Annotated in this window: 51 protein-coding genes (2 of these 51 running past the window's edge); 14 read left to right on the top strand and 37 right to left on the bottom strand. The window is 63.3% G+C overall.

The genetic code is table 11. The features are described from left to right. The 17 genes from V6767_RS10130 to V6767_RS10050 form a co-directional block, all read right to left on the bottom strand. On the bottom strand, nt 1–957 hold the 5' portion of the coding sequence (locus tag V6767_RS10130; RefSeq protein ID WP_448473370.1) for an ABC transporter ATP-binding protein. 102 nt of this gene lie to the left of the window's left edge; only the first 957 of its 1,059 coding nucleotides appear in the window; its start codon is at nt 955–957; its stop codon lies off the left edge, out of view. Then, a complete protein-coding gene (locus V6767_RS10125; RefSeq protein WP_448473369.1) occupies nt 957–1,781 on the bottom strand; it encodes a carbohydrate ABC transporter permease in 825 nt (274 codons plus the stop codon). The genes V6767_RS10130 and V6767_RS10125 overlap by 1 nt, the downstream gene beginning before the upstream one ends. A gap of 13 nt (nt 1,782–1,794) precedes the next feature. Continuing rightward, a complete protein-coding gene (locus tag V6767_RS10120) occupies nt 1,795–3,198 on the bottom strand; it encodes a carbohydrate ABC transporter permease (protein ID WP_448473368.1) in 1,404 nt (467 codons plus the stop codon). An 11-nt stretch (nt 3,199–3,209) separates the two neighbouring features. Continuing rightward, nucleotides 3,210–4,559 (bottom strand): extracellular solute-binding protein, encoded by a 1,350-nt coding sequence (locus V6767_RS10115; RefSeq protein ID WP_448473367.1) that lies wholly within the window; start codon nt 4,557–4,559, stop codon nt 3,210–3,212. A 306-nt stretch (nt 4,560–4,865) separates the two neighbouring features. Next, nucleotides 4,866–5,735 carry a glycerophosphodiester phosphodiesterase gene (locus tag V6767_RS10110; RefSeq protein WP_448473366.1) on the bottom strand — a complete coding sequence of 290 codons (870 nt, stop codon included), beginning with the start codon at nt 5,733–5,735 and terminating at the stop codon, nt 4,866–4,868. A gap of 137 nt (nt 5,736–5,872) precedes the next feature. Then, nucleotides 5,873–6,559: a GntR family transcriptional regulator gene (locus V6767_RS10105; protein ID WP_448473365.1), complete on the bottom strand. Its 687-nt coding sequence runs from the start codon at nt 6,557–6,559 to the stop codon at nt 5,873–5,875. Nucleotides 6,560–6,640: 81 nt separating this feature from the next. Further along, entirely contained in the window at nt 6,641–7,315 is a 675-nt protein-coding gene (locus V6767_RS10100) for an amino acid ABC transporter permease (protein WP_448473364.1), read from the bottom strand. 124 nt (nt 7,316–7,439) lie between these two features. Beyond that, the gene (locus V6767_RS10095) at nt 7,440–8,231 is read right to left on the bottom strand and encodes an ABC transporter substrate-binding protein (RefSeq protein ID WP_448473363.1); all 792 of its coding nucleotides are present in this window, start codon (nt 8,229–8,231) and stop codon (nt 7,440–7,442) included. A gap of 76 nt (nt 8,232–8,307) precedes the next feature. Beyond that, nucleotides 8,308–9,585 (bottom strand): cysteine desulfurase-like protein, encoded by a 1,278-nt coding sequence (locus tag V6767_RS10090; protein WP_448473362.1) that lies wholly within the window; start codon nt 9,583–9,585, stop codon nt 8,308–8,310. 138 nt (nt 9,586–9,723) lie between these two features. Then, nucleotides 9,724–10,200, bottom strand: coding sequence for an SRPBCC family protein (locus tag V6767_RS10085; RefSeq protein ID WP_448473361.1), 477 nt, complete (start codon nt 10,198–10,200; stop codon nt 9,724–9,726). Continuing rightward, nucleotides 10,197–10,517 (bottom strand): ArsR/SmtB family transcription factor, encoded by a 321-nt coding sequence (locus tag V6767_RS10080; RefSeq protein ID WP_448473360.1) that lies wholly within the window; start codon nt 10,515–10,517, stop codon nt 10,197–10,199. The genes V6767_RS10085 and V6767_RS10080 overlap by 4 nt, the downstream gene beginning before the upstream one ends. Nucleotides 10,518–10,702: 185 nt before the next feature. Beyond that, complete coding sequence (locus V6767_RS10075) at nt 10,703–11,458, bottom strand: HpcH/HpaI aldolase family protein (protein WP_448473359.1); 756 nt, start codon at nt 11,456–11,458, stop codon at nt 10,703–10,705. A 30-nt stretch (nt 11,459–11,488) separates the two neighbouring features. Next, complete coding sequence (locus tag V6767_RS10070; protein ID WP_448473358.1) at nt 11,489–12,322, bottom strand: ATP-binding cassette domain-containing protein; 834 nt, start codon at nt 12,320–12,322, stop codon at nt 11,489–11,491. Next, a complete protein-coding gene (locus tag V6767_RS10065) occupies nt 12,319–13,179 on the bottom strand; it encodes an ABC transporter ATP-binding protein (RefSeq protein ID WP_448473357.1) in 861 nt (286 codons plus the stop codon). Before V6767_RS10065 ends, V6767_RS10070 begins: the two co-directional genes overlap by 4 nt. Next, nucleotides 13,176–14,015, bottom strand: coding sequence for an ABC transporter permease (locus tag V6767_RS10060; protein WP_448473428.1), 840 nt, complete (start codon nt 14,013–14,015; stop codon nt 13,176–13,178). Before V6767_RS10060 ends, V6767_RS10065 begins: the two co-directional genes overlap by 4 nt. Before the next feature lie 43 nt (nt 14,016–14,058). After that, nucleotides 14,059–15,066: an ABC transporter permease gene (locus V6767_RS10055; RefSeq protein ID WP_448473356.1), complete on the bottom strand. Its 1,008-nt coding sequence runs from the start codon at nt 15,064–15,066 to the stop codon at nt 14,059–14,061. A 237-nt stretch (nt 15,067–15,303) separates the two neighbouring features. Beyond that, the gene (locus tag V6767_RS10050) at nt 15,304–16,839 is read right to left on the bottom strand and encodes an ABC transporter substrate-binding protein (RefSeq protein ID WP_448473355.1); all 1,536 of its coding nucleotides are present in this window, start codon (nt 16,837–16,839) and stop codon (nt 15,304–15,306) included. Between the two features lie 309 nt (nt 16,840–17,148). Between V6767_RS10050 and V6767_RS10045 the strand changes: the two genes are divergently transcribed. Both V6767_RS10045 and V6767_RS10040 read left to right on the top strand, forming a co-directional pair. Then, nucleotides 17,149–19,302, top strand: a complete 2,154-nt coding sequence (locus tag V6767_RS10045; RefSeq protein WP_448473354.1) for a thiamine pyrophosphate-dependent enzyme — start codon at nt 17,149–17,151, stop codon at nt 19,300–19,302. Between the two features lie 4 nt (nt 19,303–19,306). Then, nucleotides 19,307–20,848: an indolepyruvate oxidoreductase subunit beta family protein gene (locus V6767_RS10040; RefSeq protein WP_448473353.1), complete on the top strand. Its 1,542-nt coding sequence runs from the start codon at nt 19,307–19,309 to the stop codon at nt 20,846–20,848. A 221-nt stretch (nt 20,849–21,069) separates the two neighbouring features. Here V6767_RS10040 and V6767_RS10035 read toward each other — a convergent pair whose 3' ends face one another. The 3 genes from V6767_RS10035 to V6767_RS10025 all read right to left on the bottom strand — a co-directional run bounded on the left by V6767_RS10035 (nt 21,070) and on the right by V6767_RS10025 (nt 24,047). Next, the gene (locus V6767_RS10035) at nt 21,070–21,570 is read right to left on the bottom strand and encodes a MarR family winged helix-turn-helix transcriptional regulator (protein WP_448473352.1); all 501 of its coding nucleotides are present in this window, start codon (nt 21,568–21,570) and stop codon (nt 21,070–21,072) included. Between the two features lie 12 nt (nt 21,571–21,582). Continuing rightward, nucleotides 21,583–23,172, bottom strand: a complete 1,590-nt coding sequence (locus V6767_RS10030; RefSeq protein ID WP_448473351.1) for a phytoene desaturase family protein — start codon at nt 23,170–23,172, stop codon at nt 21,583–21,585. Between the two features lie 89 nt (nt 23,173–23,261). Next, complete coding sequence (locus tag V6767_RS10025; protein WP_448473350.1) at nt 23,262–24,047, bottom strand: cyclase family protein; 786 nt, start codon at nt 24,045–24,047, stop codon at nt 23,262–23,264. A 303-nt stretch (nt 24,048–24,350) separates the two neighbouring features. Here V6767_RS10025 and V6767_RS10020 point away from each other — a divergent pair, with 303 nt between their 5' ends. Then, nucleotides 24,351–25,934 carry a phytoene desaturase family protein gene (locus tag V6767_RS10020; protein ID WP_448473349.1) on the top strand — a complete coding sequence of 528 codons (1,584 nt, stop codon included), beginning with the start codon at nt 24,351–24,353 and terminating at the stop codon, nt 25,932–25,934. 29 nt (nt 25,935–25,963) lie between these two features. On the opposite strand, the gene V6767_RS10015 is transcribed toward V6767_RS10020, so the two are convergent. Continuing rightward, nucleotides 25,964–27,682 carry an extracellular solute-binding protein gene (locus V6767_RS10015; RefSeq protein WP_448473348.1) on the bottom strand — a complete coding sequence of 573 codons (1,719 nt, stop codon included), beginning with the start codon at nt 27,680–27,682 and terminating at the stop codon, nt 25,964–25,966. A gap of 40 nt (nt 27,683–27,722) precedes the next feature. After that, nucleotides 27,723–28,604, bottom strand: coding sequence for an NAD(P)-dependent oxidoreductase (locus V6767_RS10010; RefSeq protein ID WP_448473347.1), 882 nt, complete (start codon nt 28,602–28,604; stop codon nt 27,723–27,725). Nucleotides 28,605–28,814: 210 nt separating this feature from the next. Between V6767_RS10010 and V6767_RS10005 the strand changes: the two genes are divergently transcribed. The 4 genes from V6767_RS10005 to V6767_RS09990 all read left to right on the top strand — a co-directional run bounded on the left by V6767_RS10005 (nt 28,815) and on the right by V6767_RS09990 (nt 34,644). After that, nucleotides 28,815–29,534, top strand: a complete 720-nt coding sequence (locus tag V6767_RS10005) for an SDR family NAD(P)-dependent oxidoreductase (protein ID WP_448473346.1) — start codon at nt 28,815–28,817, stop codon at nt 29,532–29,534. Between the two features lie 267 nt (nt 29,535–29,801). Further along, nucleotides 29,802–30,980 carry a substrate-binding domain-containing protein gene (locus V6767_RS10000; protein ID WP_448473345.1) on the top strand — a complete coding sequence of 393 codons (1,179 nt, stop codon included), beginning with the start codon at nt 29,802–29,804 and terminating at the stop codon, nt 30,978–30,980. A 68-nt stretch (nt 30,981–31,048) separates the two neighbouring features. Further along, on the top strand, nt 31,049–33,595 hold the full coding sequence (locus V6767_RS09995) for an ATP-binding cassette domain-containing protein (RefSeq protein WP_448473344.1): 2,547 nt from the start codon (nt 31,049–31,051) through the stop codon (nt 33,593–33,595). A gap of 35 nt (nt 33,596–33,630) precedes the next feature. Beyond that, nucleotides 33,631–34,644, top strand: a complete 1,014-nt coding sequence (locus V6767_RS09990) for an ABC transporter permease (protein ID WP_448473343.1) — start codon at nt 33,631–33,633, stop codon at nt 34,642–34,644. A 14-nt stretch (nt 34,645–34,658) separates the two neighbouring features. Here V6767_RS09990 and V6767_RS09985 read toward each other — a convergent pair whose 3' ends face one another. The 5 genes from V6767_RS09985 to V6767_RS09965 all read right to left on the bottom strand — a co-directional run bounded on the left by V6767_RS09985 (nt 34,659) and on the right by V6767_RS09965 (nt 41,343). Then, the gene (locus tag V6767_RS09985) at nt 34,659–35,432 is read right to left on the bottom strand and encodes a FadR/GntR family transcriptional regulator (RefSeq protein ID WP_448473342.1); all 774 of its coding nucleotides are present in this window, start codon (nt 35,430–35,432) and stop codon (nt 34,659–34,661) included. Continuing rightward, on the bottom strand, nt 35,429–36,424 hold the full coding sequence (locus V6767_RS09980; protein WP_448473341.1) for an ABC transporter ATP-binding protein: 996 nt from the start codon (nt 36,422–36,424) through the stop codon (nt 35,429–35,431). Before V6767_RS09980 ends, V6767_RS09985 begins: the two co-directional genes overlap by 4 nt. Continuing rightward, on the bottom strand, nt 36,417–38,354 hold the full coding sequence (locus tag V6767_RS09975) for a dipeptide/oligopeptide/nickel ABC transporter permease/ATP-binding protein (RefSeq protein ID WP_448473340.1): 1,938 nt from the start codon (nt 38,352–38,354) through the stop codon (nt 36,417–36,419). The genes V6767_RS09980 and V6767_RS09975 overlap by 8 nt, the downstream gene beginning before the upstream one ends. Then, complete coding sequence (locus V6767_RS09970; RefSeq protein WP_448473339.1) at nt 38,354–39,298, bottom strand: ABC transporter permease; 945 nt, start codon at nt 39,296–39,298, stop codon at nt 38,354–38,356. The genes V6767_RS09975 and V6767_RS09970 overlap by 1 nt, the downstream gene beginning before the upstream one ends. A 485-nt stretch (nt 39,299–39,783) precedes the next feature. Then, nucleotides 39,784–41,343: an ABC transporter substrate-binding protein gene (locus tag V6767_RS09965; RefSeq protein ID WP_448473338.1), complete on the bottom strand. Its 1,560-nt coding sequence runs from the start codon at nt 41,341–41,343 to the stop codon at nt 39,784–39,786. Between the two features lie 282 nt (nt 41,344–41,625). Between V6767_RS09965 and V6767_RS09960 the strand changes: the two genes are divergently transcribed. Both V6767_RS09960 and V6767_RS09955 read left to right on the top strand, forming a co-directional pair. Continuing rightward, the gene (locus tag V6767_RS09960) at nt 41,626–42,156 is read left to right on the top strand and encodes a DUF4142 domain-containing protein (protein WP_448473337.1); all 531 of its coding nucleotides are present in this window, start codon (nt 41,626–41,628) and stop codon (nt 42,154–42,156) included. 168 nt (nt 42,157–42,324) lie between these two features. Then, complete coding sequence (locus tag V6767_RS09955) at nt 42,325–43,557, top strand: allantoate amidohydrolase (RefSeq protein ID WP_448473336.1); 1,233 nt, start codon at nt 42,325–42,327, stop codon at nt 43,555–43,557. A 32-nt stretch (nt 43,558–43,589) separates the two neighbouring features. Here the strand turns inward: V6767_RS09955 and V6767_RS09950 are convergent, their stop codons facing one another. After that, nucleotides 43,590–43,721, bottom strand: coding sequence for a hypothetical protein (locus V6767_RS09950; RefSeq protein ID WP_448473335.1), 132 nt, complete (start codon nt 43,719–43,721; stop codon nt 43,590–43,592). 204 nt (nt 43,722–43,925) lie between these two features. Here V6767_RS09950 and V6767_RS09945 point away from each other — a divergent pair, with 204 nt between their 5' ends. The 3 genes from V6767_RS09945 (at nt 43,926) to upp (ending at nt 46,833) form a co-directional block, all read left to right on the top strand. Further along, nucleotides 43,926–45,146, top strand: coding sequence for a phosphopentomutase (locus V6767_RS09945; protein WP_448473334.1), 1,221 nt, complete (start codon nt 43,926–43,928; stop codon nt 45,144–45,146). After that, nucleotides 45,143–46,105, top strand: a complete 963-nt coding sequence (locus tag V6767_RS09940; RefSeq protein WP_448473333.1) for an adenosine deaminase — start codon at nt 45,143–45,145, stop codon at nt 46,103–46,105. The genes V6767_RS09945 and V6767_RS09940 overlap by 4 nt, the downstream gene beginning before the upstream one ends. Before the next feature lie 98 nt (nt 46,106–46,203). Continuing rightward, nucleotides 46,204–46,833, top strand: a complete 630-nt coding sequence (upp, locus tag V6767_RS09935) for a uracil phosphoribosyltransferase (RefSeq protein ID WP_230719683.1) — start codon at nt 46,204–46,206, stop codon at nt 46,831–46,833. A 3-nt stretch (nt 46,834–46,836) separates the two neighbouring features. Here the strand turns inward: upp and V6767_RS09930 are convergent, their stop codons facing one another. Further along, nucleotides 46,837–47,289 (bottom strand): N-acetyltransferase family protein, encoded by a 453-nt coding sequence (locus V6767_RS09930; RefSeq protein ID WP_448473332.1) that lies wholly within the window; start codon nt 47,287–47,289, stop codon nt 46,837–46,839. Continuing rightward, on the bottom strand, nt 47,286–48,236 hold the full coding sequence (locus tag V6767_RS09925; protein WP_448473331.1) for an aldo/keto reductase: 951 nt from the start codon (nt 48,234–48,236) through the stop codon (nt 47,286–47,288). The genes V6767_RS09930 and V6767_RS09925 overlap by 4 nt, the downstream gene beginning before the upstream one ends. Nucleotides 48,237–48,374: 138 nt before the next feature. Between V6767_RS09925 and V6767_RS09920 the strand changes: the two genes are divergently transcribed. Continuing rightward, a complete protein-coding gene (locus V6767_RS09920; RefSeq protein WP_448473330.1) occupies nt 48,375–49,364 on the top strand; it encodes a Gfo/Idh/MocA family protein in 990 nt (329 codons plus the stop codon). Between the two features lie 48 nt (nt 49,365–49,412). Here V6767_RS09920 and V6767_RS09915 read toward each other — a convergent pair whose 3' ends face one another. From V6767_RS09915 to V6767_RS09905, 3 genes are read right to left on the bottom strand one after another with little or no spacing between them, the layout of a single operon-like run. Further along, complete coding sequence (locus V6767_RS09915) at nt 49,413–49,748, bottom strand: hypothetical protein (protein WP_448473329.1); 336 nt, start codon at nt 49,746–49,748, stop codon at nt 49,413–49,415. Further along, nucleotides 49,741–51,108 (bottom strand): phage head spike fiber domain-containing protein, encoded by a 1,368-nt coding sequence (locus V6767_RS09910; protein WP_448473328.1) that lies wholly within the window; start codon nt 51,106–51,108, stop codon nt 49,741–49,743. The genes V6767_RS09915 and V6767_RS09910 overlap by 8 nt, the downstream gene beginning before the upstream one ends. Beyond that, nucleotides 51,105–51,368 (bottom strand): spike base protein, RCAP_Rcc01079 family, encoded by a 264-nt coding sequence (locus tag V6767_RS09905; protein ID WP_448473327.1) that lies wholly within the window; start codon nt 51,366–51,368, stop codon nt 51,105–51,107. Before V6767_RS09905 ends, V6767_RS09910 begins: the two co-directional genes overlap by 4 nt. Before the next feature lie 124 nt (nt 51,369–51,492). On the opposite strand from V6767_RS09905, the gene xseA reads away from it, so the two are divergent. Continuing rightward, complete coding sequence (xseA, locus tag V6767_RS09900; protein WP_448473326.1) at nt 51,493–52,953, top strand: exodeoxyribonuclease VII large subunit; 1,461 nt, start codon at nt 51,493–51,495, stop codon at nt 52,951–52,953. A 305-nt stretch (nt 52,954–53,258) separates the two neighbouring features. Here xseA and V6767_RS09895 read toward each other — a convergent pair whose 3' ends face one another. From V6767_RS09895 to dnaA, 4 genes are all read right to left on the bottom strand, one after another. Further along, nucleotides 53,259–54,515, bottom strand: coding sequence for an aminopeptidase (locus tag V6767_RS09895; protein WP_448473325.1), 1,257 nt, complete (start codon nt 54,513–54,515; stop codon nt 53,259–53,261). Nucleotides 54,516–54,720: 205 nt separating this feature from the next. Then, entirely contained in the window at nt 54,721–55,194 is a 474-nt protein-coding gene (gene ybaK / locus V6767_RS09890; protein WP_448473324.1) for a Cys-tRNA(Pro) deacylase, read from the bottom strand. A 3-nt stretch (nt 55,195–55,197) separates the two neighbouring features. Continuing rightward, nucleotides 55,198–55,551, bottom strand: coding sequence for an ArsC family reductase (locus tag V6767_RS09885; protein WP_448473323.1), 354 nt, complete (start codon nt 55,549–55,551; stop codon nt 55,198–55,200). 107 nt (nt 55,552–55,658) lie between these two features. Next, nucleotides 55,659–56,663, bottom strand: the 3' portion of a protein-coding gene (dnaA, locus tag V6767_RS09880) for a chromosomal replication initiator protein DnaA (RefSeq protein WP_448473427.1). Its footprint extends 456 nt past the window's final position; the window shows 1,005 of its 1,461 coding nt (coding positions 457–1,461); its start codon lies off the right edge, out of view; it ends in the stop codon at nt 55,659–55,661.

Here is a 56,663-nt window from a genome sequence, read left to right as displayed (position 1 = left end):
CGAGCGGAGCACAGCGCCGGAGGGCAGGGCCACGTCGTAGAGGTTCTCGCGCCCCTGGGTTTCCACGAAGCTGACGCGACCGCCGACCGGGCTGCCATCATTGCTGCCGAAGATTTCGGGGCGGATGCCGACGATGATCGGCGCGCCGTCCTCGGCTTTCTTCGCATTGGCGGGCATTGGCAGGATGACGTCGTCCTCGTCGAGCCGGATGACGCCTGCTTCCGCCCGGCCGTTGACGAAGGCGATCGGCGGATTGCCAAGGAAGCCCGCGACGAACTGGGTCTTCGGATTGCGGTACATGTCGGTCGGGGTGTCGATCTGGATGATCTGGCCTTCGTTCATGATCGCGATCCGGTCGCACATCGACATCGCTTCCACCTGGTCATGGGTGACGAGAATGGCGGTGATGCCGGTCTCCATCTGGATGCGGCGGATTTCCGAGCGCATTTCGAGGCGGAGCTTGGCGTCGAGATTGGCGAGCGGCTCATCGAACAGCAGCACGGCGGGCTTGCGCACCAGCGCGCGCGCTAGCGCCACGCGCTGCTGCTGGCCGCCGGAAAGCTGGCCGGGGCGGCGGTCGAGATAGCGGTCGATATGCACGAGCTCGGCGATCTGGCGGACCTCGCGGTCGATCTCATCGCGGCTTGCATGGCGCACCTCCAGCGGGAAGGCGATGTTCTCGAACGCCGTCATATGCGGATAGAGCGCATAGTTCTGGAACACCACGCCGACATTGCGCTTCTGGCTCGCCACATTCGAGACGTCCTTGTCGCCGAACAGGATCCGCCCGCCATTGATGCGGTGGATGCCGGAAATGGCAAGCAGCGTCGTCGACTTGCCGCAGCCGGAAGGGCCGAGCAGCGCCAGCATTTCTCCATCGTGAACCTCGAGGTTCATGCGGTCGATGACGGTGGTGTGGTCGAAGGTCTTGGTGAAATTTTCGAGCTTGATACGCATCAGCCTTTGGTGCCTCCGCTGAAGATGTTCATCAGCCGGTTCTGGAAGATGATGAAAAGGATAATCACGGGCAGGGTGTAGTAGAGCCCCACCGCCTTGAAGAGATTGAAGTCGTAGGTGATCGAATCCTTCTGCGAGACCCGCTCGAGATAGACCGAGAGCACCCGGTAGTCCGCTGTCGGGGCCAGGATGCGCGGCAGCACATATTCGCCCCAGGCATCGAGGAATGAGAACACGACCAGCGCCACCAGGCCGGGCTTGACCTGCGGCAGGATCAGCCGTCGCCAGACGGTGAAGCGCGAAGCGCCGTCCTGAACGCCGGCCATCTCGATCTCCCAGGGCACGGTGTCGTAGAACCCCTTCATGATCCAGATGCCGAAGGGCAGCATCAGCGATGCCTTGACGAAGACCACGCCGATCAGCGTGTCGTAAAGGCCGATGAACTGCAGCACCAGAAACACCCCGATGATCAGCGTTACCGACGGGAAGGCGTGCATCACCATGATGCCGGCCAGAAAGAACTGCCGGAACGGCATGTTGAGGCGCGAAAGCGCATAGCCGCCCATGGAGGACAGCGACACCACGATCGCCCCGATCGAGCAGGCGAAGATCAGCGTGTTGAGCGTTGCCGACCAGACATTGCCGGCAATCGACGGGTCGACCAGAAACTGCCAGTGTTCCAGCGTGAACTCGTTCGGGATCATCGATCCCGGCGGCGCGTTTGTGAAGCTGTCGATGAACACGAAGGCATACATGATCACCAGCGGCAGGCTGAGCAGCCCCAGCACCAGAATGAGCGGCCAGGCGGCGAAATTGCGTGACATTGTCCGACCTCCCCTAAAATTCGATCTTCGGCTTTTCCAGCATTTCCCCGAACTTGAAGAGCCGGAGGAAGATGATGGAAAGCGCGAGGCCGACGATGACCAGCACCAGCGCCATCGCGGCGCCGAGGCCGTATTCGAGATTGCCGGTGAAGTTGGACAGCGCGATGCGGAAAGCTTCGAGCGCCCACACATTGGTGGTGTTGCCCGGCCCGCCATTGGTCGTCAGCCAGATCTCCTGGTAGGATGACAAGAGCGACAGCGACTGATAGCAGGTCACGAACAGGATCGGCCATTTCAACTGCGGCAGGATGATCTTGCGGACCTGCTGAAAGCGGCTCGCGCCATCGACCTCGCTTGCCCAGAGCTGCTGTACGGGAATGGCCCGGAGCGCGCCGCTGAACAGGATCATGCCGAAGGACGCACCGATGAAGCCGTTGAGGGTGATGATCGTCGCCCAGGCCGTCGGCACGGAGCCTTTCATGTAGTTGAACGCGGGAAGGCCGAACTGGGCGGCAAGGGTGGGCAGAAACCCGTCATCCCAGGTGAACCATCGCCACATGACGGCATAGAGCACGACCGGGGTGATGCGCGGCAGCAGCCAGAGCACGCTGAACACGGAACCGCTGGCCTTGGGCATGTAGAAGATCGCGATCGCCAGAAACAGGCCGAGCCCGACATTGAAGATCGAAAGCGTCAGGCCGACATAGAGCGCGGTATTGGTCAGAAGCCGTCCGGTTGCAGGCGTGGTCGCGAGCCGTTTGAAATTATCCGTGGTCCAGACCCAGCCGGTATAGGCTTCGGTCAGAACCGCGTCGCGCTGATCTTCGGTCATGTTCGGCGCGACCGCATCGATGGCCGTCACGGCCTGGTCGCGCGTTGCAAAGCGGGTGTTGAGGATCGACTGGCCGAAGGGCTCGGCGGCAAGCTTGAGATCGCGGATGCGGCGCGGCCGGTTCGGCAGCGTTTTCAGCTCCCGTTCGAAGCTGCGGGCATCATCGAAATGCGCGCCCATCAGGCGGTCTTCGATATCTTCGAGGAAATCCGGGTCGACGTCGGCCGCAGCGGCGCGGGCAAGTCCTGCCTCGTCGACGGTGATCGACGTGCCGCTCAGGCTCTCGGTCACGGCCTTGTCCATGCCCTGCCATTCGAGATTGCGTAGCGCGTTGGGGCTGATTACATAGGCGCCGCCGGTAATGCCGGTCGCGCTGGTCATGTTGGTGAAGGAAAAGACCGCCGTCAGCACCACGGGGGCGAAGAAGAAGGCGAGCAGAAACAGAAGCGCCGGCGACAGCATCAGGATGCCGAACGGACTGATGCGGGGGCCGCCCTTGCGGGCGGCCTTGACGGTCTCGGCATCGCCCGGGCGCGTTGCCACGCCCGGGTTGATACCTCTTTCGACGGAGGTGTTCTCGGTCATCTTCGCTCCGTTCAGCGAATGATGATCTGGTCGCCGAGGCCGTTCTCGACCGTCGCCTGAGCCTGGTTCACCGCGTCCTCGACGGAGGTCGTGCCGGCCCATGCCGATTCCAGCCCCTTGAACATGGCTTCCCAGTAGATGCCGAAATCGGCATTGTTCGGGATCGAGTTGGCGTAAGGGAGCAGTTTTTCGGTGGCTTCGCTGGCCCAGCGGTCGTTGGCGTAGAACGGAATGGTCGTCTCCGCTTCGCCGATGGCGAGATGGCCGGACTGGACCGCATGCAGCGCGTTGATGCGCGGCTCGGACGCAACGGCGACAAGCTCGGCGGAGACCGCTGCGTCATCATCGGTGCCCTGGGTCGAGATCAGGTACACCAGCGGATGGGTGATGGTGTTCGCCCTGCCGTTTTCATTGCCGGCCGGGATCAGCGAGAATGAGACGGTGTCGAAGAAATCCTCGAGACCGTACTGGTTTTCCCACTGCAGCTTGTGCCAGGTGCCGCCGTGCCAGGCGCCGTATTTGCCGGTCGCGACATTGGTGTGCCAGCTATCCCACTCGCCGCCGAGATAGGTCTTCGGCGTCACGCCCATTTCCACGGCGTCGACGAAGAACTGGTACATGTCGGTGATCGCCTGCTTGTCGAACACCAGCTTGCCGGTTTCGGGATCGACCATCTCGCCGCCGAAGGACTGATAGAACTGCCAGTAATCCGTGCCGTTGTTGACGCGCGGCGCAAAGCCGTAGCCGGGTTCGACAACGCCTTCATCCTGCATCTTTTTCGCGTCATCCAGCATGTCATAAAGCGTGTATTCGCCGCTTTCGATCTTGCCGGGCAGGGCATCGATATCGGCATCGCTGTAGCCGATCGCCTTCAGGTCCGGCTTGGACATGAAGAACGGACGGGCTTCGGCATCCTGCGGAATGCCCCAGATCATGCCGTCATAGCTCGATACGTCGATGAGGTTGTCATAGAGCTGGTTGAGCGGCCAGGCGTCGAAATCGACATAGTCCTCGATCGGGCGCAGAATGCCGGCCTGCGACCACGGGCCGATGTCTTCATGGCCGGTGACGATGATGTTGGGGGCGGTGCCGGATTCGGCGGCCAGCGTCACGGCCTGCTTGAAATCGTCCCAGCCCGACCAGACCTGCTTTTCAATGGTGATGTTGAGATCCTCGCCGCGAATGGCGGCCTGGCGCTCGAGATAGTCGGCAGCCATTTCGATGGCGTCGACGCGGTAGAGCGAGTTGTCGTCGGTGCCGCCCGACCAGACGGTGATGGTGTAGTCCTCGGCATGCGCCGCACCTGACGTGGCGGCCGCGATCGCAATGGCCGCCGTGCCGATAAATGCCTTGATATTCATGCGGGTCTCTCCAGGTCCCTGAGCATGAGGCCCTCCGAAATTGTCACGGAAGCCCCCGCCCGTGTTGTCATATCGCATCGGCCGTTTCTTGTTTCCGGGCCTGCCGGAACAGCACGATGCCGGTGAAGCGAAAACCACCCGCGCACGTCCTCCAAACCGCGGAATGTAGCCTTCGCCGATCGGACGCACGATATGACCTATGTCCTCCTCATGACGCCCACGTGACATTTTGTACACGTGTACATGACAAATGTACACGTGTACAAAAAAATTACCGGTATGGACCTTTCCGGAACGGAAACCGCCTCAGTCGGGCGCGGAAACGGTGTGCCCCGCCGCCCGCCAGGCGGCTTCGAGCAGCAGCGCTTCATCGGTGGTGATCTGATCGGCGCCGAGTTCGAGCAGGCGTCTTACGGTTTCAATCTCCGCCTCCGTCAGCCCGTCGTCGGGCCGGGCGGGATTGAAGGTCCAGGCGTCGACCAGAAGGCCGGCCTCGTGGCTGGCGGCGATCATGTCGAGACCATGGTTGGCCGCTTTCAGGACCAGAGGATAGTGCAGGTAGATGGTGCCGGCCGCGGTCGGCCCGGCAAGCGCCGCGTCGAGCACATCAGAGGCGGCCGAAAGCCCGTCCTTCTCCCAGGCCTCCCAGATGTCCTCCGAGGGGTCTATGCCGCGCGCGACCTCCGGCATGGCCTCGCGCATCGCCGCGATCAGCGCGAGGTCGGTCGCCGAGACGATGATCTTGCCGGCATTGGCGCCGATGATCTGGCGCAGATGGGCAAGCCCGGCATTGCCGATCACGCCGAGATCCGATTTCATGTCGAATTGCACCAGCGCCTCGGGATGGGCGCCGGAGAGCAGCCGGGCGAGGTCTTCGGACAGGATAAGCGGCTCGCCGCCGACGGCATAACGCACGCCTTCGAGATCCTTGCGGCGCGACGCGGAGACGAGGCCCCGGCCATCCGTCTCGCTTTCCAGCGTATCGTCGTGCACGACGGCAAAACCGCCATCGGCGCGCACTCTGAGATCAAGCTCCATCGAGGCCCCGGCCGCGAAACCTTCGGCCATCACCGCAAGGGAAAAGACGGGATCGGCGAGGCGCTTGCGCAACTGGTGCCATTTCAGCCGCGTCTTGCGGCCGTTCAGTTCAAGATGGAGTCCGCTGTTCTGCGACATGGTCTGGCTTCGCTTTCATCTGCTTCGTGGTTCTGCCGAAATGGCCCGCCGCCTCTATCCGGCGTTCATGAACAATGTATGAAGCCGCTTCTCCTACGTAAGCATTGAGGCGCTTCCCGGTCAGGCGCGAGCGAACCTCAGATCGGGCACATATCCTGCAGCAGGGCCTGCGTCGCCTCGATGTCCTTGACCATCAGCGCGGCGGCCGCCTCGGCATCGCCGCGCCTGAAGGCCTCGATCATCTCGTAGTGATAGGTCGAATAGGGGTGGATCGTGCCCTCGTTGATCTGGTGGATCACGAGATCGGAGAGCATGCGCATATAGGGGCCGAAGCGCAGCCACAATGTCTCGATCATCTGCGGCAGGATTTCCGAGCCGGACAACTCATAGATCGCGAAGTGGAATTCCTGGTTCTTGCGAAGCATCTCGTGGACATGGCCATCGCGGCCGAGCGCCTCATGTTCGCGCGCCAGCGCCAGGCAATGCGCGATCTCGGCCTCTTTCATGCGCGGCGTCGCAAGCTTGGTCGCAAGTCCCTCCAGCGCGGTGCGCGCGCGGCAGAGATCATCGAGCCTTTGGCGCGAAACTGCGGGAACCCGGGCCGAACCGTTGCGGCTGATCTCGAGCCCCTTCTCGGCGGCAAGCCGGCGCAGCGCCTCGCGCACCGGCATATGGCTGGTGCCGAATTCGGCGGCGAGTGAGGAAATCGTCGTCACCTGTTCGGGTTCGAACTGGCCCCACATCAGGGCCTGGCGCAATTGCTCGTACACCCCGTCCTGGACGGTCATCCGCGATGAAATCCTGGAAAGTCCCGTATTGTTCATTGCGCCTCTCTCCCGGTGGTGGTGCGAGCCTTTCACCGTCTGTCGGGGCAAGAGGCATCAAAGTCAAGCGCGCGGGGGCGCTTAGCGGGTTTTCGCCCGGCGGAACCGCTGTTCCAGAATGCCGACCAGACGCACCAGCGGCAGCAGGAACACCAGATAAATAATCGCCGCGCCGATCAGCGGCGTCGGGTTGGCGTAGAACGCCTGGGCGTCCTGCGCCTCCTTCAGGAGCTCGGGCATGGCCACGGTGGAGGCGAGCGCGGTATCCTTGAACATCGAAACGCAATTGCTCGTGGTCGGCGGTATCACGATCCGGATTGCCTGCGGCAGGATGACCTTCCACAGCGTAACTGGAAAGGAAAGGCCAAGCGCGGAGGCTGCCTCGAACTGCCCGTTCGGGACGCTTTCGATGCCGGAGCGGAACACTTCCGCCGAATAGGCAGCCATCACCATCGAGAACGACAGGATCGCGGACGTCCAGGCGGAAAAGCGTATGCCGACGAAGGGCAGGGCGTAATAGACCAGGATCAGCACCACCAGCACCGGCATGGCGCGGAACACGTCGATATAGGCGACCGTCAGAAAGCGGATCGGCTTCGGCGCGTAGAGACGCAATACGCAGATCAGCAGCCCGGCGCTGACGCCGATCACGATGGCGAGAACGCCGAGGATCAGCGTGTTCATCAGCCCGCGCAACAGCAGCGGCATGCTCGCGACGAGCACTTCGGTGTTGAAGAAGGTTTCGACGAGGGTCATCGGCGGCAACTTTCGGTGAGCGTGACATGCGTCTTGCCGCGCCTTTTGGGCGCGACGTCTTCCGGTCCTGCCTTGCGGCGGCAAAAAGAGAGGAGGGCGTCGCGACGCCCTCCGTCATGCGTGATCACGGGATGGCGAAGACCGTGACGGTGGAGGAATTGGCCGGCGCCGCCGAGCCGAACCACTTTTCGTGGATCTTGGCCATGGTGCCGTCTTCCTTCATCGTGGTGATCGCCTCGTTGATGGCGTCGAGCTGCGGATGATCCTTGCCCATCATCATGCCGTACTGCTCGCCGGTCTTGATCCGGGCTGCGACCTCGAAGCCCTTCATCTTGGTGAACAGATATTCCATGCCCGGAATGTCGGAGACGACCGCATCGACGCGGCCCGCGCCGAGATCGAGGAACATGTCCTGCTGTGCGTTGTAGCCCTTGACCGACTTAATGCCGAGGCTCTCTTTGTTCTCGTCGACCCATTTCGCGCCGGTGGAACCGGAAAGCACGCCGACGGTCTTGTCCTTCAGCTCTTCGGTGCCGGCAAGCGTCATGCCTTCCTTGACGGCGATGCCCATGTCGGAATCGTAATAGGGCTGGGTGAAGGACTGTGATTCCACACGTTCCGGAGTGATCGTGATCGAGGAAATCGCGCCATCGATACGGCCCGACGTGGTGGCGGCGAACAGCGCCTGGAAACCGTAATCGGCGATTTCAGGCTCAAGGCCGGCGCGCTTGGCGGCTTCGGTGGCGATATCCACCTCGAAGCCCTCGAACACGCCGCTGGCGTTCTTGTATTCGAACGGCGGATTGCTGGGGTAGGCGCCGATCCGGAAAGGCTCGGCAGCGGCGGCCGACAGGCTTCCGGCGGCAAGTCCGATGGCCGTTGCAAGCATGATGGCGTGGCGGCGGGTAAGCATCATTTTTTCATTCTCCCTCTGGTGGTGACCGCATGCGGTTTGTGGCGGCGCGCTCTCGCGCCGCCGGCATCGTGACGCTTCAGCTTTTGTGCGCGGCGATAACTTCGCCGAGCACTTTGTCGAAGCGTTCGATTTCTTCAAGCTTGTTGTAGTGCAGCAGCGAGACGCGCACCGCGCCGCTGTCCATCGCAAGGCCGAGGCGCGCCATCAGGCGCGGCGCGAACATGTGGCCGTCGCGAATGCCGATGCGTCTTTTGCCCATCTCGACGGAAAGCGTCTTGGGCGCGAGACCCGGTATGTTGAAGCAGATCGTTGGCACGCGTTGCTTGAGCCTGTCATTGTCGGAGATACCGTAGATCACCGCGCCGTGGCGCTTCAGAACGGAAAGCATCTCCCTGGCGAGGATCATCTCGTAATCGCGGATCGCGCCCATCGCCGCGACAATCGCCGCGCGTCGGCTGTGCTCGCCCGATGGCAGAAACCGCTCGCCGACGCTTTCGAGATAACGTACGGCGGCATCCATGCCCGCAACATTCTCATAGGGAAAGGTGCCAACCTCGATCTTGTAGGGCGGCACGTCGGGGATGAAGTCTTCCTTGAAGGTCGGAAGCTTGCAAAGCGCGTCATAGCGCCCCCACAGAAAGCCCATATGCGGCGAGAAATTCTTGTAGCCCGAGCAGACCAGATAGTCGCAATCCCAGGCTTGAACGTCGATCAGCCCGTGCGGACCGAAATGGACGCTGTCGAGGAAAACCTCCGCGCCGGCGGCATGGGCGATGCGGCCGACGGCGGCGACATCGACCACGGTGCCGATTGCATGCGAGGTTGCCGTGCAGGCGACCAGCCGGGTCCGTTCATTGACCAGCGGCTTCAGATCTTCCGGGTTGAGCGTTCCGTCCTCGCGCATCCGCCACCAGACGATCTTCGCGCCGTTTTCCTGGAGCGCCAGCCACGTCGCGATATTGGCGTCGTGGTCCATGTCGGTGACCACGATCTCGTTGCGCTCGTCGAGCATTCTGGCGATGCCGAGGCTCACGAGGCGGATGAAGGAGGTGGCGTTGAGGCCGAAGGAAATCTCCTCCGGGCGATAGGCATTGATGAGCACGGCAACGCTTTCGCGCGCGGCTTCGAGACCGGCGTCGACGCGGGCGCTGTGCTCGTAGCTTGCCATGCGCTGGACATTGGCATCGATCAGGTGATTGGTGACAGCGTCCACCACGCTTTGCGGCACCTGCGCGCCGCCGGCGTTTTCGAGAAAGATGAAATCGCCGGCCTTGGCGATCGCCGGGAACAGGGACCGGATCTCGTCAACCGGAAAGCTGTTGCTGAGCGGGGCGGATTCGGTCTGCATATTCATCGGGTTATCCTGTGTCGTTCCCGGCGGACGGCAATCGCCGCCCGCGCATATTTGTTATTTTGATTATTTGATCACAAGATATTTCAGATTTCAACTATCTCTTTTCAATTGTTCCTCTGCTTGGGAGCCTCTGCCTGTTCAGGCCGCTTTCGGTTTGGCGAAAATGTCGAGGCCGCGTCCGGTTTCGAGATAGGATTTCATGCTGGACAGCACCACCGGCCAGCCCTTGGTGACGCCGATCTCCATGCCGCTGCCAACGACAAGGTCGTCGTGCGTCACGGTGAGCCGCACCATGTCGTCATAGGGTTCGATATCGAAGGTCACCCGGCTGTAGGCTCGTGGGTCTGCAGCCTCCGACTCGTTTGCCCAGCTTATGACAAGGCGCGAGGGCGGCGTGTTTTCGATAACCTCGCCGACGAGATTGACAGTACGCTGCTCGTTGTCGCGGACATGCTGCCAGCGCGAGCCCGGACGCCAGTCGGACACGTTTTCGTGGCCCCAATAGCGACGCGTTACCTCCGGCTTGATGATGGCCTCGAACACTTTTTCGGGCGTCGAGGCGATGTAGGTCACGTAGACGAACTGGGTCGTTTCCCTGATCGTTGCATCGGTCATTTGCTGTCTCCTTCGAGTTCTCTCTTGAGGTCGTGCAGCAGGCCGAGCCGCTGGTGCTCGAACTTGCGCACCCACCGCTCGTAGACTTCGTAGAGCGGCACCGGATTGATGAAATGCAGCCGCTCCCGTCCGCGCCGGACGCTGGTGACGAGATTGGCCTTTTCCAGCAGGCCGAGATGTTGGGTGGCCGACTGGCGGGTCATGTCGAGGTTTTCGCAGAGCTGGCCGAGGGTCTGCCCGTTCCGTTCGCACAGAAGGTCGAGCAGCCTGCGGCGTGTCGGATCGGCCAGCGCCTTGAAAACGGTATCGGTATCCATGGGTCTCACTTTCAACGTCTTTAATTATGCAGGTATTTACCTGCATGTAAAGCGCAGTTTCTTACCTGCCTTTTTTGGGCAACAAAAAAGAGCGCCGGAGGCCCGACGCCCTTCGCCGCGAACGGCCTGACATTCCTACGCGGCGGCAAGGCAGCGCCCGACCGTCACGCGGGGCTTTGATGCTGTCAGCCCTTGCGCGCTTGTTGCAGTCCGTCGGCGAGGCCTGCGGAGAGCATCATCGCGTCCGAGCCGATGATAAAGAAACTGATGCCGGCCTTTTCCCAGGTCGCGACATCGGAGCCGTCGGGACGGAACAGGCCGACCGCCTTGCCCGCCGTCCGCGCGGCATCGCTGATGCGACGGATCGCGCTTTCAAGCTTTCCGGCGTTTTCGGGGCCCATGGCATCGATCGTGACCGACAGGTCGCCGGGGCCGATGAAGATCACATCGACCCCCTCGACCGCCGCGATGTCCTCGATGTCGGCTAGCCCTTCGGCGGTCTCGATCTGGATCGCGAGCACGACGGTCTCGTTTGCGGATTTCAGGGTCTCGGCAATGCGGTAGCCATAGCCGGCCGCCCGCCCCGGACCGACGCCGCGCCGGCCCGCCGGCGGAAACCGAGTGGCGGAAACGGCGGCGCGGGCTTCATCGGCGCTGGAGACGCGCGGCACCAGCACGCCGGCCGCCCCGGCATCGAGCGCGCTCGCGATCGCCTCCGGCGCATGGCCCGGCACCCGCACCATGGCTGGTACGCGGTGAAGGTCGGCGGCGCGGATCATGTCTTCCACCCGCTCGCGCCCGATCTGGGCGTGTTCGCAGTCGATGCAGATGAAATCCGGTCCGGCAGCGGCCGTGATCTCGACGGCCACCGGATGGGGGATTGCCGAAAAGGTTCCGATCACGCGGTCGAACGCGGTGCAGGTCTGGCGAAAGCCGCTCATGAGTCCTCCGGAATTCTTTCTGTTGAGGCATTATGCCTCGTCGACGGCCACCCGGTCCAGCCAGTGCGGATCGATTTCCGGCAGCGGAATGGCATCGAGCAGCGTGCGGGTATAGGCCGATTGCGGATTGTCGAAGACCTCCGCACACCGGCCGTGCTCGACGATCTTGCCGAACTGCATGACATAGACCCGGTCGCAGACCGCGCGGATCACCGAGAGATCGTGGCTGATGAAGGCCATGGCGAGGCCCATCTCGCGGCTGAGCGCCTTCAGAAGGTTCAGCACCTGCGCCTGGGTGGAGACATCGAGCCCGGAAACGATCTCGTCGGCAAGCACAAAATCGGGCTTCAGAAGCGCTGCACGGGCAATGCCGATGCGCTGGCGCTGGCCGCCGGAAAGCTCGTGCGGGCTGCGCGCCAGCACCTCCTCCGGCAGCGATACGCGCTCCAGCATGGCGGCTGCCTGATCGCGCGCCGCCTTCCGGTTTTCCGCCAGCCCGTGCAGCAGCAGTGGTTCTCCGAGAATCCGGCCGATCGAGTGGCGCGGATTGAGCGAGGCCATCGGGTCCTGGAAGATCATCTGCATGCGCCGACGAAGCGGGCGCATTGCGCCATCCTCAAGCCTTGTGATGTCCTGGCCGCCAAAGCGGATTTCGCCGTCGGCGACGTCGACCAGCCTGAGCAGCGCGCGGCCAAGCGTGGTCTTGCCCGACCCGCTCTCGCCGACAATGCCGACGGTCTCGCCGGCGGCAACCTCGATGTCGACGCCATGGAGCACGGTGTTGCCGGGCTTCTTGCCAAACAGCGACGCGCTAGCGCCATAGGTGACCTTGATGCCGGTGGCGGAAAGCAGGGGCCCACTCATCGCGATGCCTCCCCGATCTCGGCGCGCAATTCAGCAAACACGGCATCGGGCACCGGCTCCAGCCCGGCATCCGGCCGGTCATAACGCGGTCCGGCGGCAATCAGCGCGCGGGTGTAATTATGGGCGGGATTTGCGAGCACCTCGGTGGTTCGGCCCTGTTCGATCACCCGCCCGGCATAAAGCAGGGTCACGCTGTCGCAGATCTGCGCCACCACGCCGAGATCATGTGTGACGAACAGCACGGCGGTGCCGTGGGCCTTCTGCATCTGCCGGATCAGGCGGAGGATCTGCTTCTGCACCGTGACGTCGAGCGCCGTCGTCGGCTCGTCGGCCACCACCAGTTTCGGCCGCATGGCAAAGGCTGCGGCAATCAGCACGCGCTGGCGCATGCCGCCGGAAAGCTCGTGCGGGTAGGAGCGCATCACCCGTTCGGGATCGCGGATATAGACCTCCTCCAGCATGGAAAGCGCGACCTTGCGGGCCTCCGCACCGCTCATGCCGCGCTTCAGCCGGAGCCCGTCGGTGAGCTGCGCCTCGATCCGGCGGCCGGGGTTCAGCGCGGTCTGCGGGTCCTGCGGGATCAGGGTGATCTCGTTGCCCATGATCTCCCGAAGCGCCCGGCCGGGCAGCGCCAAAAGGTCCCGACCTTCGAAGCGAATATGGCCGCCGGTGACCTTCACCGTGGCGGGCAGCATGGCCAGCAGCGCCTTGGCGATTGTCGACTTGCCGGCCCCGCTTTCCCCCACCAGCCCGCGCACCTCGCCAGGGGCAAGGGTAAGTGAGACGTCGGAAAGGACGGGGCGGTTGCCGTCGCGCAGCGAAACGGCGCTGAGTGCGTCAATCGTCAGAAGGGTCATCGGCGCATCACCGGATCGAGCGCCCGGCGCAGGCCGTTGCCGAGCTGGTTGAAGGAAAGCACGGTGACGAGCAGCATGCCAAGCGGGGCGATCAACACCCAGGGCGTATGGTGAATGGTCTGGCGGCCGGCCGCGATCATGCCGCCCCATGTCGGGGTGTCGGAGGAGACCGAAAGCCCGACGAAGGAAAGGATCGCCTCGACCACGACGGCAATGCCCATTTCGAGGCTGAGCAGCGCGACGAAGACAGGCATGATATTGGGCACGATCTCCTTGATGAGGATCTGCATGCGCGCAAACCCGACCGTGCGCGCGGCGGTCACATAATCCATGCTGGCCTGCGCCATGGTTTCGGCGCGCACCACGCGACAGAAGCGGGTCCAGTCGATGATCACGATCGCGGCGATCACCGAATGCAGGCCGGCGCCGAGAACGGCGACCAGCAGCACCGACAGCAGCACCGGCGGAAACGCCATCCAGATATCGACGAGACGCGAGATCACCCGGTCGGTCCAGCCGCCGTACCAGCCGGCAAGCAGGCCGAGCAGCGAGCCGAGGATCGCCGCGAGACCGGCGGCGATGACGGCGACCGTCAGCGCGATCCGTGTGCCGTAGATCAATCTTGAGAGCACATCGCGGCCGAGATCATCGGTGCCGAGATAATAGCCGGGCTCCGCGCCGGGCCACGTCACGGGCGGAATGCGGGACAGCATCAGGTCTTGCGCCAGCGGATCATGCGGGGCAATCAGCGGCGCGAAGATCGCGATCAGGAACAGGAGGGCAATAATGCCGCCGCCCCACAGCACGCGCTGTTCGGCGAGAAGGGCCGACAGCATGGGGTGCCGTTTTTTGGGCTTCACGCCATCAGCAAGCGTTGTGTCAGCCATGTTTGAGCCTCGGATTGAAGAAGTTGCCGGCAAGGTCGATGGCGATGTTGATCAGCACGAAGATCAGGCCGAACATCAGTACGATGCCCTGGATCAGTGGCAGGTCGCGGTTGATGACCGCGTCGATCGCCATGTTGCCGATGCCGGGATAGGAAAATATTCTCTCCACGATCACGGTGCCGCCGATCATGAAGGTGAATTGCACGCCGGTCAGCGTCAGCGTCGGGCCGATCGCGTTCCTCAGCGTTTCCTGCACCACAAGGCGGGTTTCGGACATGCCCTTCAGCCGCGCCAGCAGAACGTAATCCTGCAGCATCGCCTCGTTCAGCGCTTCCTTCAGCGTGCGGATGATGACGGCGGCAAGCGGCAGGCCGAGCGCGAGCACCGGCATCACCATGTGGGAGAGCACATTGAAAAACAGCGAAAACCGCAGGGTGACGAGGCTTTCGAGCAGATAGAAATTGGTGGCGAAATCGCCGGAAAGCGAGGGGTCGACGCGACCCGATGTCGGAAACACCGGAAAGGCGACGCCGAGCACCAGCACCAGAAGCAGCGCCCAGACGAAATCCGGCACGGCGAGAAACAGTCCGTTCAACACGTCGATGAGCGATTCCAGCGGGGTGCGGCGGGCAAGGGTGGCGAGGATCGCGATCAGCCCGCCGCCGATCACGCCGAAGACCAGCGCGGCGAAGGCAAGTTCCAGCGTGGCCGGCAGGCGTTCCATCAGCAGTGACAGGACCGGACGCTTGAGCGAGATCGAGGTGCCGAAATCGCCCGTCAGCATTTCTCGGATCCACACGCCGAACTGGACGGGAATGCTGGAATCGAGCCCGTATTTGACCCGGAGCGCCAGGATATCGTCAGCCGAGGCGCCCGGCGAGATCATCATCGCGATCGGATCGCCCGGAACGATCCTGAGCAGACAGAAGACGATGACCGCGACGCCGAAAAGCGTCACGGCCGCCATCACGGCCCGGTTGAAAATTCCGGTGACAGACATGAAAACTCCGCCGCATTTCTTCAAGTTTAAAGGAGGAGAGCGGTGCTCTGCTCCAGCGTGTTGTCGAAAACCCCTCCCCCTCTCGGCGTCACCCTCGGGCTTGACCCGAGGGTCCAGGCAGCGTTTTCCGTGTCGCCTGGATGCTCGGGTCAAGCCCGAGCATGACTCATGTGAGAGGGGCGGGCTTCTCCGTAGCCTCAAGGAGGAGGGGCTCGCCCGTCCTCCCGTCCCACGCCCTTACTTCGGTGCGACCAGCGTCGGCTGCAGCGCGCCTGAAAGGTTCGGCTCCACCATCAGCGTATCCTTGAACACGATCGGCTGGACATATTGCAGCAGCGGAATGACATAGCCCTGTTCGGCGATGTATTTGCTGACGGCCTTCCAGCCTTCGATGCGCTTTTCCTCGTCCATCTCGCCCCAGAGCGGGCCGATCATGCCGTCGAGATCGTCGGTGTTCCAGACCGAGTGCGGCGAGGGGCCAAACATGGCGAAACCGGTCGAGGTGGTCGGATCGCCGATCGCATTGCCCCAGTTGTAGAAGGCGGCGGGCGCCAACTGGTCGGCGGCGCGCAGCTCGTAATGCTTGGCGATCTCGTAGACCTCGATATCGGCCTCGATGCCGACCTTGCGCCACATGCCGACGATCGCCTGGATCATCTCGTAATCCTTGGGCTTCAGCCCGCGCGTGGTCTGGATCGTGAACTTCACCGGATTGTCGGTGGAATAGCCGGATTCGGCCAGAAGCTTGACGGCGAGTTCGGGGTCGTAGGGTATCTTGATATCGGGATCGAAAGCCGAATATTCCGGCGCTTCCAGCGTGTCGAGCGGCACGCCGTAGCCCGACAGCAGCCGGTCGATGATCGCCTGCTTGTTGATCGCGTAATTGGCGGCAAGGCGCACGTTCTTGTCGTTCATCACGTCGATATTGTTGAGGAAGATCATGCCGATATCCGAGACCGGTTCGGCCACGCCCGAAAGGCCGGGTTTGGCGATCAGGCGGTCATATTCCTCATAGGGGATTTCCAGCGTGACGTCCGACGAGCCGGATTCGATCTCGGCGACGCGGCTGGTCGTATCCGGCACGAATTTGAAGATCACGGTGTCGAAGGCCGGCTTTTCGCCGTAATAGCCGGGATAGGCCTTGAGCTTGAGGAAGGCATTGCCCTCATACTCCTCGACCATATAAGGCCCGGAGCCGATCGGGGCTTCCTCGAAGCCCGCCGCGCCGACCTTTTCGTAATAGGCCTTCGGCATCACATAGCCGGTGAGGAACGCCATCCACATGAACAGCGTCGGCTCGAAGCGCAGAACGTCGGCGGTGACCTTGTTGCCGTCAACAGAGAAATTGCCGATCGTCGACCAGACGAACTGGATCGGGTTGCCGGTTTCCGGATTGGCGGCGCGTTCCAGCGACCAGACCACGTCTTCCGGGGTCAGCGGCGAACCATCATGCCAGGTCACGCCCTCGCGCACATCCATCCAGACCTTGGTCTTGTCCTCGTTCCAGCCCCAGTCGGTCAGGATGCCGGGTTCGAAGGAAAGATCGGTCTTCTGGCCGACATACTGGCTGAAGATCGAGCGGTAGATCGCCTGGATCGTCGGGTTGACGGCGGACGCGCCAACGGTCGGGTCGAAGGATGGCAGGTTGACGTTGAATGCGATGGTAAGCGTATCGGTTTCAGCCGCGTTGACCGGCAAGCGGCCCGCGAGAATGCCCGAGACGAGTGCGGCTGCGCCAAGGCCAAGTGTCTGGCGACGGGTAAAGGTCGTCATGGTGATGCTCCAGTTGTTCCCCACCCCCGTCGGATGCGTTTCCGCGGGGTCATGCTTGTTGTCTGACACAACTCTAAGGGCAAATCGGGGCGCGCGGCAAGGCAAATATTTGAGGTTTAAAGTTTTGGGCGCAGATTTTTGCAACTGTGATGCTTAAATATGCAATTGCATGCCTTTTGACACAAGGATTTCTCGGGCATGGCCGAATTTCGCGTAAAATCGCTAATTCAGTTGACATTTCAAGAAACCCAAAAATATGCTAATGCATGTTAATTCAGATTTCCGGGCAACGGAAAAGGGGAATTCGAGATGGCAGAACGGTCGTTCGCACGCGAGGTCGAGGACCTTAAACTGGGCGAGGGCGATACCTTTCGGGGTGAGGGAATTCTCGCCATCACCAAGGCGCTGCTGCAGTCCGGCGTGTCCTATGTCGGGGGCTATCAGGGCTCGCCGATTTCGCATCTGATGGATGTGCTGGCAGACGCCAAGGACGTGATGGCCGATCTCGGCGTGCACTTCGAATCCTCGGCCTCCGAGGCTGCCGCCGCCGCCATGCTCTCGGCCTCGGTGATGTATCCGGTGCGTGGTGCTGTGACATGGAAATCGACTGCCGGCACCAATGTCGCCTCCGATGCGCTCTCCAATCTTTCCTCCGGCGGCGTCACCGGCGGCGCGCTGGTGATCATCGGCGAGGATTTCGGCGAGGGCTCCTCGATCATGCAGGAGCGCAGCCACGCCTTCGCGATGAAATCGCAGATGTGGCTTTTGACGCCGCGCCCGAACCTGCCCTCGATCGTCGATGCTGTCGAAAAGGGCTTCGAGCTGTCGGAAGCTTCCAACACGCCGGTCATGCTGCAGGTCGGCATCCGCTCCTGTCATGTTCACGGCCAGTTCGCCGCCAAGGACAACAAGCGCCCGGCCTTCACGCTCCGCGAGGCGCTGGAAAATCCCAAGCGCGATGTCAGCCGCATCGTGCTTCCGCCGGCAAGTTTCCAGCATGAGAAGGAAAAGCTTGAGAAGCGCTGGCCGGCCGCGATCGAATTCGTGAAGCAAAACAGGCTCAACGAATATTTCGGCCCCGAAGAGGGCCAGGTCGGCATCATCATGCAGGGCGGGCTTTACAATAACGCCATGCGCGCCCTGCAGCAGCTCGGCCTTGCCGATGTCTACGGCAATGCCCGGGTGCCGATCTATTGCATGAATGTCGCCTATCCGATGATCGACGAGGAGGTCGTCGACTTCTGCGCCGGCAAGAAGGCGGTGGTCATGCTGGAGGAAGGCGCGCCGGAATATATCGAGCAGGCGCTGCATACGCTGATGCGCCGCCGCGATCTCCAGACGAAGGTCTCGGGCAAGGATATCCTGCCGCTCGGCGGCGAATACAGCACGCCCGTTCTGGTCAATGGCCTCTCGGCCTTCTTCGAGGCCCATGCGCCTCAGATCCTCGGCAACCGCCCGCCGGTGCCGGATGCCGGACCCGTGCTTGCCGATCCGAAGGTCAAGGCGCTGGCCGAGGTGGTGCCGCCGCGTCCGGCGGGTTTCTGCACCGGCTGTCCCGAGCGGCCGATCTTCGCGGCGATGAAGCTTGTGGAGAAGGAGCTCGGCGAGCATCACGTCTCCGCCGATATCGGCTGTCACCTTTTTTCGATCCTGCCGCCCTTCAATATCGGCGGCACCACCATGGGCTACGGCCTCGGCCCGGCGTCTGCCTCCGCCTTTAACGTCGAATCCGACAAGCGCTCGATTTCGGTGATGGGCGATGGCGGGTTCTGGCACAACGGTCTGGCCACCTCCGTCGGCAATGCCGTCTTCAACAAGCAGGACGGCGTCATTCTGGTGGTGGACAATTATTATTCGGCGGCCACCGGCGGGCAGGACATCCTATCCTCTCGGGCAAACAATGCCCGCCGCAAGACCAACAATTCGATCGTCGATGCAGTGAAGGGCGTCGGCGCCAAATGGGTGCGCCAGATCGACCGCACCTATGATGTCGCAAAGATGCGCGACACGCTGCGCGAGGCGCTGACGACCAAGGAGGAAGGCCCGAAGATCATCGTCGCCTCATCCGAATGTATGCTGAACAAGCAGCGTCGCGTGAAGCCGCAATTCGCCAAGGCGGTGAAGGATGGCAAGCGTATGGTCAAGGAACGCTTCGGCGTCGACGAGGATGTCTGCACCGGCGATCACGCCTGCATCCGCCTGTCGGGCTGTCCGTCGCTCTCGGTCAAGCACACCGATGATCCACTGAAGGATGATCCGGTTGCGGCGATCGACAATTCCTGCGTCGGCTGCGGCAATTGCGGCGAGGTGTCGGAGGCGGCGGTGCTCTGTCCGTCGTTCTACCGCGCCGATGTCATTTCCAACCCGACTGGCTGGGACCGCTTCGTCCATCGCGTCCGCACCGCCGTGATCGGCTGGCTGCAGAACCGACGCCAGTCCCGCCGCATCGTTTTTGCCGAGTAGACCCATGATGATGACCGACACTGCGGCGCTTTCCGCCGACAAGCCGCTTTCGATCGCGATCCTCGCCATGGGCGGGCAGGGCGGGGGCGTGCTCGCAAACTGGATCGTGCATCTAGCCGAAAGCCAGGGCTGGGTGGCCCAGACCACATCCGTGCCGGGCGTTGCCCAGCGCACGGGCGCGACGATCTACTATCTGGAGCTGATCAAGCCGCGCGAAGGCGCGATGCCGATCCTGTCGCTGATGCCGACGCCGGGCGATGTGGATGTCGTGATTGCGGCCGAACTGATGGAGGCCGGCCGCTCGGTGATGCGCGGCCTGGTGACGCCGGAAAAGACGCTGCTGATCGCCTCGACCCACCGCTCCTTTGCCGTCGGCGAAAAGGAAAAGCCGGGCGACGGCATCGGCAATCCCGAAACCGTGGTCGATGCCACCGATTTCGCCGCCCGCAAGACCATTGCCTTCGACATGGATACGCTGGCGACGAAGAACGGCAGCGTGATCTCCTCATCCATGTTCGGAGCCTTCGCTGCCTCCAAGGCGCTTCCCTTCGCCAAGGAAGCCTATGAGGAAACCATCAAGGCCGGCGGGCGCGGCGTCGCCGCCAGCCTCAAGGCCTTCGATGCGGCTTACAATCGCGCGCTCAAGGGCGAAAACGACAAGGTCTCGGCAACGCCCGCCAAGCGGCTCGACGCCCTTCCCGAAACCGCCGGCCATCCCGCGCTCGACAGTCTCGTGAACCGCATCCGCGCCGAGTTCCCGGAGGTCGCCCATGCCATGCTCTATGCCGGCGTCAAAAAGCTCACCGATTTCCAGGACCCGGCCTATGCCGACGAATATCTGACCCGCATGGCCGCGCTCCTTGCCGCCGATCGTGCGAACGGCGGCGAGGCGAAGGGCTTCGCCTTCACCGTTGCCGCGGCCAAATATGTCGCCGTCGCCATGGCCTATGACGATGTCGTGCGGGTCGCCGACCTGAAAGTGCGCGGCACCCGCTTCAAGCGCGTGCATGACGAGGTCGGCGTCAAGGACGGCCAGATCCTCTACATGACGGAATATATGCATCCGCGCATGGAAGAGGTCTGCGGCACGCTGCCGAAGGGGCTCGGCCTCTGGATTGAGGCGCGGCCGAAGTTGTTCGCCTTTCTCGACCGCCGCGTCAACAAGGGCAGGCGGGTGAAGACCGGGACGCTGTTCTGGTTCTCCTCGCTCTATGTCCTGTCATCCATGCGCCGCATCCGCCGCAGCAGCTTGCGTCATTTCCGCGAGGAAGAACACCGCGAGGCCTGGCTTCGCCAGGCACTTTCCGTGCTGCCGGTCAATTACGATCTCGCCACGGAAGTGATTGCCACGCGCCGCCTGGTCAAGGGCTACTCCGACACTCATGCCCGCGGCCTGTCGAAATTCGACCGCGTTCTCTCCGCCTTGCCGCTTCTTGAACAGCGCGAGGACGGCGCCGACTGGCTCCGCCGCCTACGCCAGGCCGCCCTGATCGACGAGAGCGGCATCGCGCTGGATGGCGCGCTGAAGACGGTGGCTACGCTTTAAATCGCTACTGGAATTGAAGCTTGCTCCAACTATTCTCTCCCCCTTGCGGGAGAGATACCCCCGAAAGGGGGAGTGCGGGTGATGCAGCATTTCGAAACGCGAGGGCGTTCGCGGGGATAGACTCGCCCCTCACTGCCCCTTTCGGGGCATCTCTCCCCTCCGGGGCGAGAAGATTCTGGGGGCTGTGCCGCGGGCGAGAACACACGCCTCGCCTGCGTCTATCAGATCTCGTTCACCCGCACATTGCGCAGCATCTTCTGCAGCGTGGTCACGAAGGCGCGCTGTTCGTCTTCGTCGATGCCGTCGAACATCTGGTTGAGGAAGTTGTGCATGGTCGGCCAGGCGGCGTCGAAGGCGAGGCGGCCTTCCTCGGTGATCGAGACATCGCGCACCCGCATGTCCTCGTTGCGCGACTGGCGGCGGATATAGCCCTGCTCCTCCAGCGAATCGAGCGTGCGGCTCATCGTCGATTGCTCGGTCACGGCGAGAACCGACAGCTCGTTGATCGTGGCAGACGAAATGACCGAGAGCACGGCAAGCGTGCGCACCTTGGCGGTGGACATGCCGAGATGCTTCAGTTCCTCGGCGAGATTGGCGTTGTAGCGCGCCATCACCCGGTTCATCAGATAGGGCGAAAACGCGTTGAGCCCGATTTCGCCGAGGCTGCGGACGGCCTCGCCCGTCTCACCGTCACCGTTCGAGCCTGAGAAACGCTCACCCATGAACCCACTCCATTACGTCAACGAGGATGCCAGCAGAAAGCCCGAGCCGCCGCCAAGGCCCGGACCCGGATGGGTCGAGGCGCCGATATGATAAAGGCCGGGCACGTGCGTCTTGTGGTTAGCGGCGGTTTTGAACGGACGCCAGATGAAAAACTGGTCGAGCCCGCAAAAACCGCCATAGGGGTCGCCGCCCACGAGGTTCATGTTCATGGTCTCGAGATCGGCCGGCGATGAGACGCTGCGGGCAATCACATTGTCCGCAAAACCCTCGATATGGGCGGCAAGCATGGCCTCGACGCGGTCGGCGAAGGCCTCCCGCAGCGCTTCCGTCCAGCGCCCGTCTTCCGGGCAATCGATGAGGCCCGCCGCATCGCCCTTGATCTGGCGGGGCGTATCGGGAAGCTGGAGCCACAGGATCGCGCCGCCCTCCGGTGCGCGACTCGGGTCCAGCGCCGTCGGCTGGCCGACGCAGACGGTGGGCTCGGCCGGCAGCAGTCCGCGCTCGGCCTCGTTTGCCGAACGCGATACGGCGTCGAGGCCGTCGGTCAGGTGCAGTAGGGCGACCTTGCCGAGCTCATCGCCCGCCTTCCATTTTGGCGGCGCTTTCAGCGCGTAGTGGATCTGCATGTCGCCCTTGCCGTAGCGATAGGATTTCAGTCCTTTCTCGACATCGGCCGGCATGGGTTTGCCGGTCTCGCCGAGCAGGCGCCTGTAAAGCTGGTCGGGCGTGACGGAGGCGATGACGCCGCGCTTGGCCTCGATATCCGTTCCGTCGGCAAGCCGTACACCTTTCGCCTTGCCGTCCCTGCTAAGCGTGATGCCGGCGACATCGCATCCGGTGCGAACATCGCCGCCATTATCGCGGATCAGGCGCTCGAAGGCGCGCGTAAGGTTCACCGCGCCGCCCTTGACGATCGGGCAGCCGGCAAGCTCGATCGCAAAGCCGATCACCTTCAGCATCTCGGCCGAATAGCTCGCTTCCGGCGACAGGCCGCAATGCAGCACCCAGGGCGCCCAGAGCGCCTTGGCCTCGTCCGAGGTATAGGTTGTCTCCAGATAGCCGCGCGCGGGCGTCAAAGCCTCGCCGAACCATGCGGCAAGGCCGCGCGGGCCGCGCTTCCAGGCTTCCTTCAGCATCTTCTTGGCCGTCGCGCCGGACCAGAGATTGCCGCCGAGCAGCGAGAACACGAAGTCGGCATCGCCCGCCATCGCCGCCATCTCGGCGTCGAAGGTCTGGCCGTCGCCGGCAGCCTTCGCGTTGAACGCGGCGATATTGCGGGCGCGGTCCATCGCATAGATCAGGTGGCTGCCGTCGGGCCGCAACACGCCGGTCGGCGTGTCGGTGTGGCAGAACTCCGCGCCGCGGGCGGCGAGATCGTCGCCAAGGGCCGCAAAGGCCGGCGAGGTGAGGAACAGCACCATGGTGGTCGCCATCACATCATGCAGGTAGCCCGGCGCGGTCACCTCGGCCGTCATCAGGCAGCCGCCAATGGTTTCGTTGCGCTCCAGCACCAGCACACGCTTGCCGGCCTTGCCGAGGAGCGAGGCGGCGACCAGCGCATTGATGCCGCTGCCGATGATGATGTGATCGAAATCCGCCAATGTGATCCCCCGTTCCAAAAACCCGATAAGCGCCCCGACGCGGCAAAACATTTTCGCATCGGGGCTTTATATCAGAGCGTCAGCGCGCCTCAGGCGATCAGCGCCAGCGCCCGCACCGGCGAGCCGGTGCCCTTGACGAACTTCAGCGGAGCGGCGATCAGGATCGCGCCCTTGGCCGGAAGCTGGTCGAGGTTGGAGAGGCTGGCGAGGCCGTATTTGTTGTGCTTGTGCATCAGGTTGTGCGCCGGGAAGGGCGGTTCCATGCCGCCGGCGGAACCGGCATCGGTGCCGACGGTTTCCTGACCCCAGCCGATAATGCCCTTCGAAAGCAGATACTCGATCGCCTCAGCCGTCGGGCCGGGGGAATGCGGGCCGTTCTCATCGGCGTTGAGGAAGGTCTCGGTGGAGCCGTTGCGCTTGTACCAGTCGGTGCGCATCACCACCCAGCTCCCGGCCTCGATCTCGCCGTGCTCGGCTTCCCATTCCTTGATGCTGTCGACGGTCAGGAGATAGTCGTGGTCGGCCTCGGCTTCCTTCGAACGGTCGATGACGTTGACGGGGGCCACGAAATTCTGCGGCTTGATCGTGTCGGTGGTGTTTTCCGGATTGTCCTTGCCGGTGATCCAGTGACAGGGCGCATCGAAATGGGTGCCGGTATGCTCGCCGAGTTCGATCCAGTTCCATGCCCAGAACGGGCCGTTCTCGTCATACTGGGAAATCTTGTGCACCTTCACATTCGGCGTGTTCTGGCCGAATTCCGGCGGGAGGTACAGGACGGGCGTTTCCGGGCCGAGCGGCGCGGTGATGTCGACAACCTTGACCGACCCCGACAGCAGGGCGGAGGCGAGGCTTCCAAGCACGGACATGTCATTCATGATAATCTTCCCCTTTGTCGCCCGGAACCGGTGCCGGCGCTTCGCGCGGTCTTGATCGACCGGTCTTGTAGCGGACGTTGCCGGAGAGCCTATGAAAGAAAATATGATAATGCAAGGATCATGGTGACGCGGATGCATTTCTTGCGGGCGCGCGGTGCGGCCTGTCGCAATCGGAGGCAAATGCTGAAATCATTGGCAGATCGGCAATATTGACACTGACTATTGCGCTCGAACCCGAAAAAATGCTCTTCTGCCAAGCATGAATTATGTATGCATATAGGTATATTGGTTCGGGGAACGCGGATGGCGACGACGACGGATTATGATGCGGTGATCATTGGGGCGGGCCATAACGGCCTTGCGGCGGCCGTCCATCTGACGGCGAAGGGCTGGAAGGTCTGTGTGGTCGAAGCGGCCGAGGCGGCCGGCGGCGCGGTGAAGACCCGAGAACTGACCGAGCCGGGATTCCGGCATGATTTCGGCGCGATGAACCTTTCGATGTTCGCCGGCTCCGCCTTCTTCGCTGCCCATCGCGAAACGCTTTCGGCGGCGGGGCTGGAATTGGTGCCGGCCCCCTATTGTTTCGCCAGCGTTTTCCGCGACGCGACCGCGCTTAGCGTCGGCACGGATGTCGCCGCGACCAAGGCGGGCATTGCGGCGCTGTCGCAAAAGGATGCCGAAGCCTGGGAGCGGATGCTTGCCGAGTTTTCCCGCGACGCGCCCCATATCTTCGCGTTGATGGGCGCGCCGATCCCTTCCTTCCAGACGGCAAAGGCGGTGTGGAAGGCCTGGCGGGCGCTCGGTACTGCAGGGCTTTACCGGCTGGCGCGGCTGCTGCTGGCCACCCCGCGCGATTTCCTCGACCGGCATTTCGAGAACGAAAAGCTCAAGGTGATGATGGCGACCTGGGGCCTGCATCTCGATTTCGCGCCGGATGTCGCCGGCGGCGCGCTGTTTCCCTATCTGGAATCGATGGCCAACCAGGCGTTCGGCATGGTGATCGGCAAGGGCGGCGCCGACACGATCATCCGCGCGATGTCGCGGGTGGTGGAGGATGCCGGAAGCGATATCCTGCTCGGCGAGCGGGTCGTGGGCGTGGAACTCGATGACGCGGGCAAGGCGACGGGCGTGTCGCTCGCCAACGGTCGGACGATTTCCGCCCGCAAGGCCGTGATTTCCAATGTCCACCCAAAGCTGCTGTTTAGCGACCTCGTGCCGAAAAACAGCCCGCTCGGTGATCTTGGCGACACGTTCGACAAATTCCACGCGGGCCCCGGCACGATGATGATTCATCTGGCGATGGACGATTTGCCGGCATGGTCCGCAGGGGCCGAACTCGGCGACTACGCCTATATCCACATCGCGCCCGACATGCGGATGATGTCGCGGCTTTATGCCGAGGCGATGGACGGGCTGTTGCCCGCCGAACCGGCGCTCGTGGTCGGCCAGCCCTCGGCGGTCGATCCCTCGCGCGCGCCAAAGGGTAAGCATGTGCTGTGGGTGCAGGTGCGGGTGCTGCCGGCTGAGATCAAGGGCGATGCGGCGGGCGAAATCACCGAGACCGACTGGGACCAGGTCAAACATGCCTATGCCGAGCGGGTGCTTGATATCATCGAGACCCATGCGCCGGGAACGCGGGCGAAGATCCGCGCAAGCGCCGTCTTCTCGCCGCTTGACCTGGAGCGTGAAAACCCGAACCTGATCGGCGGCGACAGCCTGTCCGGCTCGCACCATCTCGACCAGAATTTCCTGTTCCGTCCGCTCGCCGGATACTCGCGCTACAAGACGCCGGTGCCCGCGCTCTACATGTGCGGCGCGGCGACATGGCCTGGTGCGGGAACCGGCGCCGGCTCCGGCTTCATGCTGGCGAAGATGCTGGCCGGATAGCGGCGGTCATCCTTCGGATGCGGAAACGATCAGGCGTAGCGCTCGGCGGCCGTCTGGCGGGCCGAGAGCAAGCCGTCGATGGCGCGCTGGGCGCGTTCCAGCGCCTCTCGATCTGTAATGTCGCCGCGCAGCGCGGCGTGGATTTCGCGGCCGAGAACGGCCTCGATCCCGTGATATTCCGGTACGGCGGGACGCGACCAGGTGCACACCGAGTTGGATTTCAGAAGCCTTGCGACCACGCCCATCACGGGCGAACTCGCGGCCGCCTCGGGGTCGGCGGCAACCGAGAAGCGGGGCGCGACCGGAAACCCTTCCGAGACGTGTTCCTTCATCACCTCCGGCGAGCACATCCAACTGATCGCGTCGAAGGCAAGCGCGACCCGGTCCTCGTCGAGATTGGTCGGGATCATCAGGTGGAAGCCGCCGACCGGATTGGCATGCATGCCGGCCTTGCCCTTGGGCTGTTCCAGGTAGCGCATCCGGCGCGAGACCACGGATTTGACGTGATACTCCATCAGCGCCGCATGCATCGACCAGCAATAGCCCATCACCGCCTTGCCGGTCAGCAGCGCCTCGACCCGGCGGTCCCAGTCCATCGTCAGAATGTTCGGTTCCGATACGTCTACGAGGCGGTGCATGTAATCCAGCACCTCGAAGGCCTGGTCTGTCAGCACCTGACCGCGCAGCTTGTCGGAGACGAGATCATGCATCGGCATGTGGATGCGCCGGCGCGGCAGGTTGAGGCAGGCGGCGTTGCAGGAGCCGAGCAGCACCATGAAAGTGCTGGCGATCGGCATGCCCTCTGCCGCGTTCCACGCAACGCCGTAAACGCCTTCGGAGGGCCGCTGCAGGGCGCGGGCGGCATCGATCACCTGATCGAAGGTGCGCGGATAGGGATGGCCGGCGCGTTCGAAAATGTCCTGCCGGGCGAGAAACAGCTCCACTGTTGTGTAGATCGGCACGCCGTATTGCGTGCCCTGCCAGGCGCCGGAATCCCACACCATCGGCGAGAAATCGAGCGGCTGGATTCGGCTTCCGGCAATCAGTTCGTCAAGCGGGCGCACCAGACCGCGATCGACCAGATCGCCGACCCAGGGCTTGTTGACGCAGATGACGTCGAATTCGGAGTTCTTGCGCTGGCCGTTCTCGATGATCCGGTCGTAGAGCTGCGGCAGCGGCAGGAGATCGACATTCTGGATCGAGCCGATATTGGCCCTGAGATCGGCCCAGGTGTTGCGCAGCGCCTCGAAGTAATTGTCCTTGCGGAACAGGAAGCGCAGTTCCTTGCCGCCGGAAACGTGGTGGCTCTGCAGGCGCGGCGGCGGGATCACGACGCGGGAAAAATTGGAGCCGCCGAAATAGAAGCCGTCGACATCCTCGTCGGAATTGATGGTGCCGAAGGTGCGGCCGATTACGGCCTTGACGCTGCGGCAATAGGCCATGAACCGTTCCTGCAGCTTCTCGCTCGGGCGGACATAGAAGCTGCGGCCGGTGGCGGTGCGCGGATCGAGCACGATATTGCCGTCTTCGATCATCTGGCTGACGTGGCGCATGGCGGTGACGAAGGGCACGCCGCCGCTTTCGGCGAGCGCGCTCTTGGTGATGTCGCGGCCTGTCAGGTGGGCCTGCATCAGCGACAGGGTCAGCGCGAACACCGGATCGCCCCGGCTTTCGGCCACGACCGCGCTGAACGGCCCGTTGAGGTCGTTCAGGAAATCGATGATGCGCAGCATCTCATATTCGGTCATCGGCGGCCCCCTCCCAAGGACCCTCCCATGCGCCGGCGCTCTAACCGCCGCGCGGCGCGTGGTCCCTGATCCAGTCCACCAGCGCAAAGAAGTCACGCCCCTCCATGCCGTCCTCGGCGGCAGCCTGGTATTGCTTCAGGATCAGGGCGCTCACATCCATATCTATATGCTCACCTTTCGCCGCAGCAAGGATCAGCGAAAAATCCTTCACCATCTGGTCGAGCCGGAAGGCAGGCTCCGACGCATCGACCACGACGGTTTCGCGCTTGTAGCCGAGCAGGGGCGAGCTTACCGCGCTTTTGAGGATGACGTCCATCATCTGCGCGCGGTCGAGGCCGCCATGTTCGCCAAGCAGGATGGCCTCGCCGAGAACGGAGGCAGATGCGCCGACAAGCGTGTTCAGCACCAGCTTCATGAACCGGGCCTCATCGGCGGGTCCGAGATAGAAGCGTTCGCTCGAAAACAGCCTCACCAGCGGCTCGACCTCTGTCCAGGCGCTTTCGTCGCCCGAGGCGAGCACGGTGAGGTTAGCGGCGGCCGCGATCGTGGTGCTGCCGGAAACCGGCGCGCGCAGATAGCGAATGCCGTGGTCGGCAAGCAGGCGCGCGGCTGCCGACGAAGCTTGCGGGCTCACCGTGCTGGTGTCGATCAGGATCGCGTTTTTCCGCATGGCCGGCGCAAGTGTCGTGACCACGCTTGCAAGCGCCGGGTCATCGGGGATCGAGGTGAAAATCACATTGCAGGCGTCGCCAACGGCCGCGATGCTCTCGGCCGCCCGCGCGCCCCGCTCTTCCATGGCTGCGCTGTTTTCCGGCCGGGAATCGAAAACGGTCACGTCGATGCCGCCCTTCAGAAGATGGCCCGCCATCGGCGCGCCCATTTTTCCGACGCCGATCCATCCGACAACGTTTGTGGCAGACATGCCCGTCCTCCCTGAAATGCGTTTTCTCGGAAACTACGGCCACGGCTTCGTCCTTGGGCGAGCAGTTTCGACCAATCTGGAAAAATTTCATCGCGGGCGCGGCAAAACTTGCGCTGAACTCTTCCGGATCGGGACTATCGCATCGTATCATAATACGGTATTACACGAATATGGCGCGGAGGCGCTTGAAGATTATCGGGAGGAGAAAATATGCGGCTTGAAGGAAAAGTGGCGCTGGTAACCGGTGCGTCGCGCGGGATCGGTCTCGGCGTGGTCGAGCGTTTCTGCGAGGAGGGCGCGATCGTCTATGCCGGCAGCAGCAGTAATCCGACGGGGATTTATCCCGAGGGGGTGACCGGGCTGAAGCTCGACGTCGCAAACGAGGATGACTGGGCCAAGGCCATCGAACGGATTATTACCGAGCAGGGCCGGATCGACTGCCTTGTCAACAATGCCGGCATCGCCGTCTATGATGGCGTGGCGGATGGTTCCACCGAGAACTGGCGCAAGGTTCTGGGCGTCAACCAGGACGGCGTGTTCTTCGGCATGCGCGCGGTGATACCGCACATGCAGGGCAGGAAATCCGGATCGATCATCAATATATCGTCGATCTGGGGCAAGGGCGCGGTGCCCGGCGCGCACGCCTATCACGCTTCAAAGGGCGCGGTTGTGATGATGACCAAGAACGCGGCGATTACCCATGTCGGCGACGGCATCCGTGTGAATTCGGTGCATCCGGGCTTCATCGATACGCCGCTGACCCAGGCGCAGGATCCTGAAATCAACAAATTCGTCATCGGCATGACGCCGATGGGCCGTGCCGGGACTCCGCGCGAGATCGCAAATGGCTGCCTTTTCCTCGCCTCTGATGAGGCCAGTTTCGTCACCGGCGCCGAACTTGTCATCGATGGCGGCTATCTGGCGCAGTAGCCGGACGCGGCAAAAATTTCCGGAATGGGAATCTTGCGCCGCCGCAATGCCGGCGGCGTTGGCACATTCAGGGGACGCGATCGGCGGGAGGGTTTAAATCATATTGACGTATGACTGTAATACCGTAATATAGTATGCATGATTGACGGCGGCCATTCGAGGAGGATGGCCGCGCGACCGCCGGCCCGACCACGCCATGGAGGCAATGCGGGCGGCGATCCGGCCGGCCGGAATGGACCGGCCTCAAAACCAGGGAGAGGAACTGCCATGACCTATTTGAACGGCCTGAAGAGGCCTGTCCGCGCGACAGCGCTCGCGATGCTCGCCCTCGGCCTGCCGGCGGCGGCATACGCCCAGTCGGCCGATGAGCTTCTGCAATCGCGTCTCGGCACCACCGATGTCGGCCCGGTCTTTGTCGAGACCTTCGACAGGGCCGCGCTTCCGGTGAGCGACGAGATGCGCGCCAAGGCCATTGAATGCTGGAAGAACAACCAGTGCGACACCGGCACCGGCGGGGAGCTGACGGTCGCCTATGCCGACGGCTTCGGTGAAAACGTCTGGCGCGAAGTCACCAAGATGGAATTCATCATGCAGGCGCTGACCTATCCGGAGATCGGCCACATTTCCTACACCTCGGCGCGCGGCGACGCCGCCAAGGCACTATCCGATTTCCGCGCCTATATCGCGCAGGGCGTCGATGTGATCGTCACCTTCGCCGACCATGGCGAGGCGCTCGCCCCCTCGATCCGGGAGGCGACCGAATCCGGCATCACCGTCGTGCTGCATAACGGCACGGTCGCCGGCACGCCGGGCGAGGATTACGTCACCAATATTTCCGAAAACATCTGCGATCTCGGCAAGGAATTCGTCAAGGCGATCCGCACCGGCAACCCGGATGCCGCCAATATCGCGGCGCTCGGCGGCACGCCCGGCAATCCGCTGTCGTCCACCTGGCAGGCCTGCGCCAAGGAAGAGGCGGCATCGATCGGCGGTCTCGAGATCGTGGCCACCGAAGATACCAACTGGACCCAGGAGGGCACGTTCTCGGCCGTTTCCGCGATCCTGTCACGTTTCGATGACATCGATGGCTATATCTACGACTATGCCGACGGCTTCCGGGGCGGCGTGCGCGCCTACCAGTCGGCGGGCAAGCCCCTCGACATCGTGGTGGCGCTGCGCACCGACGAACAGGGCCTGTTCTGCGACATGAAGGCGGCCGAAAACCCGAACTTCAAGATCTTCTATTCCTCCGGCCAGAACTACCAGGCGCGCCTGGCCCTGACGGCGGCGATGATGTCGCTTGCCGGCGAGGAGATCCCGGCCAATCTCGACGTGCCGTTCTCCATGAAGCAGGCCTCGGCCGACCAGTGCGACCCGAGCCTGCCCGATGAGGTTTCGGTTTCGACCATGGTCGATCCCGATACGCTCCGGGCCATGTTCAACTGATCTTTGGATACTGCATGGCGGGCGGTTTCCGTCCGCCATGCGCACTGTTCATGAGGGGAGGGTAACCCATGTCCGAAATCGTCCTGTCGATGCGCGACGTCTCCAAAACCTATCCGGGCGTGAAGGCGCTGGATGGTTTCAGCTTTGATTGCCGCGCGGGCGAGGTTCACGCCATTCTCGGCGAAAACGGCTCGGGCAAATCCACCCTGATGAAGATCGCCTCCGGGGCGATCGCACCCAATGGCGGCACGGTCGAGATCGCGGGGCGGATGCTGGAGCGCGCCGATCCGCGGCAGGCGCTGTCATACGGCCTTGCGACTGTCTATCAGGATGACAGTCTCGTGCGCGAAATGACGGTCGCACAGAACCTCTATCTCGCCACCGCCCCCGGCGAGGTACCCTATCGCGGCATGATCGCCTGGGCGGAGGAAAAGCTTGCGCCCTTCGGCCTCGGCATATCGCCCAAAAGCCTTGTCGGCGATCTCACGCCCGCCCATCGCCAGTTCGTCGAGATCGTCAAGGGGCTGCTGTCGCGCCCGCGCGTTCTGTTGCTGGACGAGCCGACCTCGACGCTCGATCATGATGGCGTGGCCCATCTCAGCCGGATCGTGCGCGAACTCGCGGCGGAAGGGACCGGCATCGTCTATGTCAGCCACCGCCTGCCGGAAATCCTCGATCTCGCCGACCGCGTCACTATTTTGAGAGACGGCGTTCACGAAGGGACGTTCGAGGTCACCAGCGAGACCTCTGAGCACGAACTGGTTTCGCGGATGATCGGCCGCGATGTCGAAAGCGAATATCCGGCAAAACCCGGTACAATCGTGCATGATCCGGTATTGATCGTGGATGGTCTGAGCGGTCATGGCTTCGACGATATTTCCTTCGTCGCCCATCGCGGCGAGATCGTCGGCTTTGCCGGCGCCGAGGGCAACGGCCAGCGCGAGGCGCTGCGGGCCATTGCCGGTCTTCACCCGAGCCATGCCGGGACTGTAACCTGCCTGGGCCGCACCGTGGACGTGACCGAGCCGCGCCACGCATTGCGCTCCGGCGTGCTCTGCCTTTCTGCCGATCGCGCAGGCGAATCGATCTTCCCCGACCTCGGCGTGCGCAAGAACATGACCCTGCCGCGGCTTCGCGATTTCGTCCGGCGCGGTCTGGTCTCATCGCGCGACGAGCAGCGCCGCGCCGAGGAGATGCGCGACGAGTTCGGCGTCGTCGCCGCCACGCTGGAAACGCCCGTCAGCGGGCTTTCCGGCGGCAATCAGCAAAAGGCGGTGCTGGCGCGCTCCTTCCGCGCCGAGGCCGACGCCGTGCTGATTGACGAACCAACGCAAGGTGTCGACGCCGGGGCCCGCCACGATATCTATCAGGCGATCCGCGCCAATCTCGGCGAAAGCGGCACGCTGGTGATCAACTCCTCCGATGCCCAGGAGCTTGCCGGCATCTGCGACCGTGTGCTGGTGTTTTCGCGCGGGCGCATTGTCGCCGAGCTCACCGGCAAGGAGGTGACCGAGGAAAACATCGTCTCCGGCTTCCTGCGCGCCCGCGATGCCAAGCAGGCGAGCGAGGAGGCCCCCGGCGCGCTGTCGCAGGCGCTTCGCACGCTGATCTCGGGCTCGAACATCTGGTGGGTGCCGCTGGTCTTCCTAGCATTGCTGACGCTGATTGTCGGCGGCTATGCAGCAATCGAGAGCAAGGTGTTCCTGCGCACAGTCAACATCCGCTACATCCTGCTCGCAACCGCGCCCGCAGCGCTCGCGGCGATGGCGCAGCTCCATGTACTGCTCGTCAGGGGGCTCGACGTTTCGGTCGGCTCGATGATGAGCCTCACCGTGGTCGCCGCCTCCTATATGATCGCCTTCCAGATGCCGATCCCGATGCAAATCCTCGGCGTTCTCGCTTGCCTCGGCATCGGTCTGCTCGTGGGTCTCATCAACGGCTCCCTGATCCGCTTTGCTAATATCAACGCGGTGATCACCACCATCGCCATGCTGTCCGTTCTTCAGGGCGCGGCGCTCTTGGCGCGGCCGATTCCAGGCGGCATGATCTCGCAGGAATTCACCGGACTGATGAAGGAACGGATTGGTTTCCTGCCGGCCTCGATCTTCGTGCTCGTCGCCGTTGCCATAGCGCTCGATTTCTGGCTGCACCGGACCCGTTCCGGCCTTGAGGCCAAAGCTGTCGGGTTCCGCGAGGTCGCGGCCCAGCGCAACGGCGTGCGCGTCAACCTGGTGCATGTCCGCGCCTATGTGTTCGCCGCGCTGATGGCGACGGTCGCTGGCTTCTTCCTCGGTTCGGAAGTCGGCGTTGGCGCGCCGACCGTCGGCGCCAATTACGCGCTGACCTCGATCGCGGCCGCGGTTCTTGGCGGTGCGGCGCTTTCGGGCGGTCGCGGCTCGTTTGTCGGCGCCTTGTTCGGCGCGCTGTTCTTCGCGCTCATGGTCAACGTGATCACGCTTCTCGGGCTTTCCACCGCGTTCGGCATCATCGCCGGCGGCGTCATGACCCTGCTTGCGATCTTCCTTTATTCGGGCCTCGGCGAGCTTGAAGCGCTGCTGCTTTCGGCCATGCGACGACGCAGGGTGATTGCACCGGCCGAAAAGCGGGCGGCGTGATGCCGGCCGGGGTTTCCAACAATGATGAGGGTAAAATGACCGAAACAGGCGTGATATCATCATATACGCCGGCCTCGCGGGCCGGGCGCGGCGGCAAGGGACGGGTGCCCGTGATCCAGATGCAGTTTGCGGCGATCTGGATCGCGCTTGCCATTCTGGTGGCGCTCTGCGCGCTGTTCCTGCCGCGCAGCATCTCCGGCACATCGGTCACCAGCATCCTGCCGTTCGCGAGCTTCCTCGCGATTGCCGCCATGGGGCAGGCGCTGGTGCTGATGGCGCGCGGCATCGATCTATCCGTGCCGGCGATCGTGACGTTGTCGAGCACGGTGCTTCTTGGCACGTCCGGCGGCGCGGAGGGCTCGGCCGTGATCGGCACAGCGCTGGCGCTCGCCTTCGCCATGATGGTCGGCCTCGTCAACGGCGTGCTGGTCGCGTGGCTGAAGCTGAACGCGCTGATCGTGACGCTGGCGACCGGGGCGATCGTCGCCGGCCTCACGCTCTGGTATCGCGGCTCGCTTCCGGCGGAAGCCGGCGTGCCGACCGTGCTTGCCGAATTCGGCGAAGCCCGCTTTCTGGGCCTCAACACCACGATCTGGATCACCATCGCGCTGACCCTGGTGCTGACGGTGCTCCTGCGCCGCACCCAGCTTGGCCGAAGGTTCGAGGCCGTCGGCGCCAATCCGCGCGCGGCCTATGCCACCGGCGTCGAAATCCGTCGCTATCAGGCGGGCGCCTTCGTCGCCGCCTCGCTGCTTTACGGCATTGTCGGCGTGCTGCTCTCCGCCTTCATCCGAAACCCGACGCTCGATGTCGGCAATCCCTATCTCTTGGCCCCGATCGCGGCAGCGGTGCTCGGCGGTACGGCGATTTCCGGCGGCATCGGCTCGATGATCGCGGTGGCGGGTGCTGCCCTGTTCCTCACCCAGCTCGGTCAGGCGCTGAAGGTGCTCGGGCTTGAGACCTCCTGGCAGATGATGTTCCAGGGCGTCGCAATCGCGCTCGGCATGTTCCTCTCGGAAGTGCAGACCCGCAAGCGCCGGGGTGGGTAAGGCACCGCTCTCGCTCAGCCCTCCCGGTTCAGCCGCGCCCGCTCGAGCATGTATGCCTCGGCCTCGGCCATATGTTCCGCCATGATCTTGCGGGCCCGGTCGGGGTTGCGGCCGCGGATCGCCTTGATCAGCTCGATCTGGTAGAAGACGCCGGTCTCGCGCAGGCCGGGATTGGGCGTCTGGTAGATTTCCCGGCAGTCCGGCAGGTCGCGCAGCAGGTTCAAGAGCAGGCCGCAGGCAAAGCCGAGCACCGGGTTTTTCGCATGGCGCGAGAGTTCGGCGTGGAAGTCGAGTTCGGCAAGGCGCTGGACATATTCCTCGTCGGCCGATTTCGGCTCCGCCTCATAGAGCCGGATCGTGGCCTGCAGGGCGTCGATTGCGTCGTCGGGAAGGTGAAGCGCCGCGTCGGCCGCAAGCTCTGGCTCCAGAGATTTGCGCAGCGCGTAAATGTCGGAGATCGAGGGCGGCGCGCGCAGGAACAGGTTGGTGACGGTCTGGATCGCTTCGTCAGGGGCGACGGCGCGGGCGAAAATGCCGCCGCCGGGGCCGGTCTTGCTGGCGATCATGCCCTGGAATTCGAGGATTTTCAGCGCCTCGCGCACCGTGCCGCGCGAAGCGGGAAGCTGCTCCGGGTCCAGCCATTCCGCCGGCAGCCGGTCGCCGGGGCGAAGCCCGGTCTCGATCATCCGCTCGCGCAGCATGTCGGCGATGATATCCGGCCGCTTGCGCTTCTTCGCCGCAAAGGGCGGGGCAAAGGCCTGGCGGCTTTCGAGGCTGGGTCTGGTCATGCCGTCCTTTTCATCATCGGATGGAAGCAGGCGGCTTCGTGGCCGGGCCCCCCTTGCGCTTCGTCTATCGGCGGAACATGCGTCTGGCAATGCTCCGTTCCGTTGGGACATCGGGCGAAAAAGGCGCAGCCCTTGGGCGGATTGTAGGGGTCCGGCAGCTCCGCCTCGCTGTCGCCGCCGGAGACCGCCTTGCGGCCCGGCGCGGGCGCGGAGTTGAGCAGAAGATGGGTGTAGGGATGGAGCGGCTCGGCAAACACCGCATCGCGGCTGCCAAGCTCCACGATCCGCCCGAAATACATCACCGCCACCCGGTCCGAGATCGATTCCACCACGGACAGGTCATGGCTGATGAACAGGTAGGTGAGGCCAAACCGGCTCTTTAGATCGTCGAGAATGTTGAGCACCTGCGCCTGCACCGAGACATCGAGCGCGGAGACCGGCTCGTCGAGCACGATCACCTCCGGATCCGCTGCAAGCGCCCGGGCGATGCCAATGCGCTGGGCCTGTCCGCCGGAGAATTCATGCGGATAGCGCTCGAGGAATTCGGGCGCGAGATTGACCGCGTCCATCAGCTCTTCCAGCCGCTTCTCGCGCTCGGCCTTGTTCATCTTCAGAAGATGGATCAGCGGGGCTTCCAGAATGGTGCGGATTTTCTTGCGCGGATTGAGCGAGGAGACCGGGTCCTGAAACACATATTGCACCTGGCGGGCCAGCGCGCGCGGGGTCTTCTTCGCCTCGCGCGCCAGATCGCGGCCCTCGAAAGTGATCTTGCCGCCGGTCGGCAGGTCGAGGCCGGACAGGAGACGCGCAAGCGTCGACTTGCCGCAGCCGCTCTCGCCGACAATGCCGAGCGTCTCGCCCTTCTTCACGTCGAGGGTGACGTCCTGAACGGCGTGGACGGCGGGAAGCGCCTTGCCGAACAGCGTCTTGCCGCCGCCGAAAATGCGCTCGGCCCGATCGATCGCGATCAGCGTTTCATTGGCCTCAGGCATCGGCGGTCTCCCGGTTGAGCGGATGGATGCAGCGCGCGCCGCGCTCCTCGCCGAAGGAGAGCATCGGAATGTCGCCGCTGCGACAATCCGCCTGCACATAGGGACAGCGATCGGCGAAGGCGCAGCCATCGGGCAGGTCGTTGACCACCGGCGGACGACCCTGGATCGCGTCAAGCCGGCGCTCGGGCTCGCCCAGCACCGGCACGCAGTCGATAAGCTTGGCGGTGTAGGGATGGGCCGGGTTGGCGAGGATTTCCTCGGTCGTGCCGGTTTCCACGATCCGCCCGGCATACATCACCGCCACCCGGTCGCAGATCGCCGAGACCACACCGAAATCATGGGTGATGAACAGGATCGCGGTGTCGCGCTCCTTGCGCAGGCCGTTCATCAGTTCGAGGATCTGCGCCTGCACCGTCACGTCAAGCGCGGTGGTGGGCTCGTCGGCGATGATCAGCTTGGCGTCATTGGCGAGCGCCATGGCGATCGAAATCCGCTGGCGCATGCCGCCGGAAAGCTCGTGCGGAAAGGCGTTCAGCCGTTCGGCTGCATTGGGGATGCGCACCGATTGCAACAAGTCGGTGGCCTTCTTTCGGGCTTCGGATTTCGACAGCGGCTGGTGGGCCTGGATGGCCTCGATCAACTGATCGCCAACGGTAAACAGCGGATGCAGCGTCGACAGCGGGTCCTGGAAGACGTGGCTGACCGCGCCGCCGCGCAACTGGCGGATGCGTTCGTCGCTTGCGGCAAACAGGTCCTCGCCGGAAAACCAGGCGGCGCCGCCGGCAATGCGGCCGGGCGGTGTCGGCACGAGGCCCATCAGCGACATCGCAGTCACCGATTTGCCGGAGCCGGATTCGCCCACCAGCCCGAGACATTCGCCTTCGCGGATATGCAGGTCGACGCCGCCCACGGCCTTGTAGATGCTGCCGCCGACATGGAACTCGGTACGCATTTGCTGAACGTCGAGCACGGCGTTTTCGCGCGGCTTCTCATCGGGCGCGGCATCGCGCTTGACGGCGGTGCGGGCACCGGGTCGCGCCAGCGCGCCGGATTTCAGCCGCGGGTCGAGCACATCGCGTATGCCGTCGCCGAGAAGATTGATGCTCATGACAAGGGCGAAGATCATCAGGCCCGGCACCATCGAGACATGGGCGTCGGTGAACAGCACCTTGCGGCCATCGCCCAGCATCGAGCCGAGATCGGCCTGCGGCGGCTGGGCGCCGAGACCGAGGAAGGAGAGCCCGGCGGTTTCGAGAATCATCCAGCCGATCGTGGTGGACATGGTGATGATGATCACCGGCAGCACGTTAGGCAGCACCTCGCCGAATAGGATGGCAAAATGTGACTTGCCCGAAAGCCTTGCCGCATCGACGAATTCGCGCCGCGACAGGCCGAGCGTCATGCCGCGAATATTACGGGCGAAGAACGGGATATTGACCACGGCGATGGCATAGAGCGCATTCAGGAGGCCCGGGCCGAGGACTGCGACGATCGCCAGCGCCAGCAGAATGTAGGGAAAGGCCATGACCATATCGATGCCGCGCATCAGGATATTGTCGGTTCTGCCGCCCGCATAGCCGGCGACAAGGCCGATCAGAGAGCCGAAAAAGGCGGCGATCAGCGTGGCGGAGACACCGACGGCGAGGCTCACCCGCGTGCCCCAGATCAGCCGCGACAGGAGATCACGGCCAAGGGCGTCGGTGCCGAGCAGATGCCCCTCGGAGAACGGCGGCAGCAGGCGCACCGATGGATCGGTCACATTCGGCGGCTGCAAGGGCAGGATGGGGGCGGCGAGCGCCACCAGCACGATCAGCGTCAGCACGATCAGCCCGGTGGTGGCGAGCGTGTTGTTGAAGAGCAGTTTCAGCGCGCTCGGGCGGCCGCCCTTTTTCTTCTTCTTTGCGGGCGTGGAAATCGCAGCGTCGGTCATCAGCGCAATCTCGGATCAAGCATGGTCTGGACGACGTCGGCGGCGAGGTTGAACAGCACATAGGCCGCCGCCACGATCAGCACGCCGCCCTGGACGGTGAGCAGGTCGCGTGTGGAAATCGCGGTCACCAGCATCGAGCCGATGCCCGGCCACTGGAACACGGTCTCGATGTAGACCGCGCCGCCGAGCACGAAGCCGGCCTGGATGCCGAGCACCGGAATGACGGAGACGAGCGCGGCCTTGAAGGCATGGCGCATGATCACCCGGCGCTCCTTCAGCCCCTTGGCGCGGGCTGTGCGGATATAGTCCTGTCGCAGCACTTCCAGCATGGAAGTGCGGGTCAGCCGCGCGACCACGCCGGTCGCGACGACCGAAAGCGTGAAGGCGGGCAGGATCAGGTGCCTGATGAGGTCCATCGGCCCGCCGCCGCCATAGATCGCATACATGCCGCTCGCCGGCAGCCATTGCAGCTTGACGGCAAAGACCAGGATCAGGAGCAGGCCGAGCCAGAATGAGGGCACCGAAATGCCGATCAGCACGAACAGCGTCACCAGCTTGTCGGTGAAGCCATACTGGCGCACGGCAGAGACGATGCCAGCCAGAAGGCCGAGGATGGAACAGAGCACCAGCGAGGTGCCGGCAAGGATCAGCGTATTGCCGAAACGCTCGGTGATGATGTCGAGAACGGGGCGGTTCTGGGTGTAGGAGCGTCCGAAATCGCCCTGGAGAATATTGCCGAGCCAGATGAAATATTGCTGCACCAGCGGCTTGTCGAGCCCGAGCGCGCGGTTGATGCGGTCGACATTTTCCGGCGTTGCGTAGGAGCCGAGAATAGCGGTTGCCGGATCGCCGGGGATCATCGCCATGATCGCGAACACGATCACGGTCAGGCCCAGAAGCACCGGAATGACAGCCAGAAGCCGCCTGAGGATATAGTGTGCCATGGCGTGTTCTCCGTGGTGGCCATGAAACCTGCTATGACGGGCTGGCGGCATCACCGCATAGCCCCCCAATCTTCTCGCCCCGGAGGGGAGAGATGTCGCGAAAGCGACAGTGAGGGGGGAGAGTATCCCCTCGAACGCCCTCACGTCTTGATATGCTGCGCACCGCCCCTTTCGGGGCATCTCTCCCGCCAGCGGGAGAGAATATGGGGAGCAAGCAGTGCGGCCCTGCCACCGGGCCCAGTCCGTCCTCTGTCGTCACCCTCGGGCTTGTCCCGAGGGTCCAAGCACGTACCAGTACGATTGGCGTTTCGGGTCAGAAAAGGTCAGAAGGAACTGCCTTGCTGACTGACCATGGACTCCGCTCGCATGGAGAGGGGATTAGATCCTCGGGACAAGCCCGAGGATGACGCCCGTCAAGGGGACAGGTTTGCGCCCGAACATTGGACAGGTTTGTCGCCAATCCGGGCGCTTGGGCAATCGCCCGATCAATTCGGCTTCGCCACCTTCTGCAAGAGCAGGAAGAAGGACGGCTGGAGCTTGAAGTTCTCCACGCTCGCCTTGGTCACCGCGTTCTGCTTCCAGTTGGCGATGAAGGCCCAAGGCGCGTCGTCGTGGACGATCGCCTGCATCTCCTTGTAGAGCTTCGCGCGCTCTGCCTGATCGGTGGAGGTGCGGGCCTGTTCCAGCAGCGTGTCGACGTCCGGGTTCGAGTAATAGCCGGAGTTGAAACCGCCCTGGTCGGGGAAGGCTTCCGAACGCAGCGCCAGATAAGGCAGCGTATCCGGGTCGTTGGTCATCCATGCCATTTCGGCCATGTCTGCCTCGCCTTCCAGACCGGGGTTCACCTTGCCGAGGAAGGTATTCCACTCATAGGTCTCGATCTTGACCGGCATGCCCACGGCTTCGAGATCGGCCTGGATCTGGGTCGCCATCGCCTGCGGCTCCAGCATGCCCGAACCGCCCTCGGTGACGTAGAAGGTCAGTTCCGAACCGTCATAACCGGCCTCTTCCAGAAGCGACTTCGCCTTTTCCGGATCGTAGGGGTAGGGCGACAGGCTGTCGTCATAGGCCCAGGCGAAGGCTGGCGGCGTCGGGCCTGCGGCAACATCGGCCGTGCCCTGCAGGATGTCGTTGACGATCGCTTCCTTGTTGATCGCGTAGTTGACGGCCTGACGGACCTTCTTGTCGGCGAAGACGCCGTCCTTCATGTTCAGGATCAGGAACCAGAGATGCGGGCCGGCCTGTTCGTAGACCTTGTAATTGTCATTGCCGGAAAACTGCTGCAGCGCATCCGGCGGCACCTCGACCATTACGTCGAGACCGCCCGAAAGCATCTCGGCAACGCGGGTATTGGCATCGGTGACCGGACGGAACACCACGGCCTCAAGCGGCGGGGCGCCATCCCAGTAATCCTCGTTCTTCGAAACGACCACCTTGGCGTTCGGATCCCATTCCTCGAATTTGAACGCGCCGGTGCCGGAGGGGTTGCGGCCGAAATCCTTGCCGTGTTCCTTCACAGCTTCCGGCGAGACGATCAGGCCGGTCGGATAGGCGAGGTTTGAAAGGAAAGGCGCATAGGGGTCGGTGAGAGTGAACTTCACCGTCATGTCATCGACAACCTCGACGGTGTCGATCGAGGAGAAGAAAAAGGCCAGCGGGAACGGGCCGGTGTCGTAATACTCGTTGTCCTCGTTCAGCATCCGGTCGAAGTTGAACTTCACCGCTTCGGCGTTGAAATCCGAACCGTCGTGGAACTTGACGCCCTCGCGGAGCGTGAACGTATAGGTCTTCCCGTCCTCGGAAATGTCCCAGCTTGTTGCAAGCGCGGGCTCGACCTCGAGCGTGCCATCCTTGTAGCGCACAAGGCCGTCATACATGTTGACGAGGATGCGGAAGTCGTTGACGGCGGTGTCGGTGGCGGGGTCGAGCGATTTCGGCTCGGCGATCTGGCCGACGACCAGAACATTGGGCGGGGTCTGGGCGATCGCCGGCGCGCCGAAGGCGAGCGACGCGGCAGCCAGCGCGGCTGCGAGAAGGCGTTTCATCGATCGGTTCTCCTCTGTTGGTGGTTTTCTTAATTAATTATGAAAAATTGGTAATTGACAAGGATTTATTATGATAATTCCTGCAGGCGCAGCGGCGCGTTCAACCTAAGTTGATATTTTTCAATGCCTTAACTCGATGACCCGGTCGGGCTGACTGGCGGTGGCGCCCATCCGGAATTCCATGACAAAGGCATTGCGCCTTCAAATTGCCAACTACGGAACCACTCTGATCGTGACTGTGAGCGGCCTCACATGAAAGCTGATGGACGATGATGAAAGGCAATGAACATGACTTCGATCGCGTTGTGCCGCCGCAGTATTTTCGTCGGCGGAGCCGTGACGGCGGCGATGGGCGCACTGGCCGCGGTTTCGGCCTCGGCATTGGCGGATGAGCCTCCCGAAGATTATGCCGAACAGACGCTGAAACTCGATCTGTTTTCCTGCGATATCAGCGAGCTGGCCGCCAAGAAGGCGGTCCATCCGGTGGTCTACAAGTTCGCCGAACTGGAATCGGAGGAAGCCCAGGCGATTGCCGGCTTGCTGTTGAAGGCCGGCGCCTCCACGCCGCAGCGCCCGGACACGCTGTCGCAATCGGTGGAAACGCTGAAGAGGATGGATCCGGGACCTGCCTTCGATCTGGCCTATATCGAGCACCAGATCGATAATCACAAGTCGCTTCTCAAGGTGCAGAAGCGCGAGGTGGATGACGTGTCACGTCAGGGCGTTCAAAAAACGGTTGCCACCGTTCTGGTGCCGCTGATCGCCTCCCATCTCGATATGCTCCACACCGCGCATACCGACCTCGCATTCTAGATTGCATAGGTTTCGCCCCGCCGAGAAGTCCTCGGCGGGCACGGAATTTATGGTTCCGATGCGGCGGGCCGCCGCCGTCGCCAACGGAGCTATGCGATCTTATTTATCATGAAAAATTTGCGATCTTGCTGAATTTATCATAATGAATTTATCGAAGAGGGAGGCGGTATGCGACCAGAGATCAACAGCGAACGACTGAAAACCCTGCTCGACGGCATCAACGCCTTCGGCCGCGCCGAGGGCGGCGGGTTTAACCGCATTGGCTTTTCCGATGCCGATATGGCGGTGCGCGACTGGTTTGCGCGCGAGATGGAAAAGGACGGCCTGACAGTTACCCGCGACGGCGCCAATTCGGTGTTCGGGCGCTATGGCGCGGCGGATGCGCCTGCGATCATGGTCGGCTCCCATCTCGATACCGTGGCGAGCGGCGGTGCCTTCGATGGCGCGCTGGGCGCAGCCGTCGCGCTCGAATGCGTGCGGGCCATGAAGGAGGCCGGCTTTACCCCCGCCCGTCCCATCGAGGTGGTGGCCACGTCTGAGGAAGAGGGCCGTTTCGGCGGCATGCTCGGTTCGCAGACCGTCGCCGGGCTGGTGACGCCTGGGTGGCTCGAAAGCGCGGCCGATGCCGATGGCCTGCTTTTGACCGACGCCATGCGTGCCCAGGGGCTGGAACCGGAGGCGATCCTTTCATCGGCGCGGCCGAAAGGCTCTGTCGAAGTGTTTCTCGAACTGCATATCGAGCAGGGGCCCGTGCTGGAGCGGGAAGCGATTGCCATCGGTCTTCCGGAGGGCGCCACCGGCATCGTCAACCTGCATGTCCGGCTTTCCGGCATCGCCAATCATTCCGGCACGACGCCGATGGATATGCGTGCCGACGCCTTCGCCGGGCTTGCGGAAATCGCCGTCCAGATCCCGGCCATGATCGCCGCTTCGGGCTCGAAGGATGCCCGGATCACCATCGGCAAGGTCGAGCTTTCCCCCAACCATCCGCATACGATACCGGGGGAGGCGGTGTTCACCGTGATCATCCGCGATGCCCGCGAAGACGTCATGCGCGGCCTTCAGGCCCGCTTCGCCGAAGTCGCCGGCGCGGTGGCCGGAAAGCACAATCTTGCGCTCTCAATCGAGGAAAACAGCTTCATAGCGCCGGTGGCCTTTGACGCCGACCTGATCGACATGCTGGAGGCCGAGGCGCGCCGTCTTAACCTGCCGGCCCGGCGGATGATCTCCGGCGCCGGCCACGATGCACAGACGATGACGGCGCTCTGTCCCTCCGCAATGATCTTCGTGCCGAGCCGCAACGGGATATCCCACGCGCCGGAGGAACATTCCGACTGGGCGGATATCGAAAAAGGCGCGCAATTGATGCTTTCGGCGCTGATCCGGCTTTCCGCTGAGTGACGGATCAGTGCCCGTAGACTGATGCTGCGCCTTCAGATCACCGCGTAGAACTGAAAGGCCGCGAAGCCGACCGCGATAATCGCCGCCAGAACGACGCCGGCGATCAGGGCGAATTCCGCACTGTGGCCGAAGGCGGTGGAACGGCGTTGAGATCGCTGTGGCATGACAGGTCTGGCTTTGGCTGTTTCGGTGACTGTCATCATGGCGCGCTTGCCTTCCCACGGCGTTAAAAGACATGGTTACTGCCTGATTAAACGCAATTCGGCCGGACGCTGTTCCCTTTCTGCCTGCCGGCCGCCGATCGACGGTTTGCCAAGCCGGGGGGCAGGCGCTAGATATGCCTGATCGAATCTCATGGAATGGACCGCATGGCCCGCGCCTTTCTCTACGTTCTTGATTCCTTCGGCATCGGCGGCGCGCCGGATGCCAAGGCCTATGGCGATCTCGGCGCCGATACGCTCGGCCATATCGCCGAATTCTGCGCCGCCGGGCTCGGCGATCGCGAGGGGCTGCGTTCAGGCCCGCTGAAGCTTCCCAATATGGCGGCGCTTGGCCTCATCGAGGCGGCGAAGCTTGCAAGCGGCAATTATCCGGCGGGCATGGCGCGGCCGGAGCGGTTTCTCGGCCGCTATGGCGCGGCAAGCGAGGTCTCGCGCGGCAAGGACACGCCATCCGGCCACTGGGAGATTGCCGGCACGCCGGTGATGTTCGACTGGGGTTATTTTCCCGATGGCCCCGATTGTTTCCCGCGCGAACTGCTGGAGGCGATCTATGCCCAAGCCGGCATTTCCGGCAGTCTCGGCAATTGCCACGCCTCGGGCACGGAAATCATCAAGCGGTTCGGCCAGGAGCATGTCTGGACGCGCCGCCCGATCTTCTACACCTCCACCGACAGCGTGTTCCAAATTGCAGCCCACGAATATCATTTCGGGCTCGACCGGCTGATGCAGCTTTGCCAAGTCGTGCGCGAACTGACCTATGACTACAATATCGGCCGGGTGATCGCCCGCCCCTTCAAGGGCGAGACCGCGGAGACCTTCAAGCGCACCGGCAATCGCCGCGATTTCTCGATCGCGCCGCCGGAAAAGACGCTGTTGGATCGCGTCAGCGAGGACGGGCGAAACGTGCTCGCCGTCGGCAAGATTTCAGATATCTTCGCCGGCAAGGGCGTCACGCAACTTTTCAAGGCCGATGGCAACGAGGCGCTGGTCGATGCCAGCCTGAAGGCGATCGCGCAAGCCGGCGATGGCGATCTCGTCTTCACCAATCTCGTCGATTTCGACATGCTCTACGGACATCGCCGCGATGTGCCGGGCTATGCGGCAGCCCTCGAGGCCTTCGATGCCCGCATTCCCGATATCGCTGAAAAGCTCACGCCCGGTGATATCGTGGTGCTGACCGCCGATCACGGCTGCGACCCCACCTGGCGCGGCTCCGACCATACCCGCGAGCGGGTGCCGGTGTTGGTGTTCGGCCCGGGGCTGAAACCGGGATCGTTCGGCGTCCGCGACAGCTATGCGGATATCGGAGAGAGCGTCGCCGCGCATCTGGGTCTTGCGCCGGGCAAGCACGGGAGGTCGTTTCTGTGATCAAGGCCGAGTTGCATTGCCATATCGAAGGCGCGACGCCGCCGGCGCTGGCGGCGCGCCTTGCCGAAAAATACGGCATCGATTTGTCCCGCTACCTAGCCGACGGTCGCTATCTCTGGAACGATTTTTCAAGTTTCATCGCCTGCTATGCCGCGATCGCCAATGTCTTTCGCTCTGAGGAGGATTTCGCGGCCCTTGCGGAAGCCTATCTCAGCGAACTGGCCGCGGCCGACACGATCTATGCCGAGCTGTTCGTCTCTCCCGAACAGGGCCTTGCGGCCGGTCTGTCGAAGGATGGCTACATGCGGGCGATCACCGCCGGCATCGAGGCCGCGCGCGACAAGACCGGCATCGAGGCGCGCATGGTGATGATCGGCGAGCGCCATATGGGCCCGGAGCAGGTGGAAGGCGCGGCGCGCTATGCCGTTTCCTGTGACTTCCCGCTGCTCACCGGATTCAACATGGCCGGCGACGAGCGCATGGGCCGGGTCGCCGATTTCGCCCGCGCCTTCGATATTGCCCGCGATGGAGGGCTCGGCATCACCATCCATGCCGGCGAGGTTTGCGGCGCTTTCTCGGTGCGCGATGCGCTCGATTGCGTCAGGCCCGACAGGATCGGTCATGGCGTAAGAGCGATCGAGGAGCCCGATCTGGTGCGCCGGCTTGTGGACGGGGGCGTGGTGCTGGAAGTCTGCCCCGGCTCCAATATCGCGCTGTCGGTCTATCCCGATCTCGCCGCCCATCCCCTGCGCCGCCTGTTCGATGCCGGGGTGAAGGTCACGCTGAATTCCGACGATCCGCCATTCTTCCACACATCGCTTGCCCGCGAATACGAAGCGGCCCGCGACGAAATGGGTTTTTCTGCCGACGAAATCGACGCCATGACGCGGACCGCGATCGAGGCTGCCTTCGTCGATGAGCCGGCGCGCCAGCGGCTGCTCTCGCGGCTTGCCGGCTGAATCAGTGCAAACCATGCGCTTTCACCGGCGCAATGCTTGCCGTCCGCAAGGCTTTTGCGCCATAAACAGCTTGAGTGCGTAAAAGACGGGAAAACACCATGGACGGCGTAACGGTCATCAACCACCCCCTGGTTCAGCACAAGCTGACCAAGATGCGGCAGAAGGAAACCTCGACGGCGGGCTTCCGGCGTCTGCTCAGGGAGATTTCCACGCTGCTCTGCTACGAGGTGACCCGCGACCTCGAACTGACCATGGAAACCATCGAAACGCCGATGACGACCATGGAAGCGCCGGTGCTGGAGGGCAAGAAGCTGGTGTTCGCCTCGATCCTGCGCGCCGGCAACGGGTTGCTCGAAGGCATGCTCGATCTCGTGCCGTCCGCCCGCGTTTCCCATATCGGCGTCTATCGCGATCACGATACTCTGGAGGCGATCGAGTATTTCTTCAAGGCGCCGGAGGATATCGGCGAGCGTCTGGTGATCGTGGTCGATCCGATGCTGGCGACCGGCAATTCCTCGATCGCCGCCGTCGACCGGCTGAAGGAGCGCGGCGTCACCAATATCCGCTTCCTCTGCCTGCTTGCCGCCCCCGAGGGCATCGAGAATTTCCGCAAGGCCCATCCCGACGTTCCGGTCTACACCGCCGCGATCGACAGCCATCTCAATGAGAAGGGCTATATCGTCCCCGGCCTCGGTGACGCCGGCGACCGGATGTATGGCACCAAGTAGCCGCTATTTCCCAAGCGGCAGCCGGTAGCGGACAAAGCCGTCGGCCTTGTCGTAGCTGTCATAGAGCTTGCGCGCCGTCTCATTGTCGGCCTTGGTGTGCCAGTAGAGATTGGTCCAGCCATCGCGGCGGCCGATCGCGATCAGATCGTCGATCAGCGCCCGCCCGATGCCGCCGCCGCGCATCTCGGGATCGACGAAAAGGTCTTCGAGATAGCAGGCGGGCTCTACCGCCCAGGTGCGCGGGTGCAGGATGCAGGTCGCAAAGCCGGCAACAGCGCCATCCACCAGCGCGAGCCGGGTGAAGACGGCGCTCACCGGATCGATGATCCGGTTCCAGGTCATAGCGGTCACGGCGTCATCCAGCCCGGCGCCGTAAAACTCCAGATAGCCCTGCCAGAGCCTCAGCCAGTCATCCCGATCGGCGGGCCCTGCGTCGCGGATCACCGGGGCGGTCATTCGCCGGCCTCCTGAAGGATCTGCAGATGCTCGCCCGAAAGTTCGATTTGCGGTGCCCGGATCAGGCTGTCCATCTGCGCAAGCTTCGATGCGCTGGCGATCGGCGCGGTTACGCCGCGCCGGGTCATCAGCCAGGCAAGCGAGATCGCGGCCGGATGCTCGCCCGTCTCCGCGCTCACCTGTTCCAGCGCCTTCAGGATCCGGCGGCCGCGCTCGTCGAAATATTTGGCGATGCCGCCGCCGCGCGCGCTTCCCGCGGTGTCATCGGCGGATTTGTACTTGCCCGTCAGGAAGCCGGAGGCGAGGCTGAAATAGGTGATGACGCCGATATCATGTTCGACGCAGAGATCGGCAAGCGCGCCCTCGAAGGATGCACGTTCATAGAGATTATACTCAGGCTGCAGCACGTCATAGCGCGCGCGCCCGGTGTGTTCGGCCACCTGAAGCGCCTCGCCGAGCTGTTCGGCATTGAGGTTCGACGCCCCGATCGCTCGGACCTTGCCCTGTTCCCGCAACCGGCTGAATGCGCCGATGGTCTCGTCATAGGATGTGTTTTCATCGGGCCAGTGGGCGAGATAGACGTCGATGTAATCCGTTTGCAGCCGCTTCAGCGACTTCTCCACGGCCTCGGCGATCCAGCCCTCGCCAAGCCCCTTCTGATCCGGCCCCATCTCCGAGCCGACCTTGGTGACGATCACCACATCCTCGCGCTTGACGCCGCCGCGCTTCAGCCAGTTGCCGATAATGGTTTCGGATTCGCCACCCTCATTGCCATCCACCCATTTCGAATAGACGTCGGCCGTGTCGATAGCGTTGAAGCCGGCGTCGACAAAGCGGTCGAGCAGCGCGAATGAGGTCTTCTCGTCCGCCGTCCATCCGAAGACGTTGCCGCCGAACACGACCGGCGCGATGGCGATATCGGTGCGGCCCAGAATTCTTCTATGCATGATTTCCTCCGGCGGTTTGAGAACGCGTTTCAGCGTTTTAGATAGCGCCCAGTGTATGCAATGCAAACGGTGCGAGGCAATGCTTGCGCTTGCGCGCTGCGGTTTTTATGGTGGCCGCCGAAAAGGTGAGGAGATCTAATGCTGCGTTTTGGAATTATGTCGACGGCCAAGATCGGCCGCGAGCTTGTCGTGCCGGCCATTGTCGATGCGGAAAACTGCGTGCTGGCGGCGGTCGCAAGCCGCGATATCGGCCGCGCGCGGGCCATGGCCGAGCGCTTCGGCGCGCCCCATGCCTTCGGCTCCTATGAGGAAATGCTGGAAAGCGATGTGATCGACGCGGTCTATATCCCGCTGCCGACCTCGCAGCACGTCGAATGGGCGATCAGAGCGGCGGATGCCGGCAAGCATGTGCTGGTGGAAAAGCCGCTGGCGCTGAAGGCCGAGGACATCGCGCCCGTGATTGTCGCGCGTGATCGCAACAATGTGCTGGTCAGCGAGGCCTATATGGTCACCTACACGCCCGTCTGGCGCAAGGTCCGGGCGCTGCTTTCCGAAGGCGCGATCGGCGATCTCGTCCACGTCCAGGGCGCGTTCACCTATTTCCTGCGCGACGAGACCAATATGCGCAACATCCCCGAGCTCGGCGGCGGCGGCCTGCCCGATATCGGCGTCTATCCGACCGTCACAACGCGGTTCGCCACCGGCAAGGAGCCCGAGCGCGTCCAGGCGACGGTGCGTTATGACGAGAATTTCCGCACCGATATCTATGCCTCGGTGCGGGCGGAATTTCCGGGCTTTGAGCTGAGCTTCTATGTCTCCACCCAGCTTGCGCACCGCCAGACCATGGCGTTTCACGGAACCGAGGGCCTGATCGAGGTGGTCTCGCCGTTCAACGCCGACCGCTGGGGCGAGGAAACCGTGCTGCTCTCCAACCGCAATCACAGCGAAACCCAGGCCTTCCGCTTTCAGGACAGCCGGCAATATGTGCGCGAGGTCGAGGCCTTCGCAAGGGCGGCGTCGGGCGCGGAGCAGGAAGTGTTCACGCTTGAGGATTCAGTGCGCAACCAGCGCTTCATCGACGCCGTCTACCGCGCCGGCAACGCCGATGGAGGCTGGACGACGGTCTGAATTTCCGCGGGTGCATTTGCTGGACGCGGGAACGCGGCCAGCGCTCTTTCAGGAAAATCTTTCCGCCGGCGTTGCCGGTTCCTGCGCGACCAGGAAAGCCGAAAGGGGCTCGAGCAGCGCCGCCCCTTCGGCCAGCCGCAGATTGACGTGAAAGCCCGGCACGGCGGCCATCACGGGGACCGTAACGCCCTCGGCATCGGTCTCGTTTTCGCCGGTCGGTGCATAGACGACACCGTCACAGGCCGCGCCCACGGCCTTGACGATCAGCATGCCTGCAGGAAGAGCCGTGTCGTGATAGGTCAGCGCGTCGATGTCGAGGCCGATCGTCTCGAAGGCGGAAAGTGCTGCCGCGTGGTCGGCGAATTTCAGAAAGGCATCAAACATAGGGCACCCCCTTCGCCTGAAGAGCGGAGTCCGTCATTCGGAACGGCCAGATCGCGAGTTGGTAATACAGGCCGGGCGCGAAGAAGCCTGTTTCAGAGCGACCGAGGTAGACTCCCGAGAAGTCGGCCTCTTGTGTCCCCGCCCTGCTTTGCACGCCACCACCCTGGTAACTTGCTCTCATCGACGTAGCATCCCATCCCGCCGTTAGACCAAAAGAAGGCATTGCTCCTGCCGGGATCGATGCATCGTAGACGTACAAAAGTGGATAGCCGAGCCCAAGGAAGCCGCCATCTGGCGGGAGGGTAACTAGGTAGTCATTCGTTCCGGGACCAGACAGCAACCGGCCCCACCCCGCACCCGGTCGAGCATAAACATCCTCACCTTGAACCAAAACGCTCGCTTCACCGCGCCGCAGCAGAGCGGCAACCGGATCGGCGAGTTGCGCCTTGTCGGCAGGCCGGGTGACGGCCGATGCGCCTGTTGGGATGTAGGAGGTCGGGACCGCGCCGGCCTCCACCTGAGCGCCCCAGGCGTAGACCCCGCTGACGCCGTCGCCTTCATAACTCGTATTGCTCCCGTTGTGCAGATTGATCCAAGGGACATTCAGCGTGGTCGACTGCGCCAGGAATGTCATCCAGCAACGATACCAGCCGTTGGGATAGGCTTGCACGCCGGAACCGGCAGGCGTAGGCGTTATCTCGGAAAATTCGCCCGCCGACAGGTCGAAATAGGTGCCGGACGTGTGCGTAAAGCGCAGAACAACTCTTGTGCGCTCTGCCGCCTTGAACCAGCACGAATAGGTGTATGTTGCACCGTTCACGAGGTTATAGAGAACCGTGAACATCCGCTGCTGATCAAGATCGGGGCTCTCCGATATCTTGACGCCGGACAGAGCGCCGTCCGGCCCAATGGTTGCGCCGGGTTGGACATAACGAAACCCATTTGCGGGGCCGCTCCCGGTCGCTTCGGACCATGAGAAAGCGTTCGAGTTCGGCAGGACGTTCGTCCCCGGTCCCTCAAGCAGCAGCCCGCGTCTTCCGTGGGTGTGGTCGAAGCGCGGCTGATCGGCAGCGGCAGTCTTGATCAGGCCATCGGCATCGACATAGGTCGCCGAGCCGGCGCGGGTGAAGGCGATGATGTCGGTAAAGTCTTGTGCGGTCAGCTCCGCAAGCGCTCCGATTGCGGCGGCTGGAATGGCTGCTGCCGGTACGGTCGTCAGGGCGTGGCGGTTCCGCCCGAAGTCGAGGACGGCGGCCGGGCCACCGCCGCCGTCTGCGCTTTCCGCGCGATAGGCGGGTGCGGCCCAGAACGGCGCCGGCTTACTGCCGGCGCTTTCGGTAATGGAAATGCCCAGCCTCATATCAGTCCCACCAGCGCATCGGCGGTGGTGCCGGTCGCCAGCACATGGCTGACGCGGATGGGCAGGATCGTGCCCGCCGTGACGTTCTGGAATGTCACGGTCTCGCCGGAGGCAAAGGTCGCGGTCAGGTCGCCGCCGGTCCCGACATAGATCGCACGAGTAACCTCCAGAACCGGCGCGGCGTCGCTGGTGGTGATGGAAAACCCGTCATAAGCCGGGCTCGTAAGCGTTGCGTGGCGGGATGCAAATCTGTCTGTCATGACGCGTCTCCTTGGCTTTGCGTTGACCGGCTTCAATTCTGGCGGACGCGCGCATGGCGGGGATTTGCGGGGAGAAAACAGGATCGATTGTGCAAGGTAAACGCGGATCGGTTAAACTGCAGCCATGAGCAATCTCTTCGATGCCGAATCGGCGACAAACCTGACGGAATTTACGGTTTCGGAGCTTTCCGGATCGATCAAGCGCACGGTCGAGGACCGGTTCGACCGGATCCGCCTGCGTGGCGAAATCTCCGGCTACCGCGGACCACATTCCTCGGGGCATGCCTATTTTTCGATCAAGGACGAGCGCGCCCGGATCGACGCTGTCATCTGGCGGGGCGTGTTCTCCGGTTTGAAGATCAAGCCGGAAGAGGGCATGGAGGTGATCGCCACCGGCAAGGTCACCACCTTCCCCGGCGCTTCGAAATACCAAATCGTGGTGGAGGCGCTGGAGCCCGCCGGCGCCGGCGCGCTGATGGCGCTTCTGGAAGAACGCCGCAAGAAACTGGCCGCCGAGGGCCTGTTCGACGAGGCGGCCAAGAAACCGCTGCCGTTCATGCCGCTGGTGGTCGGCGTGATAACCTCGCCGACCGGCGCTGTCATCCGCGATATCCTCCACCGGATTACTGATCGTTTTCCGGTTCATGTCGTGGTCTGGCCGGTCAAGGTGCAGGGCGAGGGTTCTGGCGATGCGGTTGCCGCCGCCATCAGGGGCTTCAACGCGCTCGGCCCGGATGGTTCCGTGCGCCGTCCCGATGTGCTGATCGTCGCGCGCGGCGGCGGCTCGCTGGAGGATCTCTGGAGCTTCAATGACGAGGCGGTGGTGCGCGCTGCCTATGAAAGCGAAATCCCGCTGATTTCCGCCGTCGGCCACGAGACCGACTGGACGCTGATCGACCACGCCGCCGATTACCGCGCGCCGACGCCGACGGGGGCCGCCGAGCGCGCCGTGCCGGTCAGGGCCGAGCTTGTCGCCGATCAGGCCCGGCTTGCCGCAAGGCTTGCAAGTGCTGCGAGCCGGCTGATGGATTTCCGCCGGCAGACGCTGACCGGGCTTTCGCGCGGCCTGCCCTCGCTCGATCAGTTGCTGGCGCTGCCGCGGCGACGCTTCGACGAGGCGGCGCTCAGAAACACCCGCGCGCTGGAACTCAACACCATCAACAAGCGCCGGACGTTCGAACGTGGCGCCTCAGGCCTTTCGGCAACGCCCCAGCGCCTTGTGATGATGGTCGCCCGCGACCGCGAAAAGGTGGCGGTGCTTGCGCGCCGGGCGGCCACCGCGATCGATGCCGGCCTAAAAACCCATCGCGCCGCCATCGCCGGCCAGCAACGAGTGCTGAACTCGCTTTCCTACCGCAATGTGCTGGCGCGCGGTTTCGCGGTGATCCGCGACCAGGACAACCGCCCGGTCTCCCGCGCCGCCGGGCTGGCGGATGGCGCGCCAATCGAGATCGAGTTTGCGGATGGCAGGGTCAGGGCGGTGACGGGCGAGGGCGCAGCACCTCCGGAGCCTGCGCCTGCGCCCAAGCCGAAGAAAAAGTCGAAAGCTCCCGCTAAACCGCCCACGCAGGGCAGCCTGTTTTAGGTAGCACAGGCTTGCAGTCATCAATCTCTCCCCTTGAGGGAGAGATGCCCCGACAGGGGCAGAGAGGGGTGAACCCTTTCTGCAAATTCAAAGCTTGCGGCTTTTAGGGCTTTCGCCCTTTACCCTCTCTGTCGCTTTCGCGACATCTCCCCCTCAAGGGGGGAGATTGTGGGCTGAGAGGTTGGAGAAGCATCGATAGCCAGGAACTTCGGCAAAGCCGAACACGCAAGGTCGATTCCGGTTCGCCTTAATGGAGCGCGTGGCACCTCAATAGCCACCTTGCGCCCCCAACAAGACCATCCCGCCTATTCCGCCCATTCGCCGCCACGCATCACCGGCGTGGCGTTGCCGGCGGCGTCGATGCCGTCGATGTCGATCCGGTCGGAGCCGATCATCCAGTCGATGTGGATCAGCGATGAATTGCCGCCGCGCGCGGCGATCTCGTCGGGGGAAAGCTTGTCGCCGTTGAGGAAGCACTTCGAGTAGCATTGGCCGAGGGCGATGTGGCACGAGGCGTTTTCATCAAACAGCGTGTTGTAGAACAGGATGCCGCTGGCCGAAATCGGCGAGGAATGCGGCACCAGCGCCACTTCGCCCAGCCTTCGCGCGCCCTCGTCGGTGTCGAGCACCTTGTTCAGCACGCTTTCGCCCTTGGCGGCGGCTGCCTTGACGATCCGGCCCTCGCTGAATTCGACGCGGATATCGTCGATCAACGTACCCTGATGCGACAGCGGCTTGGTGGAGGAGACATGGCCTTCGACTCTCAGCCGGTGCGGCGTGGTGAACACTTCCTCGGTCGGAATGTTCGGGTTGCAAATAATGCCGTTCTTCGCCATCGAGGCGCCGCCGCTCCACTCGTGGTCATCGGCAAGGCCGATGGTGAGGTCGGTGCCGGGGCCGGTGTAGCGCAGCGCCGAGAACCGCTTGGCGTTCAGCCATGCGGAGCGGGCATGGAGATTGTCGTTATGCTCGCGCCACGCGCCCACCGGATCGGGCTGGTCGACGCGCGATGCGGCGAAGATCGCCTTGGCCAGCTTGGCGACGGCCATGCCGTCCGGGTCTTCGGGAAACACCGTCTTCGCCCAGGCGAGCGTCGGATAGGAGACGATGTTCCAGTTGATGTCGAAACCGGCGATCTTTTCCAGCGCCGGCTTGTAGGCGGTCGACATGGCGCGATTGGCGCGGGCCACCTTGTCGGCGTCCTGGGCGGCGAGCAGCATCGGGTCGTCGCCGGCGATCGCAAGCCGCGCCGCGCCATTGGCGAAGGCCTGGCCCATGCCCTCGTAAAGCCAGTTCGCGGCCTTGTCGAAGCTTGCGTCATGGCCGTGCTCGAAGCGTTCCAGCGTCGCCTGGGGATCGTTGAACAGCGTGGTCACCACCCCGGCGCCGGCCTGATAGGCATGGCGGCTGATCAGCCGGGTCAGCGGCTGCGCCTCGATCGGCGCGGTCATGACCAGATCCTGCCCCTCGGCAAGGTTGAGCCCGACCTTGACGGCGACCTCGGCCAGCTTCTCGAGTTTTTCCAGATCGATGGGGTGGGGAAGCCGGGGTTGAGCGTTCATGGTCGCCTCGCTAACTGATTGGTGTGTCGTGACACTATCTAGTTTGTTTTCGGGCGAAATTGAAGCGCCCCGGCCTTGCCGAGCCCGCCTAGTATGAAAATACGCAGTTCAGGACGCGCATGATCGCTGCATTCTCAGCAAGCTTGTCGTTCTAAAAGCGCGCGCCGCCAAGCGGGAGGCGGCGCGGGGCGATCCGATCTGAGGTTTACGCGATCACGCTTGCCGTTGCCGCGCCCAGCGCCTTCACCGCATCGGCCGGCGCAAGCTTCACCTGCAGGCCGCGCTGGCCGCCATTCATCACCACATAGGGCTCGGCAAGCGCTTTTTCCTCGAATATGGTCGGCACGCGTTTTCTCTGGCCGAAGGGCGAGATGCCGCCGACATGGTAGCCGGAAAGCCGTTCGGCGGTCCTGGCGTCCAGCATCTCGGCATGCTTGCCGGAAAAGGCGGCGGCGAGCTTTTTCATCGAAACCTCCGCATTGGAGGGCACCACCGCGCAGACCGGCTTGCCGTCGACATTGGCCATCAGCGTCTTCAGCACACGGTCGGGCGGCTCGCCGATTGCCTCGGCCGCCTGCAGCCCGACTCTGAAGGCGTTGGGGTCGTAATCATATTGCTGGATCGTGTAGCTGACGCCGGCCTTGTCGAGAAACCGGGTGGCCTGCGTGGTCTTCGCCATCGCCTACCCCTTGCCGAAAACGGCTTCGTAGCTTTCTGGCTTGAAGCCCAGCGTAATCGCGCCGTCGGCATCCAGTACCGGCCGCTTGATCATCGAGGGCTGGGCCAGCATCAGATCGATCGCCTTTTCGCGGCTAAGGTCGGCCTTGTCCGCCTCCGGCAGCTTGCGAAAGGTCATGCCGGCGCGGTTGATGACCTTATCCCAGCCCGCCGAGTCGCACCAGCGTTCCAGATGCGACCGGTCGATCCCGGCCTTCTTGTAATCGTGAAAATCATAGGCGATGGAATGCGCGTCGAGCCAGGTCCAGGCCTTCTTCATCGTGTCGCAATTCCTGATTCCGTAAAGCGTGACCGGCATGACGTCTCTCCTGTTTGCCCGTTTGCTTTAGCAAGTCGGCGGATATGAGCAAAGCCCGGCGCGGGGCCGGGCTTTTCTGGAAACGTCGCTGTCAGGCCCGGAGGGGCCTATTCGTTGATCAGCCGCTTCAGAAGTTCGACCTCCTGCGACAGCTTGTTGTCTTTCTCCAGAAGGTCCTCGATCTTGCGCACGGCGTGCAGCACGGTGGTGTGATCGCGTCCGCCGAAGCGGCGGCCGATTTCCGGGAAGGAGCGCGGCGTCATCGTCTTGGCCAGGAACATCGCGATCTGGCGCGGCTTGACGATTACCCGCGTGCGGCGGTTGGAGACGAGCTCCTGCCGGGTAACGCAATAATGACGGGCGACGACGCGCTGGATATCCTCGATGCGCACCCGCTTCGGCTCGCCGGTTCCAACCAGATGAACCAGAAGCTCGTCGACGCGCTCGATCGAAAGGTCGGGCTCGAAGGAGCGGCGGAACAGCAACTGGTTGAACGCGCCCTCGAGCTCGCGCCCGCTCGCCGTCACCTTGCTGGCGACATGTTCGAGCACTTCCGGCGCGATATCGATCGAGGGGTCTTCCTGCTGCGCCAGTTCAAGCCGGCGCTTCAGCATTTCAAGCCGCATCGCGTAGTCGGGGCCGTTCATTTCCAGCGAGACGCCGCCGGTGAGCCGCGAGCGCACCCGCGGGTCGAGCGATTCCAGCTCCCATGGCGCGCGGTCGGCGGCGACCACCACCTGCTTAGCGCTGTCGAGCAGCGTGTTGATAAGGTGGCAGAACTCGTGCTGGATCATCTTGCCCTGCAGGAACTGCATGTCGTCGATCACCAGAAGATCGATATTGCGGAGCGAATCCTTCAGCGTCAGCGCGTCATTGTCGCGGATCGCGGTGGCGAATTTCCACATGAAATATTCGGCGGTCAGATAGACCACGCGCTGCTTGTCCGGCGCGGCAAGCGCTGCGTTGGCGATCGCCTGCAGAAGATGGGTCTTGCCGAGGCCGACGGAGGAATGGATGAAAAGCGGATTGAAGCGCACCGCCGCCATGCCGGATTCGGCAATGGTCTTGGCCGCGGCAAAGGCAACCCGGTTGGACGCGCCCTCGACGAAGCT

This window comes from Martelella sp. FLE1502 (assembly GCF_053484255.1).
The sequence above is the reverse complement of the archived record's forward strand: the minus strand, read 5'-3'. Positions and strand labels throughout refer to the sequence as shown.

Bases quoted from the DNA above. Each gene is read 5' to 3' on its own strand.
- V6767_RS10125 (WP_448473369.1), bottom strand. From the start codon at position 1,781: ATGTCACGCAATTTCGCCGCCTGGCCGCTCATTCTGGTGCTGGGGCTG.
- V6767_RS10120 (WP_448473368.1), bottom strand. From the start codon at position 3,198: ATGACCGAGAACACCTCCGTCGAAAGAGGTATCAACCCGGGCGTGGCA.
- V6767_RS10115 (WP_448473367.1), bottom strand. From the start codon at position 4,559: ATGAATATCAAGGCATTTATCGGCACGGCGGCCATTGCGATCGCGGCC.
- V6767_RS10110 (WP_448473366.1), bottom strand. From the start codon at position 5,735: ATGTCGCAGAACAGCGGACTCCATCTTGAACTGAACGGCCGCAAGACG.
- V6767_RS10105 (WP_448473365.1), bottom strand. From the start codon at position 6,559: ATGAACAATACGGGACTTTCCAGGATTTCATCGCGGATGACCGTCCAG.
- V6767_RS10100 (WP_448473364.1), bottom strand. From the start codon at position 7,315: ATGACCCTCGTCGAAACCTTCTTCAACACCGAAGTGCTCGTCGCGAGC.
- V6767_RS10095 (WP_448473363.1), bottom strand. From the start codon at position 8,231: ATGATGCTTACCCGCCGCCACGCCATCATGCTTGCAACGGCCATCGGA.
- V6767_RS10090 (WP_448473362.1), bottom strand. From the start codon at position 9,585: ATGAATATGCAGACCGAATCCGCCCCGCTCAGCAACAGCTTTCCGGTT.
- V6767_RS10085 (WP_448473361.1), bottom strand. From the start codon at position 10,200: ATGACCGATGCAACGATCAGGGAAACGACCCAGTTCGTCTACGTGACC.
- V6767_RS10080 (WP_448473360.1), bottom strand. From the start codon at position 10,517: ATGGATACCGATACCGTTTTCAAGGCGCTGGCCGATCCGACACGCCGC.
- V6767_RS10075 (WP_448473359.1), bottom strand. From the start codon at position 11,458: ATGAGCGGCTTTCGCCAGACCTGCACCGCGTTCGACCGCGTGATCGGA.
- V6767_RS10070 (WP_448473358.1), bottom strand. From the start codon at position 12,322: ATGAGTGGGCCCCTGCTTTCCGCCACCGGCATCAAGGTCACCTATGGC.
- V6767_RS10065 (WP_448473357.1), bottom strand. From the start codon at position 13,179: ATGACCCTTCTGACGATTGACGCACTCAGCGCCGTTTCGCTGCGCGAC.
- V6767_RS10060 (WP_448473428.1), bottom strand. From the start codon at position 14,015: ATGCTGTCGGCCCTTCTCGCCGAACAGCGCGTGCTGTGGGGCGGCGGC.
- V6767_RS10055 (WP_448473356.1), bottom strand. From the start codon at position 15,066: ATGTCTGTCACCGGAATTTTCAACCGGGCCGTGATGGCGGCCGTGACG.
- V6767_RS10050 (WP_448473355.1), bottom strand. From the start codon at position 16,839: ATGACGACCTTTACCCGTCGCCAGACACTTGGCCTTGGCGCAGCCGCA.
- V6767_RS10045 (WP_448473354.1), top strand. From the start codon at position 17,149: ATGGCAGAACGGTCGTTCGCACGCGAGGTCGAGGACCTTAAACTGGGC.
- V6767_RS10040 (WP_448473353.1), top strand. From the start codon at position 19,307: ATGATGATGACCGACACTGCGGCGCTTTCCGCCGACAAGCCGCTTTCG.
- V6767_RS10035 (WP_448473352.1), bottom strand. From the start codon at position 21,570: ATGGGTGAGCGTTTCTCAGGCTCGAACGGTGACGGTGAGACGGGCGAG.
- V6767_RS10025 (WP_448473350.1), bottom strand. From the start codon at position 24,047: ATGAATGACATGTCCGTGCTTGGAAGCCTCGCCTCCGCCCTGCTGTCG.
- V6767_RS10020 (WP_448473349.1), top strand. From the start codon at position 24,351: ATGGCGACGACGACGGATTATGATGCGGTGATCATTGGGGCGGGCCAT.
- V6767_RS10015 (WP_448473348.1), bottom strand. From the start codon at position 27,682: ATGACCGAATATGAGATGCTGCGCATCATCGATTTCCTGAACGACCTC.
- V6767_RS10010 (WP_448473347.1), bottom strand. From the start codon at position 28,604: ATGTCTGCCACAAACGTTGTCGGATGGATCGGCGTCGGAAAAATGGGC.
- V6767_RS10005 (WP_448473346.1), top strand. From the start codon at position 28,815: ATGCGGCTTGAAGGAAAAGTGGCGCTGGTAACCGGTGCGTCGCGCGGG.
- V6767_RS10000 (WP_448473345.1), top strand. From the start codon at position 29,802: ATGACCTATTTGAACGGCCTGAAGAGGCCTGTCCGCGCGACAGCGCTC.
- V6767_RS09995 (WP_448473344.1), top strand. From the start codon at position 31,049: ATGTCCGAAATCGTCCTGTCGATGCGCGACGTCTCCAAAACCTATCCG.
- V6767_RS09990 (WP_448473343.1), top strand. From the start codon at position 33,631: ATGACCGAAACAGGCGTGATATCATCATATACGCCGGCCTCGCGGGCC.
- V6767_RS09985 (WP_448473342.1), bottom strand. From the start codon at position 35,432: ATGACCAGACCCAGCCTCGAAAGCCGCCAGGCCTTTGCCCCGCCCTTT.
- V6767_RS09980 (WP_448473341.1), bottom strand. From the start codon at position 36,424: ATGCCTGAGGCCAATGAAACGCTGATCGCGATCGATCGGGCCGAGCGC.
- V6767_RS09975 (WP_448473340.1), bottom strand. From the start codon at position 38,354: ATGACCGACGCTGCGATTTCCACGCCCGCAAAGAAGAAGAAAAAGGGC.
- V6767_RS09970 (WP_448473339.1), bottom strand. From the start codon at position 39,298: ATGGCACACTATATCCTCAGGCGGCTTCTGGCTGTCATTCCGGTGCTT.
- V6767_RS09965 (WP_448473338.1), bottom strand. From the start codon at position 41,343: ATGAAACGCCTTCTCGCAGCCGCGCTGGCTGCCGCGTCGCTCGCCTTC.
- V6767_RS09960 (WP_448473337.1), top strand. From the start codon at position 41,626: ATGAACATGACTTCGATCGCGTTGTGCCGCCGCAGTATTTTCGTCGGC.
- V6767_RS09955 (WP_448473336.1), top strand. From the start codon at position 42,325: ATGCGACCAGAGATCAACAGCGAACGACTGAAAACCCTGCTCGACGGC.
- V6767_RS09950 (WP_448473335.1), bottom strand. From the start codon at position 43,721: ATGCCACAGCGATCTCAACGCCGTTCCACCGCCTTCGGCCACAGTGCG.
- V6767_RS09945 (WP_448473334.1), top strand. From the start codon at position 43,926: ATGGCCCGCGCCTTTCTCTACGTTCTTGATTCCTTCGGCATCGGCGGC.
- upp (WP_230719683.1), top strand. From the start codon at position 46,204: ATGGACGGCGTAACGGTCATCAACCACCCCCTGGTTCAGCACAAGCTG.
- V6767_RS09930 (WP_448473332.1), bottom strand. From the start codon at position 47,289: ATGACCGCCCCGGTGATCCGCGACGCAGGGCCCGCCGATCGGGATGAC.
- V6767_RS09925 (WP_448473331.1), bottom strand. From the start codon at position 48,236: ATGCATAGAAGAATTCTGGGCCGCACCGATATCGCCATCGCGCCGGTC.
- V6767_RS09920 (WP_448473330.1), top strand. From the start codon at position 48,375: ATGCTGCGTTTTGGAATTATGTCGACGGCCAAGATCGGCCGCGAGCTT.
- V6767_RS09915 (WP_448473329.1), bottom strand. From the start codon at position 49,748: ATGTTTGATGCCTTTCTGAAATTCGCCGACCACGCGGCAGCACTTTCC.
- V6767_RS09910 (WP_448473328.1), bottom strand. From the start codon at position 51,108: ATGAGGCTGGGCATTTCCATTACCGAAAGCGCCGGCAGTAAGCCGGCG.
- V6767_RS09905 (WP_448473327.1), bottom strand. From the start codon at position 51,368: ATGACAGACAGATTTGCATCCCGCCACGCAACGCTTACGAGCCCGGCT.
- xseA (WP_448473326.1), top strand. From the start codon at position 51,493: ATGAGCAATCTCTTCGATGCCGAATCGGCGACAAACCTGACGGAATTT.
- V6767_RS09895 (WP_448473325.1), bottom strand. From the start codon at position 54,515: ATGAACGCTCAACCCCGGCTTCCCCACCCCATCGATCTGGAAAAACTC.
- ybaK (WP_448473324.1), bottom strand. From the start codon at position 55,194: ATGGCGAAGACCACGCAGGCCACCCGGTTTCTCGACAAGGCCGGCGTC.
- V6767_RS09885 (WP_448473323.1), bottom strand. From the start codon at position 55,551: ATGCCGGTCACGCTTTACGGAATCAGGAATTGCGACACGATGAAGAAG.